This window comes from Polyangium sp. y55x31 (assembly GCF_029946505.1).
Lineage (GTDB): Bacteria > Myxococcota_A > Polyangia > Polyangiales > Polyangiaceae > Polyangium.
This window is the reverse complement of the sequence record NZ_JARZHG010000004.1, coordinates 1-56,642: the sequence shown is the minus strand read 5'-3', so window position 1 is coordinate 56,642 and position 56,642 is coordinate 1. Positions and strand designations below refer to the sequence as shown.

51 protein-coding genes (1 of these 51 running past the window's edge) are annotated in these 56,642 nt (G+C 68.1%); 28 read left to right on the top strand and 23 right to left on the bottom strand.

Annotation, left to right across the window (positions count from 1 at the left end; genetic code table 11):
* Window positions 1-1,773, bottom strand: the 5' portion of a protein-coding gene (locus tag QHF84_RS09225; protein WP_281312839.1) for a hypothetical protein. 483 nt of this gene lie to the left of the window's left edge; the window shows 1,773 of its 2,256 coding nt (coding positions 1-1,773); its start codon is at window positions 1,771-1,773; its stop codon lies off the left edge, out of view.
* 107 nt (window positions 1,774-1,880) lie between these two features.
* Window positions 1,881-2,279: a TIGR02266 family protein gene (locus QHF84_RS09220; RefSeq protein WP_281312838.1), complete on the bottom strand. Its 399-nt coding sequence runs from the start codon at window positions 2,277-2,279 to the stop codon at window positions 1,881-1,883.
* A 42-nt stretch (window positions 2,280-2,321) separates the two neighbouring features.
* Here QHF84_RS09220 and QHF84_RS09215 point away from each other — a divergent pair, with 42 nt between their 5' ends.
* Both QHF84_RS09215 and QHF84_RS09210 read left to right on the top strand, forming a co-directional pair.
* On the top strand, window positions 2,322-4,025 hold the full coding sequence (locus QHF84_RS09215; protein WP_281312837.1) for an AMP-binding protein: 1,704 nt from the start codon (window positions 2,322-2,324) through the stop codon (window positions 4,023-4,025).
* Window positions 4,026-4,056: 31 nt separating this feature from the next.
* Window positions 4,057-4,992: a hypothetical protein gene (locus QHF84_RS09210; RefSeq protein WP_281312836.1), complete on the top strand. Its 936-nt coding sequence runs from the start codon at window positions 4,057-4,059 to the stop codon at window positions 4,990-4,992.
* Here the strand turns inward: QHF84_RS09210 and QHF84_RS09205 are convergent, their stop codons facing one another.
* The 7 genes from QHF84_RS09205 to QHF84_RS09175 all read right to left on the bottom strand — a co-directional run bounded on the left by QHF84_RS09205 (window position 4,993) and on the right by QHF84_RS09175 (window position 13,258).
* Window positions 4,993-5,997 (bottom strand): helix-turn-helix domain-containing protein, encoded by a 1,005-nt coding sequence (locus tag QHF84_RS09205; protein ID WP_281312835.1) that lies wholly within the window; start codon window positions 5,995-5,997, stop codon window positions 4,993-4,995.
* Between the two features lie 203 nt (window positions 5,998-6,200).
* A complete protein-coding gene (locus QHF84_RS09200) occupies window positions 6,201-7,595 on the bottom strand; it encodes a DUF1573 domain-containing protein (RefSeq protein WP_281312834.1) in 1,395 nt (464 codons plus the stop codon).
* Window positions 7,596-7,658: 63 nt separating this feature from the next.
* Window positions 7,659-8,795, bottom strand: a complete 1,137-nt coding sequence (locus QHF84_RS09195) for a serine/threonine-protein kinase (RefSeq protein ID WP_281312833.1) — start codon at window positions 8,793-8,795, stop codon at window positions 7,659-7,661.
* Between the two features lie 2 nt (window positions 8,796-8,797).
* Window positions 8,798-9,844 carry a LysM domain-containing protein gene (locus QHF84_RS09190; protein ID WP_281312832.1) on the bottom strand — a complete coding sequence of 349 codons (1,047 nt, stop codon included), beginning with the start codon at window positions 9,842-9,844 and terminating at the stop codon, window positions 8,798-8,800.
* A 52-nt stretch (window positions 9,845-9,896) separates the two neighbouring features.
* Entirely contained in the window at window positions 9,897-10,223 is a 327-nt protein-coding gene (locus tag QHF84_RS09185; RefSeq protein WP_281312831.1) for a TerB family tellurite resistance protein, read from the bottom strand.
* Between the two features lie 22 nt (window positions 10,224-10,245).
* Entirely contained in the window at window positions 10,246-11,694 is a 1,449-nt protein-coding gene (locus QHF84_RS09180) for a glycosyltransferase family 39 protein (RefSeq protein WP_281312830.1), read from the bottom strand.
* Window positions 11,687-13,258, bottom strand: coding sequence for a helix-turn-helix domain-containing protein (locus QHF84_RS09175; protein WP_281312829.1), 1,572 nt, complete (start codon window positions 13,256-13,258; stop codon window positions 11,687-11,689). The genes QHF84_RS09180 and QHF84_RS09175 overlap by 8 nt, the downstream gene beginning before the upstream one ends.
* Before the next feature lie 147 nt (window positions 13,259-13,405).
* Between QHF84_RS09175 and QHF84_RS09170 the strand changes: the two genes are divergently transcribed.
* From QHF84_RS09170 to QHF84_RS09160, 3 genes are read left to right on the top strand one after another with little or no spacing between them, the layout of a single operon-like run.
* Window positions 13,406-14,629: a DUF1015 family protein gene (locus tag QHF84_RS09170; protein ID WP_281312828.1), complete on the top strand. Its 1,224-nt coding sequence runs from the start codon at window positions 13,406-13,408 to the stop codon at window positions 14,627-14,629.
* A 58-nt stretch (window positions 14,630-14,687) separates the two neighbouring features.
* The gene (locus QHF84_RS09165; RefSeq protein ID WP_281312827.1) at window positions 14,688-15,275 is read left to right on the top strand and encodes a hypothetical protein; all 588 of its coding nucleotides are present in this window, start codon (window positions 14,688-14,690) and stop codon (window positions 15,273-15,275) included.
* Between the two features lie 11 nt (window positions 15,276-15,286).
* On the top strand, window positions 15,287-15,823 hold the full coding sequence (locus QHF84_RS09160) for a hypothetical protein (RefSeq protein WP_281312826.1): 537 nt from the start codon (window positions 15,287-15,289) through the stop codon (window positions 15,821-15,823).
* A 242-nt stretch (window positions 15,824-16,065) separates the two neighbouring features.
* On the opposite strand, the gene QHF84_RS09155 is transcribed toward QHF84_RS09160, so the two are convergent.
* On the bottom strand, window positions 16,066-16,371 hold the full coding sequence (locus QHF84_RS09155; protein WP_281312825.1) for a hypothetical protein: 306 nt from the start codon (window positions 16,369-16,371) through the stop codon (window positions 16,066-16,068).
* Window positions 16,368-16,955: a hypothetical protein gene (locus QHF84_RS09150; RefSeq protein WP_281312824.1), complete on the bottom strand. Its 588-nt coding sequence runs from the start codon at window positions 16,953-16,955 to the stop codon at window positions 16,368-16,370. Before QHF84_RS09150 ends, QHF84_RS09155 begins: the two co-directional genes overlap by 4 nt.
* Window positions 16,956-17,109: 154 nt before the next feature.
* Between QHF84_RS09150 and QHF84_RS09145 the strand changes: the two genes are divergently transcribed.
* From QHF84_RS09145 to QHF84_RS09105, 9 genes are all read left to right on the top strand, one after another.
* A complete protein-coding gene (locus QHF84_RS09145) occupies window positions 17,110-17,865 on the top strand; it encodes a hypothetical protein (protein WP_281312823.1) in 756 nt (251 codons plus the stop codon).
* 234 nt (window positions 17,866-18,099) lie between these two features.
* Window positions 18,100-19,110 carry a glutamate--tRNA ligase family protein gene (locus QHF84_RS09140; RefSeq protein WP_281312822.1) on the top strand — a complete coding sequence of 337 codons (1,011 nt, stop codon included), beginning with the start codon at window positions 18,100-18,102 and terminating at the stop codon, window positions 19,108-19,110.
* A 49-nt stretch (window positions 19,111-19,159) separates the two neighbouring features.
* A complete protein-coding gene (locus tag QHF84_RS09135) occupies window positions 19,160-20,071 on the top strand; it encodes a serine/threonine-protein kinase (RefSeq protein ID WP_281312821.1) in 912 nt (303 codons plus the stop codon).
* Window positions 20,072-20,211: 140 nt separating this feature from the next.
* Complete coding sequence (pcnB, locus tag QHF84_RS09130; RefSeq protein WP_281312820.1) at window positions 20,212-21,519, top strand: polynucleotide adenylyltransferase PcnB; 1,308 nt, start codon at window positions 20,212-20,214, stop codon at window positions 21,517-21,519.
* A gap of 63 nt (window positions 21,520-21,582) precedes the next feature.
* Window positions 21,583-22,038 (top strand): nuclear transport factor 2 family protein, encoded by a 456-nt coding sequence (locus tag QHF84_RS09125; RefSeq protein WP_281312819.1) that lies wholly within the window; start codon window positions 21,583-21,585, stop codon window positions 22,036-22,038.
* A 59-nt stretch (window positions 22,039-22,097) separates the two neighbouring features.
* A complete protein-coding gene (locus QHF84_RS09120; protein ID WP_281312818.1) occupies window positions 22,098-23,738 on the top strand; it encodes a transglutaminase-like domain-containing protein in 1,641 nt (546 codons plus the stop codon).
* Window positions 23,735-24,172, top strand: a complete 438-nt coding sequence (locus QHF84_RS09115) for an NUDIX domain-containing protein (RefSeq protein WP_281312817.1) — start codon at window positions 23,735-23,737, stop codon at window positions 24,170-24,172. The genes QHF84_RS09120 and QHF84_RS09115 overlap by 4 nt, the downstream gene beginning before the upstream one ends.
* Window positions 24,173-24,348: 176 nt before the next feature.
* The gene (locus tag QHF84_RS09110; protein WP_153823572.1) at window positions 24,349-24,498 is read left to right on the top strand and encodes a hypothetical protein; all 150 of its coding nucleotides are present in this window, start codon (window positions 24,349-24,351) and stop codon (window positions 24,496-24,498) included.
* 107 nt (window positions 24,499-24,605) lie between these two features.
* Window positions 24,606-25,982, top strand: coding sequence for an RCC1 domain-containing protein (locus tag QHF84_RS09105; protein ID WP_281312816.1), 1,377 nt, complete (start codon window positions 24,606-24,608; stop codon window positions 25,980-25,982).
* Here QHF84_RS09105 and QHF84_RS09100 read toward each other — a convergent pair.
* Window positions 25,969-28,218: a carboxypeptidase-like regulatory domain-containing protein gene (locus tag QHF84_RS09100; protein ID WP_281312815.1), complete on the bottom strand. Its 2,250-nt coding sequence runs from the start codon at window positions 28,216-28,218 to the stop codon at window positions 25,969-25,971. The two genes, QHF84_RS09105 and QHF84_RS09100, sit on opposite strands and share 14 nt — an antisense overlap.
* 77 nt (window positions 28,219-28,295) lie before the next feature.
* On the opposite strand from QHF84_RS09100, the gene otsB reads away from it, so the two are divergent.
* Window positions 28,296-29,081 (top strand): trehalose-phosphatase, encoded by a 786-nt coding sequence (gene otsB, locus QHF84_RS09095; RefSeq protein ID WP_281312814.1) that lies wholly within the window; start codon window positions 28,296-28,298, stop codon window positions 29,079-29,081.
* An 80-nt stretch (window positions 29,082-29,161) separates the two neighbouring features.
* On the opposite strand, the gene QHF84_RS09090 is transcribed toward otsB, so the two are convergent.
* Window positions 29,162-29,731: a TlpA disulfide reductase family protein gene (locus tag QHF84_RS09090; RefSeq protein ID WP_281312813.1), complete on the bottom strand. Its 570-nt coding sequence runs from the start codon at window positions 29,729-29,731 to the stop codon at window positions 29,162-29,164.
* A gap of 171 nt (window positions 29,732-29,902) precedes the next feature.
* Here QHF84_RS09090 and QHF84_RS09085 point away from each other — a divergent pair, with 171 nt between their 5' ends.
* The 7 genes from QHF84_RS09085 (at window position 29,903) to QHF84_RS09055 (ending at window position 39,184) form a co-directional block, all read left to right on the top strand.
* The gene (locus tag QHF84_RS09085) at window positions 29,903-30,502 is read left to right on the top strand and encodes a hypothetical protein (RefSeq protein ID WP_281312812.1); all 600 of its coding nucleotides are present in this window, start codon (window positions 29,903-29,905) and stop codon (window positions 30,500-30,502) included.
* Between the two features lie 79 nt (window positions 30,503-30,581).
* Window positions 30,582-30,836 carry a DUF4266 domain-containing protein gene (locus QHF84_RS09080; protein ID WP_272417840.1) on the top strand — a complete coding sequence of 85 codons (255 nt, stop codon included), beginning with the start codon at window positions 30,582-30,584 and terminating at the stop codon, window positions 30,834-30,836.
* Window positions 30,837-30,910: 74 nt separating this feature from the next.
* Window positions 30,911-33,100, top strand: coding sequence for a DUF3570 domain-containing protein (locus QHF84_RS09075; RefSeq protein ID WP_281312811.1), 2,190 nt, complete (start codon window positions 30,911-30,913; stop codon window positions 33,098-33,100).
* The gene (locus tag QHF84_RS09070; RefSeq protein ID WP_281312810.1) at window positions 33,097-33,690 is read left to right on the top strand and encodes a hypothetical protein; all 594 of its coding nucleotides are present in this window, start codon (window positions 33,097-33,099) and stop codon (window positions 33,688-33,690) included. Before QHF84_RS09075 ends, QHF84_RS09070 begins: the two co-directional genes overlap by 4 nt.
* Window positions 33,687-34,229 carry a hypothetical protein gene (locus QHF84_RS09065; RefSeq protein WP_281312809.1) on the top strand — a complete coding sequence of 181 codons (543 nt, stop codon included), beginning with the start codon at window positions 33,687-33,689 and terminating at the stop codon, window positions 34,227-34,229. The genes QHF84_RS09070 and QHF84_RS09065 overlap by 4 nt, the downstream gene beginning before the upstream one ends.
* A 931-nt stretch (window positions 34,230-35,160) precedes the next feature.
* Complete coding sequence (locus tag QHF84_RS09060; RefSeq protein WP_281312808.1) at window positions 35,161-35,685, top strand: cupin domain-containing protein; 525 nt, start codon at window positions 35,161-35,163, stop codon at window positions 35,683-35,685.
* Window positions 35,686-35,770: 85 nt separating this feature from the next.
* On the top strand, window positions 35,771-39,184 hold the full coding sequence (locus tag QHF84_RS09055) for a DNA methyltransferase (RefSeq protein ID WP_281312807.1): 3,414 nt from the start codon (window positions 35,771-35,773) through the stop codon (window positions 39,182-39,184).
* A 63-nt stretch (window positions 39,185-39,247) separates the two neighbouring features.
* Here QHF84_RS09055 and QHF84_RS09050 read toward each other — a convergent pair whose 3' ends face one another.
* Complete coding sequence (locus QHF84_RS09050) at window positions 39,248-39,922, bottom strand: hypothetical protein (protein WP_281312806.1); 675 nt, start codon at window positions 39,920-39,922, stop codon at window positions 39,248-39,250.
* 139 nt (window positions 39,923-40,061) lie between these two features.
* On the opposite strand from QHF84_RS09050, the gene QHF84_RS09045 reads away from it, so the two are divergent.
* Window positions 40,062-40,898, top strand: coding sequence for a nucleotidyltransferase domain-containing protein (locus QHF84_RS09045; protein ID WP_281312805.1), 837 nt, complete (start codon window positions 40,062-40,064; stop codon window positions 40,896-40,898).
* Window positions 40,899-40,944: 46 nt separating this feature from the next.
* On the opposite strand, the gene QHF84_RS09040 is transcribed toward QHF84_RS09045, so the two are convergent.
* A complete protein-coding gene (locus QHF84_RS09040; protein ID WP_281312804.1) occupies window positions 40,945-41,817 on the bottom strand; it encodes a hypothetical protein in 873 nt (290 codons plus the stop codon).
* A gap of 73 nt (window positions 41,818-41,890) precedes the next feature.
* Between QHF84_RS09040 and QHF84_RS09035 the strand changes: the two genes are divergently transcribed.
* The 3 genes from QHF84_RS09035 (at window position 41,891) to QHF84_RS09025 (ending at window position 45,634) form a co-directional block, all read left to right on the top strand.
* On the top strand, window positions 41,891-43,081 hold the full coding sequence (locus QHF84_RS09035) for an RCC1 domain-containing protein (RefSeq protein WP_281312803.1): 1,191 nt from the start codon (window positions 41,891-41,893) through the stop codon (window positions 43,079-43,081).
* Window positions 43,082-43,239: 158 nt separating this feature from the next.
* Window positions 43,240-45,045 carry a serine hydrolase domain-containing protein gene (locus QHF84_RS09030; protein ID WP_281312802.1) on the top strand — a complete coding sequence of 602 codons (1,806 nt, stop codon included), beginning with the start codon at window positions 43,240-43,242 and terminating at the stop codon, window positions 45,043-45,045.
* 439 nt (window positions 45,046-45,484) lie between these two features.
* Window positions 45,485-45,634, top strand: a complete 150-nt coding sequence (locus tag QHF84_RS09025) for a hypothetical protein (RefSeq protein ID WP_281312801.1) — start codon at window positions 45,485-45,487, stop codon at window positions 45,632-45,634.
* Window positions 45,635-45,730: 96 nt separating this feature from the next.
* On the opposite strand, the gene QHF84_RS09020 is transcribed toward QHF84_RS09025, so the two are convergent.
* The 3 genes from QHF84_RS09020 to QHF84_RS09010 all read right to left on the bottom strand — a co-directional run bounded on the left by QHF84_RS09020 (window position 45,731) and on the right by QHF84_RS09010 (window position 50,314).
* On the bottom strand, window positions 45,731-46,630 hold the full coding sequence (locus tag QHF84_RS09020) for a hypothetical protein (protein WP_281312800.1): 900 nt from the start codon (window positions 46,628-46,630) through the stop codon (window positions 45,731-45,733).
* A 114-nt stretch (window positions 46,631-46,744) separates the two neighbouring features.
* Window positions 46,745-49,285, bottom strand: a complete 2,541-nt coding sequence (locus tag QHF84_RS09015) for an MYXO-CTERM sorting domain-containing protein (protein WP_281312799.1) — start codon at window positions 49,283-49,285, stop codon at window positions 46,745-46,747.
* A gap of 306 nt (window positions 49,286-49,591) precedes the next feature.
* Window positions 49,592-50,314, bottom strand: a complete 723-nt coding sequence (locus tag QHF84_RS09010) for a hypothetical protein (protein ID WP_281312798.1) — start codon at window positions 50,312-50,314, stop codon at window positions 49,592-49,594.
* A 326-nt stretch (window positions 50,315-50,640) separates the two neighbouring features.
* On the opposite strand from QHF84_RS09010, the gene QHF84_RS09005 reads away from it, so the two are divergent.
* Complete coding sequence (locus tag QHF84_RS09005; RefSeq protein ID WP_281312797.1) at window positions 50,641-52,587, top strand: RCC1 domain-containing protein; 1,947 nt, start codon at window positions 50,641-50,643, stop codon at window positions 52,585-52,587.
* 248 nt (window positions 52,588-52,835) lie between these two features.
* On the opposite strand, the gene QHF84_RS09000 is transcribed toward QHF84_RS09005, so the two are convergent.
* Together QHF84_RS09000 and QHF84_RS08995 are read right to left on the bottom strand one after the other, a co-directional pair.
* Window positions 52,836-53,042: a hypothetical protein gene (locus QHF84_RS09000; protein ID WP_281312796.1), complete on the bottom strand. Its 207-nt coding sequence runs from the start codon at window positions 53,040-53,042 to the stop codon at window positions 52,836-52,838.
* An 11-nt stretch (window positions 53,043-53,053) separates the two neighbouring features.
* Complete coding sequence (locus tag QHF84_RS08995) at window positions 53,054-54,226, bottom strand: hypothetical protein (RefSeq protein ID WP_281312795.1); 1,173 nt, start codon at window positions 54,224-54,226, stop codon at window positions 53,054-53,056.
* A gap of 172 nt (window positions 54,227-54,398) precedes the next feature.
* Here QHF84_RS08995 and QHF84_RS08990 point away from each other — a divergent pair, with 172 nt between their 5' ends.
* A complete protein-coding gene (locus tag QHF84_RS08990; RefSeq protein ID WP_281312794.1) occupies window positions 54,399-54,950 on the top strand; it encodes a hypothetical protein in 552 nt (183 codons plus the stop codon).
* Between the two features lie 311 nt (window positions 54,951-55,261).
* On the opposite strand, the gene QHF84_RS08985 is transcribed toward QHF84_RS08990, so the two are convergent.
* From QHF84_RS08985 to QHF84_RS08975, 3 genes are all read right to left on the bottom strand, one after another.
* On the bottom strand, window positions 55,262-55,570 hold the full coding sequence (locus QHF84_RS08985) for a DUF6193 family natural product biosynthesis protein (RefSeq protein ID WP_281312793.1): 309 nt from the start codon (window positions 55,568-55,570) through the stop codon (window positions 55,262-55,264).
* A gap of 145 nt (window positions 55,571-55,715) precedes the next feature.
* Window positions 55,716-56,087, bottom strand: a complete 372-nt coding sequence (locus QHF84_RS08980) for a transposase (RefSeq protein WP_281312792.1) — start codon at window positions 56,085-56,087, stop codon at window positions 55,716-55,718.
* On the bottom strand, window positions 55,999-56,490 hold the full coding sequence (locus QHF84_RS08975) for a transposase (RefSeq protein ID WP_281312791.1): 492 nt from the start codon (window positions 56,488-56,490) through the stop codon (window positions 55,999-56,001). Before QHF84_RS08975 ends, QHF84_RS08980 begins: the two co-directional genes overlap by 89 nt.
* Between the last annotated feature and the right edge of the window lie 152 nt (window positions 56,491-56,642).

Sequence of the window (56,642 nt, the reverse complement as noted above, 5' to 3'; positions counted from 1 at the left end):
AGGACGATCGCTGGCCGCGACGGCGAGGGCACGATCGTGCGCGCGTCGCGCGGCCTTGGCGTCGCCGTACGCGTCGAGGACGCGGCCGAGCAAGGTCTCGGCCCGCGCGCGCATCCCCGCGTCGCCGCGCTGCTTCTGCGAGGCGAGCGCGGCGGAGAGCGCGTCCGCGAGCTCGGCCTTGGCCGCGTCGGCAGCGCCGAGGTCGCGCTGAATCTCGAACGCGAGCAGGTGCGCCTCGGCGAGATCGGCGAGGGCGACACGCGCGTCGGGCGCGGCGTACGCGCGGCGCAGATCGTCGAGCGCGGCGGCGGAGTCCTTGGCCTGGCGATCGGCGCGCGCGACGCGCACCCACGCGGCGACCGAGGGGTCGGCCTTGGCCGCGGTCACGAAGAGCGGGCGCGCCGCGGCGAGGTCACCGCTGCGGACCTCGACGGAGGCCATGAGCAAGCGCAGGCGCGCCGGCGTGGGTTCGAGGCCGGCCGGCGCGATCTCCGGTCGATCGGCGGCCGCGAGGATCGGCGCGGCGGCGCGGAAGGTGCGGCGAACGGCGTCGACGTCGCCCGCGTCGGCGTCGACGGCCATGGCCTCGTAGACGATGCGGTTCGCGGCCGCGATGAACCTCGGGCTCGGCTGCGCGCCGAGCGCGCCCGCGAGCACGGCCGGCGCGCCCTCGGACATGCCGAGGCGCACGAGCTCTTCGGCGAGGAGCGCGGCCATGCGGAAGTTCTTCGGGTCCTTGCGGTACGCCTCGAGCACGCTGCCCCAGACGCCCGCCTCGACGAGGCGTGGATCGAGCCGCTCTTCGCGTTCGTCCTCGTCCTCGCCCGTGGGCGCGCCCTCGTTGGCGAACGCCGCCGCGACCATCTCCCACGCCTCCGCGTCGCCGTCCTCCGAGGCGACCATGAGGCTTCGGCGCAGCGCGGGCTCCGTGATGAGCCGGACCTCGGAGCTCTCGATGCGCGACAAGGCGCCCTGGGCGTCGCCGTGGCGGATGAAGATCGACGCGAGCATGACCGCGCCGGTCTCGATGGAGCGCGCCGCCTCCATGGCCTCGGCGCGCTCGGGCCGCTTGCCCGTTTGTCGGAAGATGCGGTTGATCTCGATGCCGCGGTTGACCCACGCCTCGATCGCGTTCGCCGCGGCATCGAGCGTTTCTCCCGACGGATCGACCATGGCGCGCGCGGCGAGGTAACGCGCCTCGGCGCCGAGACGAACGCCGGGGCTGCCCGCGTGCGTGTCGCCGATCCAGCGTTCGAGGTTCGAGAGGTGCTCGTCGAGCTCCGCGCGTCCTGGCGCTTCCTTGCCGATCGCCGCGGCGCGCATGCGCATGAGCGCGTGCACGCGGCCCTCGTCGCCGAGGTTCGAGAGGTGGCGGATCGCGCCGTCGAGCGCGCGCGCGCCGGCCTCGTCGACCATCGCGCCTTGTCCTTCGCCGACGCGGACGAGGTAGAGCGCGCCCATCACGCTCGAGGTCGCTCGCTCGGGCGCGCCGAGCGCGAAGCGTCGCTCGGCGTGGGCGAGCTGGCGGCGCACGACGCCCGCGACGGTGCCGAGGCGCTCCGGGCTGCGCGAGCCGTCCGAAAGGACACGCGCGAGCGTGGCGGCGAAGTCCGCGTCTTGGACGTTCACGGGGCGGATGGGGCCCTCGACGACCTGCACGGGGGTCTTCGTGGGCCGGGCCGGCGTCCCGCAACCCGCGGCGCCGGCGGCGAGGAGCGAGGCGAGGACAGCTCGGGCGAACGCGCGCACGCGGGGCGTAGATCTCGAAGGCATTCTTTGCGGAGTGTACACGGCGGGCGCGAACCTGCACGAGGCGACGAGGGCCCGAGGGCGCCCGAGCAAGCTCGAAACCGGCGTAGACGAACCGAAGCTCTTCGGGCTTACGTCTTCGTGTTCGGCTTGTGTCCGAGGAGCTTGCCGGCGAGCTCGTCGCCGAGCTCGTTGGCCATGAGCTTCTCGACGATCGCCTCGGTCTCGCGGCGCTCTTTGTCGTCGTTGTACTGGAACTCGATGCCCATGCCGGCGGGGGAGTCGGGCGTGGCGTCGACGGGACGCACGATCCACTTGACCCGCCCGCGAAGACGGAGCGGCTCGGCGAGGTTCTTGATGCTGAGCGCGAAGACGAACTCGGTGTTCACGTCGAGGGGCCGATCCGTGCGGATGAACGTGCCGCCCTTCGAGATGTTGCGCGTGTAGTCGGCGAAGAACGTGTTGAGGCGCTTGTATTCGACGTTCAGCTCGATGGCCGCGCGGCCTCCGGTGGTTCGCCGGTCGCTCACGGGAGTAACCTATCCCCAACCTCGCGAGACTACAATCCGGGCATGCACTGGAAGGAGAGGCTCTCCTCGCTGAAGCAGGCCGCCGAGGGCGTGGTGTTCGGGGCGCGGACGGTTGGCCGCGTCGCGATCCAGACCAAGATGCCGAGTCACGTCCACTGGGCCGGGCTCGAAGCCGCCGCGCGTGAGCTCTTGCGAACCAGGAAGGCCGCGCCGCCGCTCTTGTTCCACTTCATGGCCCACAACGATCCACACACCGTGGGCCTCGTGGGGCTCTCCGCGTTGCCGAGCGGCAGGCTCGTGGAGGATCGCGCGTACTCGTTCTCCGAGATGAACGAGCGGATCGATCGCATCGCCGCAGGCCTCGCCGAGCGAGGCGTTCGGCCGGGCGATCGGGTCGCGCTGATGCTCAAGAACCGGCCGGAGTTCGTGCTGCTCCAGATCGCCGCCGGCAAGCTCGGCTGCGGGGCGGTGAGTTGTTCGTTCCGATCGACGCCGAGCGAACTCGAGTACGTGGTGACGCACTCGGGCGCGCGTGCGCTCTTCTTCGACGTGGACGTCATCGAGACGGTGCGCGAGGCGGAGCCGCTGCTCGCGCGGATCGGCGCATCACGATGTTTTTCGGTGGGCGGCGCGGCCGCGCCGTTCCCGACGCTCGAAGCGCTGGTCGCGTCGGCGAAGGGGCCGCCGCCTTCCACGGGCGACGAGCCCGCGGTGGTGATGTACACGTCGGGCACGACGGGCAAACCCAAGGGCGCGGTGCGGCAGTTCGCGAGGGGCGCGACGAGCGCGGCGCTCGCGTTCATCGGAGAGACGCCGATGGAAATGGGCGAGGTGCACCTCGCGGTGTGCCCGCTCTATCACGCGACGGCGTTCGGGTTCATCACGATGTCGTACCTCGTCGGGAGCACGGTGATCGTGCTGCGCGAGTTCCGGCCCGAGTCGTTCCTCGAAGCGATCGAGCGCTACCGCGTGACGACGACGGCCGTGGTGCCGACGATGCTGCACCGGATCGTGGAGCTCGGGGAGGAGAGGATCCGGCGCTACGACACGTCGTCGCTGAAGGCGATCTTCACGGGCGGCGCGGCGATCTCGATCCCGCTCGCGAACGAGGTGCTCCGGATCTTCGGGGACAAACTGTTCAACTTCTACGGGGCGACGGAGACGGGCGTGGTGACGCTCGCGAAGCCCGCGGATCTGCGCGCGGCGCCGGGCACGATCGGCCGCGCGATCCCGGGCGCGGAGGTGCGGCTCTACGACGAGTCGGGGCGGATCTCTGGGCCCGGCGAGGTGGGCGAGCTCTACGCGCGGAGCGGGCAGCTTTTTTCGGGCTACCACGCCGACGACGCAGGCACGCGCGACGCGATGCGAGACGGTTTCTTCTCGGTCGGCGACCTCGCGCGGAGGGACGAGCGCGGCTACTTCTTCCTCGAAGGTCGCAAGCGCGACATGGTCATCTCGGGCGGCGTGAACGTGTATCCGGCCGAGGTGGAGGGCGTGCTGCACGATCATCCGGCGGTCGCGGAGGTCGCGATCGTTGGCGTCCCGGACGAAGCGTGGGGCGAGCGCGTGCGCGCGTTCGTGGTGCTGAAGCCGGACGCGCGCGCCGAGGCGAAGGAGCTCGAGGCGTTCGCGCGCGCGCGGCTCTCGGGCGCGAAGGTGCCGCGCGAATTCGTGTTTCTTCCGTCCTTACCGCGCAACCCGACAGGCAAGGTGCTGAAGCGCGAGCTCCGCACCATGGCCCTGTGACGAGCGCAGAGGTTTGGTGTAGGAGGGCAACATGGTCCTCCGCGTTGGCTTGCTCGTCGGACGTGAGCGCTCCTTTCCCGATGCCCTGATCGCCGAGGTCGCGCGGCGCGACGCCGGTGTGGTCGCGAGTTACGCCGAGCTCGACATCACCTCGATCGATCGGCCGCCGCCGTACGACGTGCTCGTCGATCGCATCTCGCACGAGGTGACCTGTTACCAGCCCGTGCTCAAGCTCGCGGTGCTGAACGGCACGCGCGTGGTGAACAATCCGTTCTGGCGGATCGCCGACGACAAACTCTTCGGGACCGCGCTCGCCGCGAGGCTCGGCGTACGCGTGCCGAGGACAGTCGTGCTGCCGTCGAAGTCGTACGGCGAGGGCGTGTCGAGCCAGACGCTCTGCAACCTGCGTTTCCCGCTCGACTGGGAAGGCGCGGCGCGCGAGCTCGGCTTCCCGATGTTCATCAAGCCGCACTGGGGCGGAGGGTTTCGCGACGTCTACCGCGTGAGCTCGATGGAGGAGCTCTGGCGCGCGTACGACCGGACCGGGACGCTGACGATGATCGCGCAGGAGGCGATCCCGTGGTCGCAGTACGTGCGGTGCATCGTGATCGGCAAGGAGCACGTGCGGCCCGCGCTGTGGGATCCGCGGCTCGGGCACTTCGACAGGTACGTGCGGGCGACCGAGACGATGCCAGAGCTCGAACCGGCGCTGCTCGCGCGCTGCGTGGAGGACGCTCGTTCGCTCTGTCGCGCGCTCGGTTACGACATGAACACGGTCGAGCTCGCGATCCGCGACGGCGTGCCGTACGCGATCGACTTCATGAACTCGGCGCCCGACTTCGACATCACGTCGCTCGGGCCCGAGCACTTCCCGTGGGTGGTGGAGAAGATGGCCGACCTCGTGATCAAGCTGGCCCACGAGGGACCGCCGAAGCCGGCCATGAGCTTCAAGGACGTGATGCGCTGATCACTCGGCGTCGGCGAGCGCTTCGTGCGCGTCGGCCTTCATCGTGGTCGGCTTGCGCGTGCCGGGCGGCGGCGCGAGGCGCTTGCGCTTGATCATCTCGACGAGCGTCGTGCGGTTCAGGCCGAGCAAGCGCGAGGCGCGGTTCTTGTTCCAGCCCGTGCGCTCGAGCGCCTGGAGGATCATGCGCGTCTCGAACTCCTCGACCGCGGCGCGCAGATCGAGGCCCTGCACGGGGAGCGCGCCGAGCAGGAGCGGCGAGCCGAGCGGCTTCGATCCGCGGATCTCCTCGGGCAGATCCGCGACGGTGACGTACGGGCCCTCGGCGAACGCCATCGCCCGATCGATCGCGTGTTCGAGGCCACGCACGTGGTCGGTGAAGTCGTGCTCTCCGAGCCGCTCCATGGCCTCGGGCGACAGGCCGCGCAGATCGCTGCGACGCGAGCGCGTCGCGTGGAGCTCGAAGAAGTGCTGGATGAGCTGCGGGACGTCCTCGGCGCGCTCGCGCAGGGTCGGCAGCTCGACGGTGCTCGCCGTGAAGAGCGCGCAGAGCGCGGCAGGACACGTGCTCGGATCGAGGGGCTTCGTGGAGGTGGCGACGAGGCGCGTTTCGCCGCGGTTCGAGAGCGCGACGAGGTCATCGGCGAGCTCGGGGGAGAGACGATCGATGTCGACGAGGACGAGCGTGCCGCCGCGAGCGCTCTCCATGGCCGTGCGGAGCGCGGCGGCGTCGATGGGCGCGGCTTCGTCGGAGAGAACGACGAGCGGGCCCTGGCCCGTCGTCTCGTGCAGGACCCGGGCGAAGAAGCGCTTGCCCGTGCCGGGCTCGCCCGCGAAGAGCACGGGTGCGCGGGTCGAGAGGCTGCCGATGACGCGGACGACCTCCTCGATCGCCGCGCTTTGCCCGACGACGCGCGATCCCATGAAGGCCAGCGCCTGGCGCACGGCGCGGGTCTGCGAAGAGGGCTGAGTTTCGTGGCTGAGCTGGTCCTGGGTGGCCGTCGACATGTCAGGAACTCCCCGATGCTGAAGTCAGGTCCGGAATGGACATCAGCAAGGGATATGCCAGCCAAGGAATTGGCGGAGTTTCGCAGGTTTCCGTCAGACGGGGGGTCGCGGGAGACCCAGGGCCGAATTGGTAAGTTGGCGAAACGACGTGTGTGTCGTTCCTGGGGCGGGCGTGAAGGAGGGTCGTGGTGGACCCACGGGGGTCAACGTCGACCCACCTTACGATTTCGCCGCACGAGGGCCACGACGCCGGCGAGGGCGGTGAGCGCGAGGCCGGTCGGAGCAGGCGTGGGCGCATCGCTCCCCGCGGCGCGGCAAGCGCACCCGCTCTCCTGCGAGATGTCCTGCGACGGCGCCACGGGGCCACCGAAGCCCACGCCCTTGAGGATGATCTCCTGCACCGGGTCGTTCGGATCGTTCGAGGCGATGAAGAGCGTCGCCTCGAAGGGGCCGTTTTTCCGGGGCATGAAGCGCACGGCCGTGTCGGCCGTGACGCCGGGCTCGATGTCGAGGCTCGGATCCCACGCAGGGAAGAGCTCCGCGTTGCTCGACACGATCGTCACCTTCGCGCGCGCCTCGCCCGCATTCCACAGGCTGAAGCTCTCGAGGCTCTTCTGACCGACCTCGACCTCGCCGAAATCGATCTCGCTCTTCGGCAGCACGAGGTCGGGCAAGGGGACGTGCACGCGTTGCTTGGGGAACGACCACGTCGTCTGCGTGATCGGGAACGTGATCGGGATGTCGGCGATGTCGAACGCGAAGTTCTGGCCGAGGATCTCGACCCACATGCCGGGGATCAAGTGGATGATGCCGTCGTAGTCGATGTTCCCTTCGGGATGCACGTCGAGGTCGATCGAGGGGCCGTTCAAGTACTCGGCCTTCGTCTCGCCGTCCGGCTCGGTGATGTCGCCGCCTTTGACGCCCTTGCCCTCGGCGCTCTCCACGACGATGCGCTCGGTCGTGTACGTCGCGGCGAGCTCCATCTGCACGTCGACCTTGAGGCCGCCGTCCACGAAGACGCTGGGGATGCTGATGATGTCGCTGAGGCCGACCTCGATGATCGTCTGCGGCTGCGTCTTGCTGGCGAGCGTGGCGCCGGGGTTCCATCCCCACGCGTCGAAGCCCTGTTCGCCCTCGACCTGGAAATCGATCTGCGGGATGTACGGGATGTCGCCGACCCAGTCGTACGGGATGCCGGCGATCTTCACGTGAAGCTGCGCCTGCGCGCCGAGCTCGACGCCGTAGTGATACGAGAGCAAACCGCCGTCAGGGTCGCCCGGCGCGCGGAGCAGGAGCGCCTCGGGCCAGCTCGTCTCGAGCGCACCTTTGAGCGTGACGCGCGTGGTCGCATAAACGCCGGCCCAGAGGTGGACCTGCAAGGGCGAGTTTGCCGGGACCCACCCCGTGTCGAAGCTCCATTCGATCGGGAGCGTGTCGCTGTGCGAGAACGCGATCGGGGCGGTCTTGCACCAGTCGGGATCGACGTCGCAATCGACGGCGACGACCTCGGCGCGCGCAGCGCTCGGAAAAAGCGCGACCCCGAGGGCGACGGCGAAGGCCGAAAGGAAACATTTCTTCCCAAGAAAGCGCGTCTTCATGATCGCGGCGCATTATCGCCGCGATGCCGAGCGAAAGCCATCCGCGATACGCGGCCCGCGTGTCTACCGCGCGCCCGCCATCGCGCCGACGGCGATCGCCACCGCCGCGAGCAAGACCGCCACGAGGATCCACGGCCATCGCACGGGCTGTCCCGGGCGCTCCGCGGCGGCCTTCGTCGTCGATGCAGGCTTCGGCTCGAGCGCGACGGCCTTCGCGACGGCCGTGCGGAGCTCGAGCTCGGTGTCGCCCGTGGCGATCGCGTCGGCGTCGTCCACGGCGGCAGGCGCGATGACGTGGTGTTCGTCGCGCGCGGCGGAGAGGGCCTCGGCAAAGGCGCGCGCGGTCTCGTACCGCTCGTCGGGGTTTTTGGCGAGGGCGCGATGGACGACGGCTTCGAGCGCGGGCGGGATGTCGCGATCGGGGCTCGAAGCGCGCGGCGAGGGCACGGGCTCGGTGAGGTGCGCGGTCATGGCCGCGATGGGCGTCTTGCCCGTGTACGGCGCGCGGCCCGTGAGCATCTCGAAGAGCAGGACGCCGGCCGCGTAGATGTCGCAGCGATGATCGAGCTCGTCGCCGCGGACCTGCTCGGGCGACATGTATTCGGGCGTGCCGAGGATCATGTTGCGCTCGGTGAGCGAGGTGCCCGAGGGATCCCGGTGCAAGGCCTTGCCGAGGCCGAAGTCGACGACCCAGACCATGGGCACGCGGCCGGTGCCGAGCTCGCCCTGGATGATCACGTTGCCGGGCTTGAGGTCGCGGTGCACGAAGCCACCCGCGTGCGCGGCGCCGAGCGCGGCGCAGATCTGGAGCGTGATCTCCACGGCCTCCTCGATCGTGAACCTGTGCTTGCGCAAGACCGCTTCGAGCGAGAGGCCTTCGACGTACTCGAGCACGAGCACGGGCAGGCCGTCGTCCTCGGTGACGTCGAGCAGGCGCACGATGTGGTTGCCTTCGAGCTGCTTCAGGATCGAGGCCTCGCGCGTGAAGCGGCGCGAGAAGAGCGGATCGAAGCAGAGGCTCCGGTGGATGACCTTCAGCGCGACCTGCGCGCCCGTCTCGCCGTCCGTGGCGACGTAGACGATGCCGCTGGCGCCTTCGCCGACGACGGTCCCGACGGTGTACCGCGAGGCGACGAGGCGGCCCGGCGCGAGGTACTCGGCGTCGGAGGAGATCGGGGCGCGCGTCTCGCCTTGTTCCACGCCTACCGACCTCCGACGGGCGAGCGGCGCGGTGAGGAGGGGGCCGCGGATGCGGATGCAGGGACGGACGGGATCACGGCGGCAGGCGGAGCCGCGGCGCCGAGCGTGCTCGCGTTCGTGCAGGCACGCACGATCTTCGGCGAGAGCTCGATCGGGTCGAGGACGAGCGAGGGATCGGCCTCGCGCCAGGCGAGGCAGGCCGTCTCGGCGAGGCCTTGGGCGTCGAGCGCGACGTAGGCCTCGACGAGGCGCTGCTGGATCTGGGCGAGCTGCGTGCGCGAGAGGTCGCCGGAGCCGAGCAGACGGTTGCCACGCGTGACGGCGTCGACGTAGCGGCCGTTTCGGACATCGGCGGCGAGCTGCGGCAGCTCGACCTCGGCGCGCCGCTGCGCTTCCCGCGCCTGGCCTGCGCCTTCCGAGCGGACGAGCGCGCCCGCGCTCGCGGCGAGGGCCTTTCCTTCGGCCGTGAGCTCGAGCTCGGTGAGCGGCACGAGCACCACGTCGCCGCGCTGCAGCGACTCGCCGCCGAGGCGGTTGTACCGATCGAGCATCCACGCCTTGTCGCGCTGGCCGAGGAAGCGGTAGGCGACGGTCAGCGTCGAGTCGCCCGGGCCGGCGACGTAGCGCAGGTTGTAGGGGACGCGGATCTCCTGGCCTTCGGTGGGCTGGATCCAGGGCTTCGCTTCGTTGGCGAAGGCGAGGACGTCGCTGCGCTCGGGGTGGCCGAGCAGCGTGTCGGCGAGCGAGGTCCAGGTCTCGCCGGCGGTGACGCGGTGATGCCCGACCGACGGGATCTCCAGGCGCATGCCGGGCACGATCGACAGGCCCCGGCCCGCGTCGAGGGAGTTCGCCGCGACGAGGATCTGCTCCATCTCGACGCGGCCGTACACGCGCTCGGCGATCTGGGCGAGCGTCTCGCCGGAGCGGACGACGTGCGGGAATGCGTCGGCGGGTCTCGCAGGGGCGAGCGTGAGGGCGAGCGTGGTCGCCACGCACGCGAGCGTGATCCCCCACGGCCCGTGCCGGCGACCGAGACCTTGGCGAAGCACGCGCCGAGCGTACCAGACGGACGCTGGGGGTGGCGAACGGTTACACGAACGTTTACGCGAGGAGCTGTTCCAGGAGCGAGAAGCTCTCCGCCTCTTCCGGGTCCACGTTCCCGTCGGCCTTGATGATCCGGCGTGCGGCGTCGAGCACCATCTTCCGGTGCGCGGCCGGGATCGCGGCCGGGTCGACCTCCTCGGCGCGCGGCGGCACCTTCAGCCAACCGTCGACCTGCTTCGCCTCGTCTGGGTCGAGCTCGAACTCCTTGACCATCTTGTGGACGAGGGCGCGCTCCTTGGGCTTGACCTCGAGGTCCGCCCACGCGAACGAGCACACGAAACGCATCACCTGAAGACGATCCTCGCGGCTCAGGTTCTTCAACATGACGGTACTCTATCAGACCTGGTCAGGACCGTGGGGGAACGTCTGCGGCTCGGTGTGAGGGAGCGGCGAGCGCTCCGGACGGCCTCCACGCGAGGGCCGCGAGCAAGCAGAGGACCGGCGTGATCACCACGTGATAGCGGTCTTCGCCGAAGAACACCGCGTGCGTGAGCGCCACGGTGGCGACGGCAAAGACGAGGTAGCCGATGGCCGCGTTGCGGGCCGGCGCGCCCGGGAGCGGCAAGGCGCCGAAGAGCACGATCAGCACGGCGAGCGGCCAGAACGGGTGAGCGTCCGAGAGGATGCCGTGGAGCACGACGCCGACGACGGCGAGGAGCGCGGCGATCTGCGTGAGGCGCGCGCGCAGCGGCAGACGCCCGAGCGGAGAGGCGACGAGGCCGAGCGCGGCGAACGCGAGCAGCGCGACGTGGACGGCGGTGAGCACGGCGCGGCCCGTGGCTTTGCGCGGCTCGGGCCAGGCCGCGGGGTTCGCCTCGCCGAGGTAGCCCATCGGGAACGACTCGTGATCGAAGGTGTGGCCGAGCTTCTTCGGGACGAGCGAGAGCCACCGGATCGGGTCGTTCGCGATCCAGCGCAGGCCCTCGTCGCGCCAGCATTGATCCTGCTGGACCTGGCCCGTGACGACCTTGCAGCCGTCGCTCGCGCGCAGCGTCTCGAAGCGGCCCGTGGCGCGCGGGGAAGCGCCGATCGCGAGGTTCCACCCGGCGTTCGTCGAGACGAAGGCGCAACCGTCCATCACGCGGCAGTTGCGCGCGGTCCAGGGAACGACGACGAGCACGGCGGTCGTGAGCGCGATCCCAGCCGTGAGGACGCCCTTCTTCAGCCTCGTACGGAGCGTGCCGTCGCCCAGGGTGAACAAGCCGAGCGCCGGCGCGCAGAGCAGGCTCTGCGGCCGGACGAGCGTGGTCAGGCCGAGCGTGAGGCCCGCGAGCAGCGCGCCGCGTATCGGCTTGGTCTTCGCGTCCCGCGCGACGAGCCATCCGGCCGCGACGAGGCCGAGCGCGGCGAGCGGCTCGGTCATCACGAGCGCGGCGTACACGATCAGGCCCGGATCGAGCGCGCAGAAGAGGCCCGCGGCGCGCGCGCGGTTCTTCGTGGTCGCGTATCGCGCGAGCCTGTGCACGAGCACCGCGACGAGCGCGCCCGTGACGGCGTTGACCACGGGCGCGGTCGCGGGACCTGCGCCGAAGAGGCGGTAGAAGATCGCGAGGAAGCCGCTGTAGCCGACGGGGTAGTGGCACCAGGGGTGCCAGACGCGCGCTCCGCCGATGACGACGTCGTCGGAGTAGCCGAAGCCCTCGGCGATGCGGCGCGCGCCGAAGTCGTAATAGTGCCCGTCCCACACGGGCTCGCGGGCCCAGGCGATGGCGACGTAGAGGCGCGGAAGGAGCGCCAGCACGAAGAGGGCGGCCGAGAAGAGCCGATCCCGTCCTTCGTCCGAAGGCTTATCCACTGCCCCTCGCGCGCCCGAGGGAGAGATCCCGCAGCCTTCGCGTGTACGTCTTCGCCACCTGCGCCGGGTCGAGCTTCAGGTGCTTGGCGACCTGCTGGACGAAGCCCTGCACGTACACGAGCGCGGGCAGGTCCCCGAACGACTCGTTCTCGATCGCGTTGAGGTGCGCGATGTTGATCTTCGTGCGCTGCGCGATCTCGGCGATCTCGATCCCCTGCGACTCGCGCACCTTGCGCAAGAGCGCGCCCGTGAACTGGGTCTCGGCGTTGATCTCGCGCGCGAGCTCGGCCTGCAGCATCGCGAGCTCGGCCATCTGCGCGGCGTTGCTGCTGCGCTGCGGCACGACCGTGGCGGGCGTGTCGTCCGGGAACGTGGAGAGGTCGTAGGCGCGGCGGCGCACCGGATCGAGCAGGGTGTCGTGGGCTTCTTCGATGCGCGCTTGCACCTTCTGCAAGACCTCGGGTGCGACGACGGAGCAAAGCGGCAGGCTGCCCTCGCGGAAGATCTCCCGCTGGCGCTTCACGGCGCGGCGGATCTCGTCGTCGGCCGCGGTGCGCGGGACGCCGAGGACCTCGTAGAGCGTGGCGGGCAGGGCGCCGGCGCGCGCGTGGGCGGCGGGCGCGCGTGGAGGGAGCGAGCCGCCGCGGGTGCTCTGCGCGGCGAGCAGCGCGAGGATGCGGCGCGCGACGCGCTCGATGTTGCGCGCGCTCTTCGAGGTGGGGCTGTCGATGAGGAGCGGCTGCCTGCGCCGCACCGTGAGCCACACGGCGTCGTCGTGCTCGATGTGGCCGAGGTAGTCGAGCGAGATGCCGAGGAAGCGCTCGGCGATGACGGACATGCTCATGCCGAGGTCGAGGTCCGAGCGCAGGCGCGTCTGACCGACGACGAGCTGCGCGGCGATGCGGGTCATCTCCTCGGCCGCGACCTTGGCCACGCCGTCGTCGTAGCGCTTGATCTCGGCGACGATCGTGGGCGGCGGGGCGAGCGGCGGCAGCGCCGCGATCACGCGCTCGACGAGGCGCAGCTTGAAGCGCTCCTTCGTGAGCGCGCGCCGGAGCACGCGCAGGTAGAGCGCGCGGCAGAAGCGGTAGGTCGTCTCGATCGCGAGCGGCTCGGGCGCCGTCACGCAGATGCCCACGTCAGCCTGGAGGAAGAGATCCAGCGTGGAGGCCGTCGTCGAGGCGCCGAGGTTCAGGAGGACGTAGTCGACGTCGAGCTTCTCGATCTGCCGCGCCCAGTGTGATCCGCGGTTCGGGCGGATCGGCGTCGCGGTCATCGGATCGTAGGCCGTGGGCAGGAGGCGCAGGCCCGGGACGATCGTGCTCACGGGCTTGGCTTTGCCTTCTTCGAGGGCCTCGCTCGTCACGAGCGGCGGCGTCTCCAGGCCGAGCACGCCGTGCAGGTTCGAGCCGAACGGATCGGTGTCGCAGACGACGACCTCGCGGCCGAGCTGAGCGAAGTAGACGCCGAGGTTCACGGTGAGCAGCGTCTTGCCGACGCCGCCGCGCCCGCCTCCCACGGCGATCACCCGCCGCGTGCGGGCGCCCGAGGGCGACTCGATCATGGGCGGCGGCGGGATCGTTGGGGTCAGCCGCTCGCTATCGTCATCTCCGGGCACGGGCACGCCCGGACGTGTACCACAGGATCTGCTTCGTCAGCCCAGGACGCGCCCGTCTCGACACCCGGACCCAACCGGGCTAACCGCAGGCGCATGGCCAAAGTCCGCCCCTTCCGCGCCTTCCGCCCCCCGCCCTCCTTGGCCCCCGAGGTCGCGAGCCCGCCGTACGACGTCATCTCCACGGCCGAGGCCCGCAAGCTCGCCGAGGGCAACGCGGCGAGCTTCCTGCACGTCTCGCGGCCCGAGATCGACCTCCCCGAGGGCACGGACGAGCACGACGACGCGGTCTACGCCATGGGCGCGAAGAACCTGGCGAAGCTCATCGCCGAGGGCGCGCTGACGCAGGACCCCGAGCCGCACCTCTACCTCTACGCGCAGACCATGGGCGACCACCGGCAGATCGGCGTCGTCGGCTGCGCGGCCGTCTCCGAGTACCTCGCCGACACGATCAAGAAGCACGAGAAAACCCGGGCCGACAAGGAAGACGACCGCACGCGCCACATCGACGAGCTCGCCGCGCACGACGAGCCCGTCTTCCTCACGTATCGCAAGGACCCGACGATCGACGCGCTCGTCCGGGCCTCGACCGAGGCGCCGCCGATCTACGACTTCACCACGAAGGACGGCGTCGGCCATCGCTTCTGGGTGCTCGGCCGCGACGCCACGCGCGCGCTCGAAGATCGCTTCGAGGAGGTCGCGTGTCTCTACGTGGCCGACGGCCACCACCGCAGCGCCGCGGCGGCGCGCGTCCACCAGATCTACCGCGGCGACGGCCGCGAGCACGACGTCTTCCTCGCGGTCGTCTTCCCCCACGACCAGATGAAGATCATGCCGTACAACCGCGTCGTGCGGGACCTCGAAGGCCGCTCGCCCGAGGCGATCCTCGAGCGCCTCGCCTCCGTGATGCAGGTCGAGCCGCGCCCCGACGGCCTCGCCGCGACCCCGCCCGAGCCGCGCACCTTCGGCGCGTACCTCGCGGGCAAGTGGTACCTCCTGCGCGCCCCGCAGGATCCTGCGCGGGCCGAGGACCCGGTCGCCTCGCTCGACTGCTCGATCGCGCAGGACCTGATCCTCGGCCCGATCTTCGGCGTGAAGGACCCGCGCCGGGACAAGCACGTCGACTTCGTGGGCGGCATCCGCGGCTACGGCGAGCTCGAACGGCGCGTCGACGCGGGCGACTTCACCTTGGGCCTGCACCTCTATCCGACGCAGATCGAGCAGCTCTTCGCGGTGAGCGACGCGGGCCTGCTCATGCCGCCGAAGAGCACGTGGTTCGAGCCGAAGCTCCGGAGCGGGCTGTTCGTGCACACGTTCTGATGCGCCCGGCCGCTTGCCGAGCGGCCTTCCACGTGGAAACGAGTCGCTGACCCCACCGATGCCCCTCTCTCGCCGCCAAGCCCTCGCCGCCGGTCTCGCCCTCTTCACGCTCGGCGGCGGCGGCTACATCTTCTGGTCGGCGTCTCGTTTCCCGCCGGACACCACGCCCGAGGGCGCCTACCTGCGCATCGCCTTCAACCTCTCGCAAGGCGACGCCCGCACCTGCTTCCATTACCTCGAAGATTCGGCGCAGCACGCCGCCTACAGCATTCGCGATTATCGCAAGAAGGCGAGCGAGCGTATCACGCAGGCCTACCCCGAGCCCGAGCGCACGCGGCTGCTCGACGCGTACCGGACGCACGCGACGGCCGAGGACGGGGCGGACGTGTGGGTGGATCTCGCGACGAAAAAGGGATTCGTGACGCGGCTCCGGCGGGATTTGTCCGGAATGGCGAAGGTCGAAATCGTGGGCGAGCGGGCGACCGTGGAGACGGCGCGCGGGACGCGGTATGGGTTCCGGAAGCGCGAGAATGGGATCTGGGGGCTCACGTTGTTCACGGCGGACCTCGTGGCCGAATCGGAGCGGGCGGCGCGTGATTGGGATATCGTCGAACGCGCGGCCAAGGATTACGAGCGGGGGCGGTAGGAGCGATTTCGATGGCGGACGAAGATCTCCAAGAACGGCTCGACGCGCTCACGGTCTCCGAGATGCGCCGTCGTGTCGACCTCGTGGTGGCATTCCTTCGCGAGCAACGCCGCGCCCTCGCCGTGGAGGTGGGAATGACGCTCGAAGACGCCCCCGGCCCGAGGCCCGTGCTCGATCACGAGCAGGGCCAGCGCCACCTGCAGGAGCTGATGGCGATGCTCCCGCTGCTCCGGAGGCGGCTCACGCCCGAGGAGCGCGCGCGAATGAAGCCCATGACCGAAGCGCGTGCGGAGCAGATGAAGGAAGTCTTGGACGAGCTCGCCTCGCAGCCGGAGCAGTTCGATTCCCTCATGGAGGAGGGAGGACTCGACGTCCGGCACGCCGATATCGTGCGAATGCGCGAGGGCCTCGAAAAGATGGAGATGCTCAAGGACGTGGAGCGCGAGATCCGGCTCCTCGTGGAGGAGCTCACTGCGTATCGGGAGCGCCTGGAGGCGAGCGTGGTCGAGATGATGGAGAAGGCAGGCCGGCCGATCGGCCAGGGCTGACCGGACCGCCACCGTAGGCCACGACACGCTCTTCTTGCCTTGTTGTGGTATCCCATGATACCGTCCAGGCCATTCTCCATGGCCCTCAAACACCTCCAAACCGAAGAACTGCTCCAGGTCTCCTCCACCTGGACCGACCCCGCATCCTCTGGGTCCGTGGGGTCGCGTTGGGGAGGAGGGCCAAGACAGCCGAATGTGCGCAGCGCCGGCTCGGCGGCGCGTTCGCTCTCTCCGAGATGCGCTTATTCGTAGTCGTCCATGCTGTCGCGCTCAAAGTCGCCGTTGTTTCGCGAAGTGTTGAGCCAAGCCCACGTCTGTTTGTTTAGACGTCCTGCGTATTCAGGGCGAATTTGCACTACCAAGACGAGGTCTGCTGCCGCAATGTGCTGCTTGAGCGCCCGATACAATTGTTTTGCAGACATGGCGGTGTCGACAACCCAGACATTCGTCATTGCTTTCCAATAGTAACTAGAATTGTCTCGGATGGCTTTGACGAAATCCGGCATCACCCGTACTGGCCTGCGTTCAAGCGTGACGAGATAGATCACGACTCGGGCTCCTCTTGTTCCTCGCCCGGTGGTTCCTCTTGGAGTTCTTTTTTGACTTTGTTTTTCTCGTTGGCCTTGTTCTTCTTGCTCTGCGCCGGTGTAGACTTGTTCGTACTCGCAGTCTTCGACGCTGGCGCCTGCTTACTCCCCACGTTTGGTTGATCTTGCGCAGGCTTCGCTGTTCCCTGTGGTTCTCCCTGAACCATGAGTTGAGCGTGTACTTCAGACGCAAACTCGGTGGGGCTGTACAGATACGATGGGTGACGTCTTGCTAGGAAGACCACAAGGCCTGCACCACCAAGCAGGCCGACTGCGACTGCACCCAAGACCAAACAACGCAGCGCCGTGACTCCCCAGGAGGGGGGTTCGCTGCTGTGTCTATCGATGTAAGCAGCTGCCGTAGCAGCGAGCGCAGCGATAGTCGTCAGTCCAATATAAAGGCGCCCAATGAGGAGGAGTGGTCCTCCGCGCGTCGCTCGGCCCGTGCTGTCGGCTTGTTTGGACGATTCCGGTACCAAAGCACCAGCCAGATCCTTCGCCAACTCCACGACTTGTTTTGCAACACCAAGGGAGTCTTCGCTCATGCCTGGTTGCCTCTACAGCAAGCCCTACTCAGTAGGCCCCGACCTGTCGTTGCAGCAAGCCACGTCCCCCTCGCCCCTGTCAAGCTTCCCGTAGGCCACGCAACGAACTCTTGCCTTCCTACGGTGTTCCATGATACCATCTCGGCCATTCTCCATGGCCCTCAAACACCTCCAAACCGAAGAAATGCTCCAGGTCTCCGCCACCTGGACCGACCCCCAATCCCCCGTCCGCGCCGCCATTCTCGGAAACCCCGATCTCTCCGCCAAGCTCCCCCGTATCGACGAGATCCATTCCATTCTTGCCGTCGCGGCGCAGCCCTCCAAGAATCCGCGGCTCGACGAGATCAGCGCCGAGGAGGCCAGGATCGACGTCCGGCACGATTCGATCATCCGCGGCGTCTTCGGGTTCCTCACCTCCACGGCCGAGCTCCTCGGCGGCGACGCCGGGGCTGATCTCATCCAGCTCCGCGACCTCCTCATTCCCGACGGCCTCCCCAGCCTGCAAAAGACCTATCGCGCCCAGGCCGGTCAGGCCCAGCAGCTCGCCGAGCGCCTCACGCCCGCGATCAAGGCGCGCACGAATTCCATTTTCATCGGCCAGGGGGCCGCGCAGAAGTCCCTCACGGAGTACCTCGAAGAGTGGATCGCCCTCGGCAAACAGCTCGGCGAGCGCGAGGACGAAAAGGGCCGCCTCCTCGCCGAGCAATCCGAGCTCGCCTCCGGGACGGCGCTCGTCAAGGCGCGCAATCGGTGGATTCGCGTCGTCAATGCCCTCATCGCCGACGGCGAGCTCGCCGAGCTCGCGCCCGCCACCGAGGCGCTCGTCTTTGGGCCGCTCCGTGACGCCGAGAAGAAGGCCGACGCCCGCGCGAGGAGCGCCCCCGCCGCCAACACCCCCGAAAAGGCCTAGTCGAACCACTTCGCACCGCCGCCGACCCGGCTCTCAGGTGGTTCGAAACCACTTCGCACCGCCGTCGACCCGGCTTCCAGGTGGTTCGAAACCTCGTCGCACCGCCGCCGACCTGGCTCGCCGCTGGTTCGAAACCACCTGGAACCGCCGCCGACCCGGCTCGCCGGTGGTTCGAAACCCCTTCGAACCCTCGACGACCTGCCTCGCGGGTGGTTCAGTCCTGTTCGCCCCACCATGCCCGCCTATCGCGGCCGATTCGCCCCCTCTCCCACCGGCGCCCTCCACCTCGGCAGCGCCGCCGCCGCCATCTTCTGCGCCGCCGCCGCCAAACAAGCGGGCGGCGCCCTCGTCCTCCGCATGGAAGACATCGACCGCCCGCGCGTCGTCCCCGGCGCCGCCGAGGCCATCCTCGACGACCTCGCCTGGCTCGGCCTTCGCTGGGACGAATCCACCGACCTCGGCGGTCCTTTCGCGCCCTACGTCCAATCCGAGCGCCTCGCGCGCTACGAAGCCGCCCTCGACGACCTCGCCGCGCGTGGGCTCGTCTATTACTGCGACTGCTCCCGCGCCGAGATCGCCCGCGCCGCCAGCGCGCCGCACGCCGGCGAGGAAGGTCCGCGCTATCCCGGCACGTGCAGGCCCTTCGGCATGCAGAAGCGTGACTTCCGCCGCCCGCCCGCCGTGCGCCTCGCCGTGCCCGACGACGACCGCGCGCTCGTCACCGTCCACGACCGCGTGCTCGGCACGTACACCGAGCACGTGGGCGACGTGACCGGCGACTTCGTCCTTCGTCGCGGCGACGGCGTCTTCGCGTATCAGCTCGCCGTCGTCGTCGACGACGTCCACATGCAGATCACCGACGTCGTGCGCGGCGGTGACCTCGCGAGCTCCTCCGCGCGGCAGATCCTCCTCGGAAACCTCCTGCACGGAACACCGCTCGGTTCGACGCTCGGGGCTTCGGGTCGCCTTGCGGCGCCCTTCGCCCCGAACCCCACCTTCGCGCACGTCCCCTTGCTCGTCGCCGACGACGGCAGCCGCCTCGCCAAGCGTGACAAGCTCATGGCGCTCCGTGATCACCGCGCCGCAGGGAGCGACCCGCGCGCGCTCGTGCGCGCCATCGCTCGCGCGTACGGACACGACCTCCGCGACGCCGAAGCGCCGCTCGAAGCCCTCGCCGAGACGCTCGACTGGTCGCGCTTGCCTCGTGAATCCGTGCGCGTGTCGACGATCCTCGCACACGCGTGATGCGATGCATCGCCCCGGCGCGCGCCGGCTGCGGTAGGATGGATTGCCGATGCACCGCGAGAGCTCTGCCACGTCCGATGCGCTCATCGGAGCCGTCATCGACAAGCGCTTCCGCGTCATCCAGTACCTCGGCAGCGGCGGCGTGGGTCACGTCTACGTCGCCGAAGGGCTCGCGCGCGGCGCACACCGCGGGCCTCGCGTCACCGTGAAGGTGCTCCGCCCCGAGCACCAGACGAACGAGATGCTTCGCGCGCGCTTCCATCGCGAGGTCGCCGCCGCGACTCGCATCGTCGATCCGCGCGTCCTCTCCATCTACGACTTCGGCACCTTGCCGAACGACCTGCCGTACTTCGTCGCCGAGCTGCTCGTCGGCCTCGACCTCGCCGACACGCTCTCCTACGCGCGCGCTCTCTCTCCCGTCCGCGCCACGCGCATCGCCGTCGACACCGCCTTCGCCCTCGCCGCCGCGCACGCGTCCGGCGTCGTGCATCGCGACGTCAAACCCGAGAACATCTTCCTCGTACACGCGCCGGACGGGCGCGAGCTCGTCAAGCTGCTCGACTTCGGCTTCGCCTGGATCGACGGCGATCCGGGCGGCCAAGGCACATTCCGCATCACCACGCGACGCTCGGCTGTGGGCACGCCCGAGTACATGCCGTCGGAGCAAGCCGCGGGCGAGCTCGCGCAGCCGACCGCGGACATCTACGCGCTCGGCGTCGTGCTCTTCGAGATGCTCGCGGGGCGGCCGCCGTTCGTGGGTCCTGCCGCGGTCGTCGCCGAGAAACACGCGACCGAGCGCCCGCCGCAGCTCCGATCGGTGAACGCCGCGCTCGAAGCCTCGACCGCGCTCGAAGCCGTGGTCGTCCGCGCGCTCGAAAAGGACCCGGACCGGCGCTACGGATCGGCCGCCGCCATGGCCGAGGCCCTGCGCGACACCCCCGAAGGACGGGCTTTACGGTAAGATTTGTCACCGTTCTGCGGTGGACATTTGCCCCCGGGGCCGTCCCCTGCTAGACGCGGTGAATCCTCTCGAAGGGCGGCCCAGGCCGTGCAAAGCGCTCGGACGAGCCGAGCAACACTCCCACGAGCCGCATGGAAGCCATGGGGCGAACGACCCCCTCTCCTCTGAATCCACTCCCCGATTTCGCCGAGGCCGACATCGAGCCGAGCTACACCGTCGGCCCGGCGCCGCTCCCGCCGTCCGAGCCCGCGCGTCGTTACGACGTCTCTTTCGACGAGGCGCGCATCGACCCGGACGTGCAGAAGGTCATCCGGCGCCTGACGCGTCACGGCCACGAGGCGTACCTCGTCGGCGGCTGCGTCCGTGACCTCCTGCTCGATCGGAGCCCCAAAGATTTCGACGTCGCGACGAGCGCGCGGCCCGAGGAGGTGCGCGAGCTCTTCCGCAACTCCCGCATCATCGGCCGCCGCTTCCGCCTCGTGCACGTCCTCTTCCAGGGCGGCAAGGTCATCGAGGTCGCCACGTTCCGTCGGAACCCCAAGGACGACGCGGACGAGTCGACCGAGCTGCTCATCCGCAGCGACAACGCGTTCGGCGTCGCGAGCGAAGATGCCATGCGGCGCGACTTCACCATGAACGCGCTGTTCTACGACATCGAGGCGCGTCAGATCCTCGACTGGGTCGGCGGCATGGCCGACGTCGAGCGCCGCGTGGTGCACACGATCGGCGATCCCGAGACGCGCTTCCGCGAAGACCCGGTGCGCATCCTGCGCGCGCTCAAGTTCGCAGGCAGGCTCGGCTTCGCGATCACGCCCGACGTCTACGACGCCATCGTCTTCTGCCGCGAGGCCCTCGCGCTCGCGGCGCGCCCGCGCCTCTCGGAGGAGATCCTGCGCCTCTTGCGCGGCGGCCAGGCGCGCCGGACGATCTACCTCGCGTGGGAGACCGGCGTGCTCGACGTGCTCTTGCCCGAGCTCTCCTCGTTGCTCTACGACGAGGACCGCGAGGACGGTCCGGGCGTGCGGCAGTGGCGCTTGCTCGAGTACATCGATCGGCGCACCGCGGAGTCGGGTCCGCTCGACGACACCGTCCTCTGGACCTTGCTCCTGCTCGAGCCGCTCAAGGAAGCGTGCGAAGGCGCGCGTGATCGGGGCGCCGCCGTGGCGGATTTCCTCGAACCGCTCATCGAGCGGCTCGCGCTCTCGCGACGGTACGCCGACGGCATCCGCCGCATCATCGGCGTCATGCCGCGCCTCTCCGCCGGCCGCGCCGGTCGTTTCGCCCGCACCGAGCTCTTCCAGGCGGCGCTCGAGGTCGCCTTCGCCGACCTCACGGCCCGCGGCGAGCCGACGGCCGCGCTCGAACGATTCCGCGGCTCCGGGCCCTCGACGTCGCTGCCGCACCACCATCGCGAGCGGCCGCATCCGTCCCACCGCGGACGGCGGTAAGCGCTCGACGAGCGGTTCGCTTTGATACGCTCCGCGGTGTCCCACACGACAGGAGGACCCGCGATGACAAGCTCGAACGACCTTCCCTCGCGCATCGATCGGCTCGAATCGCTCGAAGCGCTCCGCACGCTCAAGGCGCAGTACGCCGTCCTCGCCGATCGTTGCCTCATCACGCCGAGCGCCGAGAACGCACGCGCTCTTTTGGACCTGTTCACCGACGACGCCACGACCGACTACGGCTTCTTCGGCAAGTTCGCCGGCAAGGAGGCCCTCTACCGCGCCTTCGCGGAAGTGCTGCCTGCGGGCTCGCGCTGGGCCGCCCACCACGTGCTGAACCCGATCCTCTCCGTCGACGGCGACACCGCGGAGGGGACGTGGTCGTTCGTCGCGCACAGCGTCCCGCGCGAACCGAAGGACGCCACGCGACTCATGTATTTCGGCAGCTACGAGGAAAAGTACCGTCGCGTAGGAGGCGCCTGGAAGATCGCCTCGCTCATCGTCCACTTTTCCTCGCCCTGACGTGATCACGCGCCTCGCGTGGAACTTCCGCGGCCTTCGTGGTTCACTACCGGAACGTCATGCGCGTGGCTCCTCCTCCATTTCCCGCCCGCTCGCGTGTTCGCCGCGCCCTCGCGCGCCTGCCGTTCGTGCCCTTCGTCCTCGCCGCGACGATCGCCCTCTCGGGCACGGTCGACGCGCAGAGCACGATCCTGCACGAGTTTCTCCCGCCCGATCCGCAGGAGAACCTCTCGTGGAGCACGACGACCATCGACGGGGATCTGCCCGCCGCGGTGCAGACGCCGAGCGGCATCGCCACCGCGCCCGATCCGCGAAGGCCGCCCGACGCGAGAAACCTCTACGGCGGCTCCACCACCGACGACACCCCCGAGTCCACCTACGAGCCCGACCGGGACACGCGCCGCCCCAACGTCGAGAACTACGAAGATCCCTTCACGCCCTCCACCGCGCCCTTCAAGCGCCTGCGCGCCTTCGACGCCGTCCTCGACGACTACACCCTCGCCGTCCGCGACAAGACCCTCCGCCCGATCCCGATCGGCGGCGCGCTCGCGCCCGGCGAGGAGACATTTTACGGCGACTTCTCCGTCGGCCTCGTCCCCGACCAGCCCGTGCGCATCCCGAACGTCGGGCCCGGCACGCGCCTCCTGCGCCTGAGCTCGAACCCCGAGACGCGTATCGAGGTGGTCCGCGACGGCGCCGACAACTGGTTCGTCCGCGGACACGATCGCAAAGAGGTGCGCCTCGTGGTCCAGCTCGGCATCCCGCGCGCCACGTTCGGCAGCGCGTTCGCCGACGTCGGCTGGAGCGAGCTCGAGCGGCTCGTGCCGCCGCAGCCCACCGCGCACCGCGTGGCCTTCGCCCAGGTCGCCGACGCGATCGGCATCTCGCGCGCGATGCGCCCGCGCGACGCGCTCGAAAAGATGGTCAGCTACTTCCGCTCGTTCGAGCCCTCCGACGATCCGCCGCGCGGGCGCGAGGACATCTACCTCGACCTCGCGCTCACGCGGAAAGGCGTCTGCCGACATCGCTCGTTCGCTTTCCTCGTGACGGCGCTCAACATCGGCCTGCCCGCGCGCATGGTCGTCAACGAGGCGCACGCGTGGGTCGAGGCGTTCGATGGGAGCATCTGGCATCGCATCGACCTCGGCGGCGCCGCGCTGAACATGGAGTCACAGCAGGACGATCGGCCCGCGCATCAGCCGCCGCCCGATCCCTACGCGTGGCCGGACAATCAGGACTCCGGGCAGGAGATGGCCGACCGCTCGCGCCAGAGCGGCGGCCAGAGCGGCAACGCGCAGAACGGCGGCACGAACGGCAGCACGCCGTCGCCGAGCGCGACGACCTCGTCCAGCGCGACGCCGCCCGAGCCCGCGCCGAGCGCGACGGAGCCCGTCGATCCGAATGCGCCGCCCGCGGAGATCACGGTGGGCGAGGTCGGCCGTGACGTGCGCCGTGGCTTGCCGGTGATCCTGCGCGGCGAGGTGAAGAGCGGCGGCAGCGCTTGCCCGAACGTGCGCGTCGACGTGCTTCTGCGCAGCAACACCGCGCCCGAGGGCATCGTCGTCGGCTCGCTTTCGACCGACGATCGGGGCGCGTACAACGGGCCCGTCGTCATTCCGCGCGAGCTCTCGCTCGGCGAGTACGAGCTCGTCCTGCGCACGCCGGGCGGCGCGCGTTGCGGGGCGGGGGAGACGAAGTGAACGTATCGGGCGCGCCTTCGAGGTTCGTCGAGGGCGCGCCACGCCTCGCCGTCGGGGCGGCGGTGATCGATCGCGGCGAGGCCGAGCCGCGCATCTTGCTCGTCCGCCGCGCGCATCCGCCGATGGCCGGGACATGGTCCTTGCCGGGCGGACGTGTCGAACCGGGCGAGCGGCTGGAGGTCGCGGTCGCTCGGGAGGTCCTGGAGGAATCGGGGCTCGTCGTAAGGGTCGGTCCGCTCGTCGAGGTCGTCGAGGTCGTCGATCCTCCGTACCATTACGTGATCCTCGATTATGCCTGTCTCCGGACGGGAGGCGACCTACGGGCGGGGGACGACGCGAGCGAGGTGATTCTCTCGCGTGTGGACGATCTCGGCCGTCGCGGCGTGACCGAGGCCGTTCGGCGCGTGGTGACCCGGGCGCTCGTCATGCAATGAGGTCGAATGGCGGGACCGTCCACGCGGGGTGCCAGAGGCCTGCGCAATGCCCGTGCAAGGGCCGCGCATCGGGAAGCCGGCCCTTCGCCTGGGACGGATGAATCGCATGTGAGGGACGTGGGAATCCGCGCGCCACGCCGGGGCTCCGTGGCCCATCGATTGCACCCCTGATCTGCGTGCGCATCCTCGAAGTCGACCCCGGTCGCTGGCGCGTCGAATTCGACAGCGGCCTGGGCCTCGAAGTGGTCCTGCTATTCAGCCGCACCGTGGCCTTCTGGCGATGGGGTGGTGAGCTCTTCGCGGAGGTAAATATCGGCGAGTCATGAAGGCGAGTGGAAGTCGAGAAGAGGCCCCAGAAGAGCCTGCCCGAACGGCAGGCTCTTCCGTTTCCGGCGCGGGAGCCGGGCGTGGTAGTCTCCTCGCTCCGAAGCCCATGACGAACGCGCGCCGAACCTTTCCAACGATCGCGGGTCTCACGACGCTCGCCGCGCTCTCCACGGCCTGCGGGGCGGGCAGGGACGTGGGCCCGGGCCCGGCGGTCCCTGGGCTTTCCGTGATCGCCGCGGGCTTCAGGGAGCCGCCGCGGGTCTGGTCGAAGCGGCAATGCTTGCGCCTCGCGGACGGGCGGGTGGCGGTGGCGTCGATCGGATACGGGGCGGACCGGATCGTCATGCAAGGGACATGGGTGTCCGAGGCGCCGGTCGTCGATTTTTTGTGCCGCAACGACGGCTCCATCGTGCTCCTTTATCCGGATGGACGCGTGACGCTCCGGTATTTCGAGGGGACGCGCGTGATGCCCGAACGGCCGTACAACGATTTCAGCGCGGATGGGTCCGGCTTCGAGGCGAAAGGCGGGACGCGCCTCGTGGAGGTCACGGGGGGCGGGTTTGCGCTCGTCTGTGTGACGGGGGACGGTGGGGTCCGCTGTCCGCGGGACGTGAAGGCGATTTACGGGGAGTTCGAGGCGTTCGGCCGCATCCGGAATTTGTATGCGCAGGGCCGGGCGGCGCTGCTCGAAGATGGCCGGTTCGTCCTCGGAGGGCCGCAGATTCACAATGATCCGAATCGATCGCCGCTCTTGCTCGATCGGGTGGTGCGGGCGGCGATCGCGGACCTCGGGTTCAACCATGTCGTCGGTTGCCTCGTGCGGGACGATGCGAGCGTGTGGTGCTGGGGTCCGAACGAATTCGGGCAGCTCGGCGACGGCACGCGCGTGCGTCACGACGAAGCCGTGCGCGTGATCGGATTGCCGCGTGTCGTCGACGTCTCGACGTCGGGCGAGCACGCCTGCGCGATCGATGAAGTGGGCGGCGTGTGGTGCTGGGGCCGCTCGAAAGACGGAGAGACGGGCGAGGCGGGCAAGGAGGCGACCGAGGAGGTCGAGGTTTGCCCCGTCGACGAGAAGGCGACCCAAGAGGCGCGGAAGTGGGCGGAAGAGCATCCTCCGTGCGAGCCGTCCCCGAACCGGAGCCCGTCCGTCGAGGTGGTCGATCCCCATTTGCGACGACCCGACGACCCGTGCGGGCGGCTTCAATGGAATGCGCGGCGCGCCGGGGAGAGCGTGCGGCCCGTGTACAAGCGTGTCCCGGGCTGCGTGATGCCGGAGGAGCTGCACGAGGGGCATCCGGTGCCGGTGAAGATCGACGAGATCGAGGGCGCCGTCGCGATCGAGGCATTGCCCGGGCGGACGTGGGCGGTGCGGCGGGACGGGGTGATCGTGATGTGGGGCCTCGACGCCGACCATGGCGAGCCGCGCATGCAGGCATTTCCCGTGGCGAAGGGGACGGGCGCTTCTCCTAGTTCGCGCTGACGACCTCTTTCCGCACCGCCGCCACCCAATCCAGCGCCTCCCAGCCTCGCTCCTCGGCCATCCTCACCGGCACGGGCCGATAAAGCGCCGTCGCCGTCACCGTCGCGCCCGGACAACCCGCCGGAAGCACGAACGAATGCTGGCTCGTGACCGGTGTGAACGGCGGCAATCGGTTGTCGCTCGCCATGTCCACCGCGCGGTAATGCGGGATGAACCGTTTTCCCTGCGCGTCCACGAGCACCCGCGCGAACGCCTGCCCCGCCGCGCCCGCGAGCGCCGTCGCGCCCGATCCGTCCATCACCTCGGCCGTGAGCGCATCCCCGAGGAAGACCCGATCCCCAGAAAGCACGTCCGCCGCGCCCTCCGTCACGATTTGCCCGTTCGCCGCGGAGACGACCTTCCATTCCCCGACCGGCACGCGTATCGGGATTCCTTTTTCCGCCGGGGAGAGCGCCGGATCCGAAAAGACCCCGATTCCCGGATAGTCCAGCCAATTCCCCGTCTCCCGCACCACCCGCAGGACCTGCCCCGGCTTCGCGCGGGCCGCGCCCTCCGGCCAGGACCATTGCGCCTCCGCGACCGCCACGCCTTGCCCGACCACCCCCTCCGCCCACGCGCCGCCCACGTCCGGCACCGTCGGCCCCGCGCTCGCCACGAGCACTTCCCCGCACGCCTCGGCACGCAGCACGAGCACGAGCGATCGCATCGGCTCGCCCGTCGGCAATGCGTGGCCACATCCCTGGTTCGAAAGCGTCACCGCCACGTCGACCACGCTTCCCGTCGCTTTCGCCGTCATCCACATCCCGAGCGCCAGATCCAAGAGCCGCGGGCTCCCCGCGAGCGGGCCTCGAAACGCGTGGGATCGAATCTGCTCCGGCGGCCGCACGAATCCGAACGTGATGCCGCCATTTTTCGGGGTCGTCTTGTCCAGCGTGTTCCAGAGCCCCTCGTTCGGCGGCATGTGGCAATGCTGGCAAGGCGCGGAGACTTCGGCCCACGGGCTCGCCGACCACTCCGCGAACGTCGAATGCACGGGCAGTCCGCCGGGAAACCGCGCCGGATCGACCGTCTGGCCCGGGAGGAGCGCCGGCTGCGTCATCTCGTGGCAGCCCGCGCAGAACGTCGCTTCCGAGAATTTCGGTTGATAACTCCCGCCCATGAACTCGTTCGGCACGTCCGGCAGCGGGCCGAACATCACCTGGCGGAGTTTTCCGAGTGGATCATCTGAAACTTTTTCGCTCGGCCGCTGCAGGAGCAGACGTCCGGCCGTTCCCGGCGGTTTCGAGAGGTCGATGTCCCGCACCTTGTGGCAGGTATCGCAATGGTTTCCATTCTCGAACGCGATCCCCGTCGCTTCCAGCAGATCACGCCCGCCCGCCTTTCCGTCGAGTCCTGCCGCGTGACAATCGGCGCACGCGCCGAACGACGTCGGCTTCTCGGCCGCCGGCACCGCCGGATCATCACAGGCGAGCGCGCCCTTCGCCCCGCATCCATTGAGGTCCGGCAAAACCCCGCCGCCGAGATAACAACGCGGCGCCGTCTCCATCATCGTGCCCGGCACCCGCCCCGTCCGCCATTCCCCGCCCGCCGCCGTGCACGACGCCGCGTCCGCGTGCGCGCGTGTCGTCCCCGCATACAGATCCTGCACGAGCGGGTCGCGTGTCGCCTTCGCGTGCGCCGATCGCTGGAACTGCGCCACCAGCGTCGTGTGGCAATGCCCGCAGACCGCCGTCGTCGCGTCGAGCTGCTCGTCCCCCACGCCCGGCGGGCCGAACTTGTAGCCGTCGGCATTGTCGGGCGGCGCCGCCTCGCGCAGGACGAGCTCGATCGGCCCCTCGGGGACCGCGTCGAACTCGATCCCGGCGCTCCGGTAGCCCACCTTCGCCGCGACCACCGTGGGCGCGCCCGGGATCGACGCGGAGAGCTCGATCGAAAACGTGCCGTCGTCCCCCGTCACGAGCGCGGGCGCGCCGCCGCCTTGCATCACGATCGCGCCGGCGAGCGGCAGAGCGCCGTCCGTCACCACGCCCGTCACCGTGAAGACCTCGGGCAACGCGCCTCCCGCGCCCGTCGTGGGACCGACCGCCGACGAGGACGACGACGACGACACGCTCGCCGCCGCGCCTTGCCCGCCCGCGCCGCCTGCGCCTGCGGGTTCGTCTCCGCCGCAGCCGGAGAGCATCCTGGTTGCGATCATGACCACGATCGAGGCCGAGGCGAGACGCGCGTATTTCACGGGACCCTCATGCACGAGACGCTACCACCACGCTCGTCCGTTTGCGCGTCGCGCGCCTTCGGGGGAGGCTCGGGGCCATGGATGAAGATGTGCTGATCGAGCGGGCCTCACGCGCCCCGCGGCTGCTCGTCGCGACGGACTTCGACGGCACGATCGCCGACATCGTGCGCGAGCCGGACCACGCGCACGGACGGCAAGACGCGCTCGCCGCGCTGTCCAAGCTCGCTTCCACGCCCGCTGTGGACGTGGCCGTCGTCTCGGGGCGTGACATGGAGAGCCTGCGCGCGCGGACGGCCATGCTCGGGCGGATCTATCGCATCGCCGAGCACGGAGCCTTCATCGAGGAGCCCGACGGCAGCGTCCTCCGATCGGTGAACGGCGTGATGTCGCACGACGTCATCGATCGCGTCGCGCGTCGCGCCGAGGCCATGGCCGCGCGCGTGCCCGGGATGCGCGCCGAGCGCAAGGTGCGGGGCGCGGCCCTGCACGTGCGCGAGGTCGAGCCTGCGTGGCGTGACGCCGCGGCGGAGGTGCTCGCCGCGTTTCGCGAGGTTGCCGCGGCCGAGGGGCTCGCCGTGATGGACGGCCGGCAGGTGGTCGAGGCGCGTGATCCTTCTGCCTCGAAGGAGGCCGCGCTGAATCAGCTCCTCTGGGAATTTCCCCAGCAGACGTTCCTGATCTACGCGGGGGACGACACCACCGACGAGGGCGCGATCGCCCTCGCGCGGAAGCATGATGGGGTAGGGATTTACGTGGCCTCGGCGGAGCGGCCGACGCCGAACGTGGAGGCGGATCTGGTGCTGCCCGGCCCACGCGCGTGGGCCGAGCTGCTCGCGCGGATCGCGTCTCAGCGCTCCGCTTGAACGAGGACGTCGCGGGGGGGTGTGGGGGGCAGAGGAAGGACTGCAACGCAGTCCGACCGGAGCCCCCCACCGTGGAACGCTCACTGCCCGAGCAGCGCCTTGATTTCCTCGGCGATCTTGTCCTCTTCGCCCTCGCCGTAGCCGGCGTGCATGTGGCGGATCGTGCCCGTCTTGTCGACGATGAACGCGGTCGGCATCTTGGGCGGGCTGTAGGCCTTCGCGGCGCTCTTGTCCTTGTCCCAGACGATCGAGAACTTCACGCCCGTCGCCTTGACGAACTCCTCGAGCTTGGCCTTGTCCGTGTCCTCCTCGTCGACGCTCACCGCGATGACGCTGAGGTCGCCGCCGAACTGGTCGACGAGCTCCTGGTACTTCGGGAACGACTTCTTGCAGGGGCCGCAGTACGTCGCCCAGAAGTCGATGATGGTCACCTTCCCGTTCGCGTCCTTCACGCTCTTCGGGCCCTCGCCGGTGACCGCCTCGGCGGTGAACTCGGGTGCCGGCTTCCCGACGAGGCCGCCCTCGGCGCCTCCGGTCTCTGCACCGCCGCCCGACGCGGCGCCGCCGCCGCACGCGGCGAGGGTGAGCGAGAGGGCCGCGCCCATGACGAGCGCGCTGAGGGTGCGGACAATCGACGATCTCGAGCTCATTCAGGTCTCCTGGTTTTGCTAAGACGGCGCTCTTTGCGCTCGGAAACTGCGGCTTCGGGCCTCGATCGCGCGAACACGACCGCTCCTCGAACCGCGCGCACGGCGCGAGCTTACCTCAGCCCAAAGGCCGCCAGTCGACTTTGTGACGAACCAAGGGCACCATGCGAGGCCATGACCGCGAGAACCTCGCCCAGGGTCCGGTCGCGCCGCACCCTCCGCGCCGCCCTCGCCTTGTTCCCCGTGCTCGCACTCGCCGCGTTTGCCGGGTGTCAAATCAGCGTCGGTGATCAGGCGTGCACCGAGCAGTCCATCGTCAACGACAAGGACGACGCGTGCCCGTACGGCCCACCCGGAGGCCCCAAGGTCCGCGAGACCGGCTGCCCCGAGCTGACGATCCTCGACCCCTCGGCGTGCACGACGGCCCCGACCTGGGCCGAGGTCTACTCGATCCTCACGGGCCCCTCGGCGGGCTGCACGATCGGCGGCTGCCACGGCGCGGCCCCCGGCGCGCGCGGCATCTTCCTCTCGGCCGACAGCTCCGACGCGTTCTACGACGAACTCAAGGGGTACTCGGGCGCGCAGGGGTATCCCTACATCAACGAAGAGGACCCCTCGCGCTCCTGGATCCTCTGCAACCTCCAGGGCACGCCGGGCGGCGGCGCGCCGATGCCGCCCCCGAGTGGTCTGTCGGACGCCGACTACGCCATCATCGAACAGTGGGCCCTCTGCGGCCTGCGGCGGACGGGCGGCGGCGGCGATGCCGGTCCGTGACGGGCGGGCGGCTCTGGAAGAATCTTGACGCGGGGAAAGAAAAACCCCGTTATACAAGAGAAAACCGGAGCTTCCCGCGATGTTGAACGAAGACACCTCTGCCTCGCTCGTCGTGCGCGCCGGTCGCGCGCTTCTCGTGGTCCTCGTGCTCGGCGGAGGCCTCTTCGCGAGCACGGGCTGTGCGCCCGTCGCGCCGTACGAGCGCGGCAAGCTCGCGCATCCGACGATGACGGCCGCGGACATGGCCGGGTTCGGTGAGTCGCACCTGCGCGCCATCACCGAGGGCGCGGTCGGGGGCAGCGGCGGCACCGGCAGCGGTTGCGGCTGCAACTGATTTCCTCCTCCCAGCCGAAGGTCGCCATCTTGTCGGATCCTTTTTTTCGGGGACGGGGCTATCGTGGCCGCCGCGTGATTCGCCGCCTCGCACAAGCCCTTCTCGCCCCGCTCGTCGCCGCCGCGATCACCTTCGCCCCCGCGCCGGCGAGCGCCGCGCCGAACGACGAAGAGGTCGAGGCCCTCGTCCAGACGGTGCTCGAGGCGAGCTACAAAGAAGGCAACTACAAGGAAGCGCTCGACACGCTGAACCTCGCGAAGCAAGCGTGCGCCAAGAAGAGCGCTTGCAGCCCGAAGGTCCGCGCCAAGCTCTACGTCGCGCTCGGCACCGTGCTCGCCGGCGGCATGAAGAAGTCGAGCGACGCGAAGGCCGCGTTCGCCACGGCGATCAAGGAAGACCCCACGGTCGCGCTCTTCCCCGATTTCACCTCGCCCGAGATCCAGAAGGCGTGGAACGAGGCGCGGAACGCGGGCTCGCCGAGCGGCGGCAACCAGGAGACGAAAGAGGCCAAGGCCGCGTCGGGCGGCTCGAAGAAGACCAAGGTCACCTACGAAGGCCAGGCCCCCGGGCGCGGGTGGCGCACCGGCGAGGGCTCGTTCTACTACGAGCAGGCGATCAAGGCGGAGAAGCAGAGCGAGTGGCTCGACTGCGCCGCGTACGGGCGGGCGTCGTACGAGGCGGAGGAGCGCACCTCGACGCTCTTCCTCGTCGCCTCGTGCGAGGCGCGCGCCGGCCTCTGGGTCGAGGCCGTCTCCGACTACGAGGCCACGGCCGAGGCCGCGCAGCGCAAGAACATCCGCCAGATGGCCGCGCAGGCCCAGCGTCGCGCCGAAGAGCTGCGCGCAAAAATCCCGAAGATCGTCGTCCAGAAGCCGGCGGGCGCGACCGACGTCAAGGTCCGCTTGAACGGCGTCGAGCTCGAAGAGGATCAGCTCGGCAGCGAGATCCCCGTGAACCCGGGCGAGCGCACGGTCATCGCGACGGGCAAGGTGAACGGCGCCGAGCAGTCCTTCGAGCAGAGCGTGAACGTCGGCGAGGGCGAGACCGCGACGGTCGAGATCAAGCTCCGGCCGAAGGGCAAGGCGATCGACCGCGCGCTCGTCCAGTGCATGCAGAACGCGCAGACGCAGGACGAGTTCGACGAGTGCATCGCGAAGAACCGGAAGCTCCCGCTGAACCTCAAGTTCGGCCTCGAGTTCTCCGCGTACCACGACTCCGACAAGGTCGACGTCGTGAGCCCGACGCTCTTCTTCAACGTCGAGAACCCCACGAGCGGCTGGGGTTTTGGTGGCTCGTTCCTCGTCGACGTCGTCACCGCGGCGTCGACCGACATCGTGGCCACGGCCTCGCCGCGCTGGACCGAGCAGCGTTACGTGCCCGCGCTCGGCGGACACAAGAAGTTCGGCGACGTCGACCTGAACCTGCACGCGGCGATGTCGATCGAGCCCGATTACCTCGCGACGAGCGTCGGCACCACGGTCGCGCTCGACCTCCGGCAGAAGACGGTCACGCCGAGCCTGAGCTACGACTTCTCGTACGACATCGCGGGTCGATCGGGCACGAGTTACGAGGTCTTCTCGCGACGCATCCAGCGCCACGCGCTCGACCTCGCCTCGTCGTTCGTGCTCGACAAGAACTCCGTGCTGACCACGAACTTCAGCTTGGTGATCGAGTCGGGCGACAGCTCCAAGCCCTACCGCTACATCCCGACGTTCGCGCCGGACATCGCCCCGCGCGTCTTGCCGGGACAGTCGCTCGCGACGGTGAACTTCTACCGCAACCCCGAGCGCATCCTCGAGCAGCTCCCGCTCTCCCGCCAGCGCTTCGCGCTCGCCGGCCGCTACGCGCGTCGCTTCTCCGCGAGCACGCTGCGCATGGAGGAGCGGCTCTACGCGGACAGCTGGGGCCTCAAGGCCACGACGACGGATCTCCGCTACCTCTACGACGTCGGCAAGAACGTGCGCATCTGGCCGCATTTCCGCTTCCACGCGCAGACGGGCACGGCGTTCTGGCAACTCGCGTACGTCGCCGAGAAGACGCCGACGGGCCTGCAAGTGCCCGCGCTGCGCACCGGCGACCGTGAGCTCGGTCCGCTGCTCGGCGTGACCGGCGGGCTCGGCACGCGCATCGCGTTCGGCGAGAACAAGAACTGGGGACTCATCGCGAGCGGCGACGTGATCTACACGCGCTTCCTGAACACGCTCTTCATCCTGCAGCGCTTCGGTTACTTCGGCGCGCTCACGCTGGAGGTCGACGTCGAATGATGACGGCAAAGACGGCCTTCGCCTCGTCGCTCCTCGCCCTTGGCACGCTCGGGTTTTTCGCCGGTTGCGGCAACCGCGCTGTCGACGAGCGCATCGCCGCGCTCGGCGAAGAGGACCCGAACGTCCCCGTGGGCGAGTTTCACCGCCCCGGACAGCCCTGCCTGCTCTGCCACGGCGAGTACTTGCGGGAGCACCCGGTCATGAGCGTCGGTGGGACGATCTACGCGTATCCGACGCAGACGGCGGAGCAGAAGCCGCTGCCCGTCAAGGGCGTGAAGGTCAAGCTGACCGACTCGTTCGGCGAGCAATACGAGGTCGGCACGAACTGCGCGGGCAATTTCTTCATCGAAGCGGAGAAGTGGGACCCGGCATTTCCCTTGCGCGCCGAGATCGAGTACCCCGTGCCGGGGGCGCTGGAGAGCACGAAACGTGTGGTCATGTCGACGCGCATCAGCCGCGACGGATCCTGCGCGGGCTGCCACGTGGGCACGCGGAACCAGGGTTCGCCCGGGTGGGTGACGTGCGCCGAAGCCGAGACGGAGCCGCCGTTCCCGGCGCAAGACCCCTCCTGCCCGGGAGCCGCGAAATGAACACACGACGCAAAGCAAGCCTCTTTTGCTTCGGCGTGACGCTGCTCGCCGCCGCGGGCTGCGGCGATCTCGGCCCCGCCGTGAACGAGATCGCGGCGCCTCCGTTCGACCCGAACTCGTTCCGCGCGGTCTCGGCGGTCCTCGAGCGCCGCTGCGGCACGCTCGATTGCCACGGCCACATGGCGCGGCCGCTGCGGCTTTACGGGCAATACGGGCTGCGTCGGTACGAGGAGCGAAACTCGCCGAACGTCGACAACTACGACGAATACTACTCCGGCGGGAAGGAGCCCACGACGATCGCGGAGCTCGAGGACAACTACCGCTCGATCCTGGCGCTCGAACCGGAGCTCGTCGCGAAGGTGTTCACGAAGGCCGCGGATCCCGAGGTGCTGACGATCGTGCGGAAGGCGCGATTGCGCGAAAAACACAAGGGCGGGCTCTTGTGGAACAAAGGCGACCCCGGGGACGTGTGCATGGTCAATTGGTTGACGGGGAATACCGATACGACCCAGTGCGAGGTCGAGCTCGGGCATCCGTAGCGCGGGCGCGGCCATGACGCGGCTTTGTGCGTGTTGCGCGAATGGTGCATATTTTGCGCCAATGGCGCAGATGCGATGCTCCAATTGCGCATTCAAGGCCACGGTGGGCTCCACGCCGAGAGCCGGTCAGGGGATTCTACGTCTTCCGATGTTGGCACGATAACTGCTCTGCGTCCCCGCCCCGCGATGGCGCTGTCGTAATCTCGCGGAGTTGTTTGGGAGGTTCAGCATGTTTCGTCGATTTGCAACATTGCTCCGTCCGTTGGCCGCTCTCGCGCTCTTTTGCGCTGCCCCGACCGCATGTCTCATGGGGAGCCCCGACCCGCAGGAGAATGTCGAGGCGGACACCGACGAGGCGAGCAGCGAGCTGCTGGCAGCGGGCAGCCCGTGTTCGTCGATCTGTCAATGCGAGCCAGGCACGACCTGCAGGGCGAATGACTCCGGTCAAAAGGTATGTACGAAAGTCATTATGAGCCCGCCCCCGCCGGGCCCCCTTTGCGCAGCCTCGTGCCAGTGTCCAAATCCCACGAGCTGCGTCTTCAGCGGGTCATCCTATGGCACCTGCCAGCCGCCGACCACGCCATGCACGAGCGATTGTGATTGCGGCGTCCGTAAGATTTGTTCCAACGGTACCTGCGCTGCTGACTTCGGTCCGTATCCGGAGTGCCGTTGCAACAAGCACTGTCCCTCCGGGAAGTCCTGCGTGAGCGGCGTTTGTCAATAGCGGCGTAGGCAGGCGGCCCCCTGCCTCCGTACAGCGTTTCCAGCCATGTCGCGAGGTGCCCGTGCGCAGCGCCTCGGATACCCTGCTTCCCCGCGCGCTCGATTGTCCATCCTTCCCACCCACGCGTGGTTCTTTCTGGACGGCTGACGATTTTCGTGCGGCTGCCTTAGGTTCCTCCCAAAGGACCATTTGCAATGGGAGGGGCTCATGGGACGTACTCTTTTGGCGGGTGTGATCGCGCTCGCGGGTATCTTCGTGCTCGCGAAGTTTCTGGCGAGGTCGGCGCGGGCGGAAGCACCGCAGCAGGCCGTGGGGCAAACCACGTCGCAGGCCGGGGCGACGTTTCACACGAACATCGTCGCGCTGACCCGGCAAAACAATGCGTATCGGCGCGTGCTCTTCACCGCGGAGCGGATGCAGGTCGTGGCGATGAGCATCCCGCCGGGCGGCGACGTCGGACTGGAGCAGCACAAGCATGTCGAGCAGGTGCTTTTCCTGGTCGAGGGGGAAGGGAAGGTCATTCTCAACGGCGCGGAATCGCCATTTCGACCGGGGGACGTGGTGCTCGTGACGCCCGGCGTCCGCCACAACTTCGTCAATGTCGGCAAGACCCCGCTCAAGCTGTATACGCTCTACGCGCCGCCGAACCACATCCCGGGGCGGGTGCAGGCGACGAAGGCGGACGCGGAGGCGGATCTGGAGGATGAGGCGTTCGGGGCGCAGGTGCGGTAACGGACGGCGAGGGCGCGATGCCCGCACCTCCTGACCGTTCGGCCCTTCCTCCCGCGCGCGTCCGTGGGCTACCTTCGCGCCTCCCATGGACGTTCGAGCCTTCGTCGAGAAGTGGAGCGCCTCCGGAGCCTCCGAGCGCGCCAACAAGGACCTGTTCCTCGCAGAGCTTTGCGACGTCCTCGGCGTGCCTCGGCCCGAGCCGGCCACGGGCGACCCGGCCCGCGATCGGTACGTGTTCGAAAAACCGATCCCGATGACGCAGGAGGGCGGCAAGGTCACGACGAAGCGCGCGGACCTCTACAAGCATGGCTGTTTCCTCCTCGAAGCGAAGCAGGCCGCCGCGGCGGGGACGAAGAAGATCGGCAAAACGCAGCGCGGGACGGACTCCTGGGACCTCGCGATGGTCGATGCGCGCGGGCAGGCCCTCGGCTACGCGAGCGCGCTCGACGAGCCGCCGCCGTTCCTCATCGTCTGCGATATCGGGTACGTGTTCGAGCTCTACGCCGACTTCGACGGTACGCGGCGCTGGCCCGCCTTCCCGAATGCGCAACATCGGAGAATTTACCTCCGCGACCTCGCGAAACACGTCGATACCCTGCGCGCGGTCTTCACGGATCCGCTCTCCCTCGACCCTTCGCGCCGGGCCGAGCGGGTGACGCGCGAAGTGGCCGCGCAGCTCGCGGAGCTCGCGAAGAAGCTGGAGGCCGAGAAGAACCCGCCCGAGGCCGTGGCCAAGTTCCTCATGCGCTGCATTTTCACGATGTTCGCCGAGGACGTGGGGCTTTTGCCGTCGCGGCTCTTCACGGAAGGCCTCGAGCATCATTGGCTCACGAACCCGCGTGTTTTCCCGTCGGCCATCGAAGGGCTCTGGACGGCGATGAACGAGGGCACCTCGTTTTCCTATGTCGGCAAGCTCCTCCGGTTCAACGGCGGGCTCTTCAAGCAGCCGACGGGCCTTTCGCTTTCCAAGGAATCGCTCTCGCTCCTCCTTTCGGCCGCGCGGCGTGATTGGTCCGAGGTGGACCCTGCCATTTTCGGCACGCTGCTCGAGCGCGCCTTGAACCCGAAGGAGCGGCACGAGCTCGGTGCCCATTACACGCCCCGCGCCTATGTCGAGCGGCTGATCCGTCCGACGATCGAGGAGCCGCTGCGCGAGGAATGGGAGAACGTGCAGACCGCGGCGCGCAAGCTCTACCAGAGCGGCAAGGAAAAGGATGCCCGTGCGGCCGTGCGCGCTTATCACGCGATGCTCACCCGGACGCGTGTCCTCGATCCGGCCTGCGGCTCGGGAAATTTTCTTCATGTGACGCTCGACCTCTTCAAGCGGCTCGAAAGCGAGGTCCTCGCCCTGCTCCATGATCTCGGCGAGCGGCAAGAACTCTTGCACGCGGAGGGGATCCGCGTGACGCCCGGGCAGTTCCTCGGGATCGAGGTGAAGCCGTGGGCCAAGGAGATCGCGGAGCTCGTCCTCTGGATCGGTTACCTGCAATGGCACTTCCGCGCCTACGGGAAGCTGACGCCGCCGCCGGAGCCCGTTCTCCAGGACTTCCGGAACATCGAATGCCGGGATGCCGTGCTCGCGTGGGATCGGGAAGAACCGGTCCGCGACGCGAAGGGCAAGCCCGTGACGCGGTGGGACGGGGAGACGATGAAGACACACCCCGTCACGGGGGAAATGGTGCCGGACGAAAAGGCGACGGTGCCGGTGCTCCGGTACGTCGGCCCTCGCCAGGCGTCGTGGCCTGCCGCCGAATTCGTCGTCGGGAACCCGCCGTTCATTGGCAACTGGAGGATGCGTTCGCTGCTCGGGGACGGGTATGTCGAGGCGCTCCGTGCGGTTCATCCGGACGTCCCGGAGACGTCGGACTTCGTCATGTACTGGTGGGAGCGGGCGGCGAACCTGGTCCGCGAAAACAAGATCCGCCGCTTCGGCCTGATCACGACGAACAGCATTGGCCAGGTCATGAACCGCAAGCTTTTGGTCCGCCACATGGAAGCCGACGCGCCGCTGTCCATCGTGTATGCGGTGCCGAATCACCCGTGGGTCGACGCGGTCGACGGCGCCGACGTGCGGATCGCAATGACCGTGTGTGCTCCGGGAACCGCGGGCGGGGTCCTGGTGCGTGTGGCCAAGGAGGACCGAAACACGGGCGGGGTCGAGCTCCTCGAGCGTACCGGGCGCATCAATGCCGATCTCAATGTGGGCCCGAACCTCACGGTGGTGCGCGCGCTCCGTTCTGCGGCGGGTCTCTGCTGCCCTGGCATGAAGCTCCACGGAGCCGGGTTCGTCGTGACCCCCGATCAGGCGAAGCAGCTTGGTCTCGGCACCATACGAGGATTGGAGAACCACGTCAGGCCCTATCTCAATGGCCGCGACATTGCAGCGCGCGGCCGCGGCGTGATGGTGATCGACCTGTTTGGTCTGTCCGCGGACGAGGTTCGACGCAGGTTTCCCGCGGTATTCCAGTGGGTGACGCTTCACGTGAAACCGGAGCGGGACCAGAACCCACGCAAAACGTACCGCGACAACTGGTGGATCTTCGGGGAGCCGCGGGCCCAGCTCCGGCCCGCGCTCGAGGGGCTGCCTCGCTTCATCGCCACCGTGGAGACGTCGCGCCACCGATACTTCGTGTTTCTGGATGCCGAGGTTTTACCGGACAACAAGATCGTCGCCATCGCGAGCGCCGACGCCTATGACCTCGGCGTTCTGTCGAGTCGTGTCCATGTCGCGTGGGCGCTCGCCACGGGCGCGAGGCTCGGCGTCGGCAATGACCCGGTGTACGTCAAATCCGTCTGCTTCGAGGCATTCCCATTCCCCGACGTCCCGCCCGCCGGCAAGGCCAACATTCGCGCGCTCGGCGAAGCTCTCGACGCCCACCGAAAACGCCAGCAGGCCGCGCATCCGGATCTCACGATCACGGGCATGTACAACGTCCTCGAGAAGCTACGAAGCGGGCTCACCCTCGCGGACAAGGAGCGCGTGATCCACGACAAGGGCCTCGTCTCCGTTTTGAAAGGGCTTCATGACGACCTGGACGCCGCTGTCTTCGAGGCATACGGCTGGCCCTCGGACCTCACCGACGAGCAGATCCTGGAGAAGCTCGTCGCCCTGAATGCCGAGCGCGCCGCCGAGGAAGCGCGCGGGATCGTTCATTGGCTCCGTCCCGAATTCCAGAACCCGAGCGGTGCACAGGCCGCCGCGCAGGCCACGATGGCCACAGCCGCAGAGACGCAAGACGACGAGGAAGAAGCGCCGGCCGCCGAAGTCTCAAAAGCCAGGCCCTGGCCGAAGAAGATCCCCGAGCAGATCGCCGCAGTCCGCGATTGCTTCGGCACCGTGCGCGGCGCATTCACCGCGGACGACATCGCCGCGAATTTCAAGGGCGCGAAGAAGGCCGATGTCGCGGACTTGCTCGATGGTCTCGCGGCGGTCGGCGTCGTCGTCGCCATGGAACGCGGCGAGCGGTGGAAGGTCGCAGGGCGGCGCGGGGCCGCCTGATACGGTCGAGGGATTCGCGAGGAAGCGTGCAGCGGCCCGGTCGGGCAATGGAGGACGCGCCCGCTACGGCTTCGACGTGACGAACGACGCCGCGAGCACGCGAATGCCGTTCGCGCCGAAATCGATGCGGAGCTTGCCGTCGCCGAGCCGTTCGATGACCTTGCCTTCGCCGAACTTCGCATGATGAACGAGCGCGACGTCCTGCGGGGGCGGCGCGGCGCGCTCGACGACCGGGCGGAAGGCCGCGCCGTCGCCGACGGGGGCGCGTGCTCGCTGGCCGGCCGCCTCCTCGCGCCGCTTCAGATAGGCGCCGAGATCCGCGAGCGGTTCGCCGCCCTGCCCCGGTCTCCGGAGGTCCCATGCCACGAGCTCGACCTTGGCCGGGTTTTTCGTTCGCGCGAAGCAGCCGAAGACGGGCTCCGAGGCGTCTGCCGAGGGCAGCTCGGCGAACGCGACGTGATCGAACGTCGTCGCACGACGCCAGTCGCTCTTGCCAGACGCTTCGTAAAAGCTCACGATCGAATGGGTGAGCCTGACCAGGTCGCCGGGCGTGCGGCCTTCGGCGATCAGGATGGCGAGGATCAGGTCGGGGATCGCCGTCCGGAGCGCCTCGGAGGCGCCTTCGACATCCACCGGATCCACGCGTAGCGACGGCCGGCCCGCGCGCTCCCAGACGGCGGCCAGGCGATCACGATCCTTCGACGACAGCTCGATGGGACGGGGCGCGTTCGATTCCATGCCGCGGCGAGCATGGCGTAAATCGCGATCGCGCACAACGCGCTGCCCGGGGGCGCTCGCTCGTCCGATGCCACGGCGGTTTCGCGTCGATCCGATCGCCGTACGTGCGACGGGCCCCGCTTGGTGCCATAACCCGCAGATGATGGAGGATCCGGTTCTTGTCCGTGTGGTCGATGCGCTCCGGGGCATCGAAAACCTGACCGCGCTCGTCCTCGGCGGATCACGCGGGCGAGGAACGGCGGGTCCCATGTCCGACTACGACATCGGCCTCTACTACGAGCCGGGCGCGCCATTCAACGTAGAAACGCTGCGCTCGGCCATCGCCCCGCTGGTCGATGACCCTTCATCGACGGTGACCCATTTCGGCGAATGGGGCCCTTGGGTCAACGGCGGCGGCTGGCTCAGCATCGGCGGCGTCGAGGTCGATCTCCTTTACCGCGACCTCGGCGGCGTACGCGCCGTCATCGCCGACGCGCGGCAAGGCCGCTTCTCGATGAATTACCAAGTGGGGCACCCCCACGGCTTCTGTTCGACCATCTGGATGGGCGAAGTCGCGACCTGCCGGCCGCTCTTCGATCCGTTCGGCGTCATCGCCGAATTGAAGAGCCAAACGTGGCCGTATCCGGAAGCGCTGAAGAACGCGCTGATCACCCGCTTCGGCTGGGAGGTGGACTTCGCCATCGAGAATGCCGAGATCGCGGCCAGGCGCGCCGAGCGCACGCATATCGCGGGGTGCGCCTACCGGGCGCTGTGCTGCGCGGCGCAAGTTTTGTTTGCAGTGAATGGCCGTTACCTGATCAACGAGAAAGGCGCCGTCGCCGAAGCTGCGACCTACCCGATCACGATCGAGGGTTTGGCCGAGGCGCAGGCCGAGATCTGGAGAGACATCGGCAACGGGGACCATGCGCGCGCGTTGCAACGCTTGCGCGGCTTGTCCGAAGCCCTGCGTGCCATTCTCCAGCGAGAGGGTGTTTGACCGGCGTGCGCCGACGCGAGCACACGCGAAGCGGGAACGCCGCGGCTCAGCGACGGAGGCGCAGCTCGTCCCAGGCCCAGCGGGCGCCGGGTTCGGCGTTGCGCATGCCGATTTCGGACCTGCATCCGACGGAATCGCTGGTCGCGAAGACGCGCTCGGCGATGACGATGCCGGAGCGGCGCAGGTAGAGCCGGGCGCGCAGAGCGGCGATGGAGACGGTGCTGCCATCGGGACACTTGGCTTTGCGCGAGACGTCATCTGCTACGAGCACCCAGTCGACGTCTTGGAGCGTCTTGGCGACGCCGCGGAGGCGCGGGGATGCGGTGCCGCCGATGACCCACATCGAGCGCGGCTTCTCGGCCTCGGGCGTGTCTGCTGGCAGTGCGACGGGGCCCTTGGCGGCGCCGCGCAGGACCTCCTCGATGCGCATGCGCAACGTCATGCCGCCGAGCCGCAACGTCCCCTGGGCGCGGCTGCCATCGCGGAAACGGACCTCGAGCGGCACGTCGACGTTGAATCGATCGTCGGCGACCTCCGCGACGTGACCGTCGATCATCGGGAGGAGGGCCTCCGTCGGCACCGGGATTGCGTCCTCGACCTTTGCCACCTGGCCGGCGAGCGAGACGCTCTCGACGTCGTCGGCTTTGCGACCGAGGAGCCGACTGGTCAGCCCTTCGAGCTCGAACCGGCACGTGTGCGGCGCTGGGCATTGCCCATTCTCCAGAGGCAGCGGAGCCGATTCGGGCGGAGGCTGCGGAGCAGGCGCGGGCGGCAGCTCCGCCGGTTTCGACGGCTGCGCTGCGGCAGCGACTTGCACGTCGTTCGCGCCGCCCGAGGGCGACGCGCCGCACCCCGCCGCAGCGAGGAGCACGGCCGAAACGACGGTGCCGTAAAAAGTGGACGATGACGTCGGGCGCATGGGCCCCCCTTCTACATCGCCTTTGTCTGTATCTTGTAAGAATAAAACTCCGGCTCTCCCTCCATCTACCAGCATGCGCCGCATCCTTTTCGCCTTCGCTTTCCTCGCCGCCTGCCGCCCCGAGCCCCATCGGCCCTCCGCCGCCCCGCTCGCCGCGCCCTCGGCCACCGCCGCGCACGCGCCGCCGCCCGCCGCCGGCGCCCGTGAGCCCGTGAGCACCACGCTGGCCCTCGGCCGCGCCTTCTCCTGCCTCCTCACCACGCGTGGTCAGGTTCGCTGCTGGGGCACGAACGACTCCGGCCAGCGCGGCGGCGACGGGCTCGGCGGCGTGCTGGCCCTCGCCGCCGGCCCCGATCACGCCTGCGCCGTGCAGCAGGACGTCATCCGGTGCTGGGGGAAAAACGATCACGGGCAGCTCGGCGACGGTAGCCGCATCGAACGCCCGAGCCCCGTCCTCGTGCGCGAAATGGGCCGCGCCGGCGAGCACATCCAGCACGAAAAGACCCAGCCGGTGCTCACGCGTGACAGCTCGTGCTTCTTCTGGTCCGAGGAGTATTCCGGCTCCTTCGCGGCGTGCACCGGCGCGCACCTCGACACGGACATCTTCGGCCTCACCGGCCGCGGCCCCGCGCCGCCGTGCCCGTCGGGGACGCTCTGCTCCAAGGTCTACGCCGCGAGCGGCGCTGCCTTCGAGTCGGGGCTGTGCACGCTGAGCGACGTCAACGGCGTGCCACGCGTCGCCTGCCCGTTCGGGCCGCCGAGCCTCGCGCCGCGGCAGCCCGAACGCGATTTCGGATCGCAGGACGACGGCAAGACGGTGGGCGTGCTCGTGGTGGGGCGCGACTTCGCGTGCGGGCTCGGGGCGGGCGGCGTGCTCTGCTGGGGGAGCAACACGCGTGGCCAGCTCGGCCGGAGGGAGCCCGCCGGCACGAGGGATCCGCTGCCGGTCGAAGGGATGGCGGGCGCGGCGGCGCTCTGCGCGGGGGCGGAGCACGCGTGCGCGCAAAAGGCCGATGGCCGCGTGCTTTGCTGGGGTGACGGGCGCCGCGGGCAGCTCGGGACGGGCGATCCCGTGGCCGCAGGGACGGTGGTGGAGGTGCCCGCCGCGGCGGGCGCGAAGGCAATCGGTTGCGGCGAGGCGCACACCTGCGCGGCATTCGCGGATGGGCGCGTGGTGTGCTGGGGCGCGGACGAAGCGGGTCAGTCGAGCGGCAGCGGGAAGGGGCTCATCGCGGCGCCGAGCGTGGTGACGATTTCGCGGTGACGCGGGGCGCGGCACGAGCAGCCCCCCGCGATCGACACGCCCCGGGTCCACTTGACGCGGCTCGGCTGCGCGGCGAAGGAATGACGCGCTCTGGCAAGCGCGCGCTAAATGGGCGCCGAGCCCGCGCAGAAGCACGATCGGAAGAGAGGATCTCATTCATGTTTGGCTCGAACGTTGGGCGTTTCCAGGCGGCGATCACGAGCTTGGGCTCGATGGGAGCGTTGATGCTCGCGTGCTCCGGCGCCCCCGAGGGGCAGCGAAGAGGCTCCGTCGTGCCGACCCCGGAAGCGGCCGTCGTCCATGCCCAGACCCAGGCCGCGAGCGCCGGACCCCCCGACCGCCACACGCAGGTGGACGCGATTTTCGCGCCCTGGACCGGCAAGACCACGCCCGGCTGCGCCGTGGGGATTTCGCGCGACGGCACGCTCGACTACGCGCGCGGCTATGGCATGGCGAACCTGGAGTACGACGCCGCCATCACGCCGGAATCGATCTTCCACGTCGCATCCATCTCCAAACAGTTCACCGCCTTCTCGATCCGGCTGCTGGAACAGGAGGGCAAGCTGTCCCTCTCCGACGACATCCGGACATACCTGCCGGAGATGCCCGATTACGGCAAGAAGATCAGCATCGCGGACCTGATCCATCACACGAGCGGCCTGCGGGAACAGGGGCAGCTCTTGAACCTGGCCGGTTGGCGCGGCGATGACCTGTCCACCGAGGCGGATATGCTGTGGGCCCTGACGAAGCAGCGCGGGCTGAACTACGAGCCGGGAACGGAGCCGCTCTACAACAACGCCGGCTACACGCTGCTTTCGGTGATCGTCAAACGCGTGTCGGGCCAGTCGCTGCGGGCATTCGCCGACGCGCGGATTTTCAAGCCGCTCGGCATGACGGACACCCACTTCCATGACGACCATACCGAAATCGTCCCGCGGCGCACGTCGGCGTACCGTCCGCGCGCGGGCGGCGGATGGAGCGTGAGCATTCCGGTGTACGACCACTACGGCTCGACCAGCCTCTTCACCACGGTCGGCGACCTGCTGAAATGGGAAGAGAACTTCGTCCACGCGCGCGTCGGCGGGCGGGCGCTGGTGACGGCGATGCAGACATCAGGCACGCTGAAGAGCGGCGTGGCGACCGGTTATGGCAGCGGCCTGTGGCTCGAGACATATCGCGGCCTGCGGACGGTGGGGCATAGCGGTATGGACGCCGGCTACCGCGCGGATGTCATCACCTTCCCGGACCAGCGGTTGGCCATCGTGGCGTTATGCAACGGCGCGACGATCGCGCCCGACGAGCTCACGCGGAAGGTGGCCGACGTGTATCTGGGCGATCGCATGGACGCCGCGCCGCCGCCCGCGGTGAAGGTGCCGGAGGCGGAGCTTTCGGCGCTGGCCGGTGTCTACTGGAGCCCGTTTTCGGATGAGGTGGTGCGGCTGGAGGTGAAAGACGGCGCGCTGCGCAGCATCGACGCGCCGTCGCCGCTCGTGCCGCTCGGCGACGGCGTGTTTCGCATGGGCGACACGGCGAAATGGCAGTTCTCCGCGCCCGCTGCCGATGCGCCGCGCGAACTGCGCATTACGGATGGTTGGCCGACGCCGAGAATCTTCACGCGCGTGACGGCCGCCGTGCCGGCCGCCTCGACGCTGGCGGCATTCGAGGGGTCGTATCGAATCGACGAGGTCGACATGACCTACACGTTGCGCATGACGGACGGCAAACTGAAGCTGCGCTGGCCGAGGCAGAAGGAGGCCACGCTCGAAGCCATCGGCGGCGATCGCTTCGTCAGCGATATGCTGGGGACCGTGACATTCACGCGGACGGCGTCCGGCGAGGTGGATGGATTGACGATCAGCAATCGCCGTCTGCGCCGCCTGCGCGCGAGACGGCTCCCGGCGGCGGAGGCGCCGGCGGCGCGAGCGGACAAAGCACCAAAGCCTACGTCTTTGGTGAAGCCATGACGCGCTCTTCGACCCGAGCGCGGCGGCACCTTGATCCTGCGGGGCAGGGTGTATGGTTCGTGCGGCTGCCGTCCCGTCATGCGGTCCAGACGAGGCTGGCGAGGCGTTACGAGAGTGCTACCAGCGTGGCCGAATGAAATGTTTTCCTGTACCCGTGCTGGGAGTTTTCCTCGTCGCGTGTGGCGGTTCGGAGCCGAGCCCCATGGCCGCCCCGGCTCCCGCGCCCACCTCGGCCTCGACAAGCATGCCCACCGAGGAGGCGCGCCCGGCGTCGGAGAGCCCCGAGCCTGTCGCCGCGTGCACGATGACGAAGAGCCTGTCCGAGTCCTGTGCTCCGTGCGTCAAGTCTCGTTGCTGTTCTCCGCCTGTGGCTTTCACCCCCGGCGCGGCCCAAGCGCTCGGGTGCCGCATGGGATGCCGCAAGCCGCTTCCCGCCGGGATGCCCACGCTTGGAGACAGCGACCGTGCTGCGATGATCAAGACCTGCCTCGCCAGGTGCGACGAGCTCTTCGAGCCCTCCGACGAGGCCACTCGACTCGACGGTTGCATTGCCGAGCGCTGCAATCCCGAATGCCTCGCCGGTAAGTGAGGCGCGGGGCTCCCGCTCGATGACGTCGCGTGTCCGCGCGGAGCCCCGAACCGACGCAGCGTGACCAGCTTCCTGGAGAAGTGAGCATTCGCGCCTTCAATTGCCGCGGTGGAGGCGTTCGATGATCGCCTCCGCCCGCGCGAGCGCATCGCCGTAGGCGTTCGTCGGAAGAGCGCCGTCGATCTTCCAACGCGGGTTGCGGCCGCGAGCGCGGTCGACCTGCTTTTTCACTCCACGACCGCCGGCCGAGGCCGCGTCGCACATCGCATTCCAGTGCTGAAGGCTCTCGGCCATGAAGGAGAAGCCCTCTTCGTGCGAGTAGTAGAGGACGACGGCGTCGTCGTCCGGCGCCTCGAGGAAGACGAGCACGCCGACGTAGTCGCCATCCGATCCGGCGATGGGGAAGAATGGCGCGTCGAATCGGGAGCCGACGAGCTCGTCCCAGTCGGGATCGGCGCTCAGCCAATCGAAGTTCGACATGTCGAGCGACGTGTTGCCCTTGGGCGTCAGCGCTTCCCCGTATTTGGCGAAGAAGTCCTCGGAACGTCCGCCCTGGGGGTTCTGCAGCGCGGCCGCGAGCGACGGAGAGACCGCGGCGACCGCATCGAGCGGTCGTGGCAGCACGCTCAATGCGTCGCGCTTCGCGGATTCACGCGCCTCGTTGGCCGCGCGTTCCTGGCGTACGAGCTCGGGCTCGGGGATTTCGATCAGGTGCTCGAGTCGGTAGTAGAGCTGTGCCTGCTCTTTCGCATCGCCGATCTCGCCGAAGTGATCGAACCATTCGCGAAGCGCGTCGCGCGCCTCCTCGACGAGCGCGCTCGGATCTTCGAACGCGTCGGGCGTCGTCTTCATACCGAACAAGATCGTCCGGCCCCCGTTGAAGAAGCTGCGTAACGCGAGCAGGTCGTCGATGGCGGTGATCGTTCGCGACGGCGGGCGAGCCTCTTCGATCATCCGCATCGCCCAGCTCTGCATTTTCTCTTTTGAGATGGCCACGCGGAGACTGTTTCACCCGAACGGCGATCGTGCACGCGCGATGTTCGAAATTCGTCACCCAGCGCAAAGGGAGCGCGAGCGCCTGCGCGGTCGTGAGGGCCCTTCGACGACGGGTCACGTCCTCCGATGGCGGCGCCGGATTCCAAGGAGCGCGAGCCCGAGAAGGGAGAGGGCGGCATGAGAGCTCTCACCCGACGTCGTTCCCGCCGCGCGACAGTCGCATCCGCTCTCCTCGACAGGACTGCCGCCTCCGCCGCTTCCACCTTCACCACTGCCCGCACCACCATTGGCGCCGCTTCCGCCGCTCCCACCGCTCCCGCCGCTTCCGCCGGAACCGCCGCTTCCGCCGCTTCCGCCGGCTCCGTCGACGCAGACACCGGCAGCGCACTTGCCATCGGTGCACGGGGTGCCATCGGGCGCGCTCGTATCGGCGGGGCACTCATCCGCGGCCCCGTCGCAGCTCTCGGCGACGTCGCATTCACCGGCCGAGGCTCGGCATTCCATGCCTGCGGGGACCTTTGCATCCTCGGGGCACGAGATGGCTGCTCCGTCGCAGGTCTCGGCCGCATCGCAGATTCCGGCCGAAGCGCGGCATTCCGTGCCGGCGACGGCGATTGCATCTGCGGGGCATTCGCTGGAGGCTCCGTCGCAGGTCTCGGCCACGTCGCAGGCGCCGGCCGAAACGCGGCATTCCGTGCCGGCCGCCGTCGGACCGCAGGTCCCATTCGCAGTGGCTCCCACTGCCGCACTGCAGGCCTGGCAATCGGTGGTCGTGCCCCCACCACAGGCGGTGTCACAACATACGCCGTCCACGCAGAAGCCGCTCGCGCACGCATCTGCCTGCGTGCAGGACGAGCCATTGGTCAATGCGAGGGTGAACACGTAGGCCGAGCCCGACTCGGTCCCCTTGTCGTCGTCCAATGCCGCCCCCACGAGCGCGGTGTCCGCCGACAGCGCCGTCGAGACGCCGAAATAATCGCCCGATGCCGTGTCACTCCCGAACAGCTTCGACTGCTGGGTCCAAACGCCGCCTGAGGCCCTGAAAAGATAGGCCGCGCCGGCGATGAACCCCTTTTCTTTCTGGAGGCGCGCCCCCACGAGCGCCGTGTCCCCCGACAGCGCCACCGAGTAGCCGAACTGATCTCCGCTCGCTCCATCACTCGCCACGAGCTTCGCCTGCGGGGTCCATACGCCGCCATTGCTCGTGAAAACATGGACCGAACCCTTGTCGTCGTCGTAGTGCGCCGCCACGAGCGCGGTGCTCCCAGACAACGCCACGGAAAAGCCGAACGCATCGTTTGCAGCCCCATCCGCCGCCACGAGCTTCGACTGCTGGGTCCAGGCGCCGCCGTTGTTCGTGAAAACATACGCCGAGCCGGAGTTTGACCCCATGTCGTCGTCGTAAGCCGCCCCCACGAGCGCGGTGTCGCCGGACAGCGCCACCGAAGACCCCAGGCCGTCGCCCGCCGCGCCGTCGCTCGCCAAGAGCTTCGCGGCCTGGGTCCAGGTCCCTGCGCTGCGCACGAACACATAGGCCGCGCCCGCGCCGTACAAGGCACCATTGTAGTCGCCGACCGATCCGACGAGCGCGGTGTCCCCCGAGAGCGCCACCGAATGGCCGAACAAGTTCCCTTTGAACCCATCCCCAGCGGCCGGCACGAGCAGCGCCTGCTCGGTCCAAACGCCGCCGCTGCGCACGAACACATAGGCGAAGCCATACCACGCTGCAAGGCTATTGCCGTTGAAGTAACCAGATGCTCCCACGAGCGCGGTGTCCCCCGAAAGCGCGACCGCGCCTCCGAAGTAGTTATCCGGAAGCCCACTGCTGCCCATGAGCTTCGCTTGCTCGGTCCAGACACCGCCATTGCGCACGAACACATAGGCCTTGCCCGGGACGTTGGTGAGAGAGGGCTGCGCCGGCGCTCCCACGATCGCGGTGTCTCCCGATATCGCCACCGAAGTGCCGAAGGTGTCTCTCTCCACGCCGTCGCTCGCCATGAGCTTCGCCTGCTGGGTCGCCACGAGCGGATCGATTTCCACCGGATACGTCGCCCCAGCGTCGTCGACGTGCAGCGCGAGCTTCCCTGCCGTGACGCTCATCCACGCGTCGAGCCGCTTGCCCGTCGCGTCCTTCGCGTACAGGTCCGTATACGTCGCCGCCGCCGCGCCCTGGGCGTCTATGAATGCAACGGCCTCCCCCTTCCCATCCCCGTCCTCGTCCACGACGAGCGGCACCAGGCTGCCGCCGATCGCGAGCGTCAGCACCTTGGTCCCCTCACAAGAAGGCGCCTGATCCACGGTGAATCCCTGCTCGAGCCCAAGAGGCCCGTGGACGTACCACTCCTCGACGATGCCGCGCCGGATATCGACCCGGTTCTGCGATATCTCGACAGCGCCCGCCGGGAGGCCGAGCACCGAATCTCCTTCACATCCGATGGCCGTCGTCGAGAGCCATGACTCCCAGCTCTCCGCGTCCCCCACGAGCCGCAGGGCTTCACCGTCGATCGTCGCCTGAAACCCTTGCGAAGGGTGGACGAACCGCGCCGCACCGGACCCCACGCGCTCGGCGCGGTAGATCTCGCCCGCGCCGGCTTGGACGGCCTCGATGTACGCGGCCCGCAGCTCCGGCGTCATCGCGGTGGGGCCCGTCGACATCGAGCGTGCGCCGCGAGGCGTTGCGTCCTGAGACGGCGCGTCGCCGGTTTGCTCGGGTATCGTGCCGCCCCCGCACCCGGCGGTGCTGAAGGACAATCCACCCAGGAACAAAATGACCCAGTTTGCTCGTGCTCCGCTGCGATGCGACATGCTTTCTCCTGATGCGCGAGGGGGGCGAGTTGTACAGTACGCGACGGCGCAGAGCCAATCGCACCCGCATCCGCTTCCGGGACGCGCATTCACCCTCGTATTGACGAGCTCACGTCCGGGGGGCGAACATAGTTCGACGCACCACGGAACCGCGGCTCACAGGGCGTCGGGGGTGCCCATGACGCGGCGTTCGAGGGCGACGAGGCCGATGCCCCAGACGAGGTAGAGCGCGACCGCGGTAAAGAACTGCCAGGCCGCGACGCGGAAGTGGCGCTGCACCAGCGTCACGAAGCCGATGACGGGCGGGGCGACGACGAGCGGCAGGAAGATGCCGTAATAGAAGCCGTAGACGCGGCGGTTGCGCGGGCGGTCGACGGGGAGGCGCTCGACGGTCTGGATCGTGGCGGTCTGCCAGGTGAGGACGAAGGGCAGGCCGCGCTGCTTCTCGGGGCCGAGGAAGCGCAGGCGCTCGCGACGGACCGGCGCGACCGGCAGGAAGGCGACGGTCAGCCACAGGGTCATGGTCAGGCCGTCGCCGGGGCCGCGGTGGTGCGGGTCGAGGTAGCGCAGGCCGAAGCCGTTGAAGCTGACGGCGCTCGCGAAGAGGCCGGGGTTGGCGAGGGCGAAGCGCTCGAGCAAGCCGCGGGTCTCGGTGGTCTCGCTGCGCTGCGGGCGGCTCCGGCGCCAGGCTTGGAAGAGGCGGAGCGCGCCGAAGGACGAGAGGGGGATGAGCACGGCCAGGCCGATGCTCGTCGGCAGTGCGGTATCGTCGACGACCAGCCTGCCGGCCGCGTACTCGACGGCGAGGCCGACGGCGGCGAAGCACAGCGGGAAGGTGACGAAGAGGGCGATGACGAGGCTCGTGAAGAGGCGCCACATGGGCGCACGGTACACTCGAAACTCGCGTCAGCGCGTGAAGTCGCCGCAGTACGTCACCGCGCCCGCGGATGGCTCGAGCCCTCCAAGCTTTGCCGCACAGGAGTGTCGCATACGTGATTGTAATGAGTTTTGCGTCTTGTCGATGGAGCATCGTTCTCCTACCCGCACTCGTCGCTTGCGAGGCACCGCCGAAGCCTCGCTCTCCCCCACTCGTGCGCGGCAATTTTCGAGATCACGGCGCGCTCGATATCGCGCTCGACGGTGCGTTCCTCTGTGGTGTATGGCCGGGCGGAGAAGCCTATTGCACGACAACCTATCGAACGGAAATGTATCGACCCGTTCCCTGGCTCGCGACTGCCGCACAATTTGCTTTGGGTGGTCAGCAGGCGTCGTTTGCCGCATGCATTCGATTGGCAACGGGTGTGGTTCGTTGTAGCAAATCTGTCGAGCGCACAGCGGAAGAATCGGAGCTTTCCGATGTATCAGGGTTGCAAAACGACATCGTAGACCTTGGTGTCGGCACAACGCACGCATGCGCCGTACGTGCCAACGGCACAGTCCGTTGCTGGGGAAAAAATGATCATGGTCAACTAGGCGACAGCACCGCGGTTTCATCGGACCAACCGGTCACCGTCAAGGAGCTAAACGATGCCGTCGATGTTTCCGTCTATGGGGAATCAACTTGCGCGCGCCGAAAATCTGGTACCGTGGTATGCTGGGGCAAGAACGAAAATGGGCAACTCGGCGATGGAACGCATGACGGTCGACATGTGCCCGTGATGGTGAAAGGAGTCTCTGGTGCGCGAGAGGTCGGGGTTGGCGGGACAATGGGCTGTGCGGTGACCGAAACCGGAATGGTGCAGTGCTGGGGCGATGGCAGACCGACTCTTCTGGGAAAAACGCTCGATACAGAACCGGTACCATCCATCGAAAATCCGACATCGCTCGCAATAGGACGGAATCACGGCTGTGCTCGTCTTGCAAATGGAACAGTACGATGCTGGGGGGACAATCGCCATGGTCAGCTCGGCGATGGCACCCGTGTCGAAAGACGGATGATTCCATCCTCCGTGCATGGACTTGCAGATACAATCAGCATCGTTGCCTCTGAGAGCAGCACATGTGCGCGACTCGTATCTGGTGCCATTCGATGCTGGGGGAGTGGGGATGGATCACGCGCGCGCCAAGGCCCATGGTATCTTTTTGGAGCGCCAGTACGTGTCGAACTCGAACGGACGGCACAGATTGCGCTCGGCGCGTACCACACATGTGCGCGCACAATACAAGGCCATGTGTATTGCTGGGGTGACAATACCTATGGTGAACTTGGTAATGACAGGCAAGCCATTCAACCGCGCCCCGTCGAGGTCCAGGGGCTGACCGATGTCGTGCAAATCACTGCTAGCAATACGCGGACATGTGCTCGCAGAAGCGACGACACATTATGGTGTTGGGGCGGGGGTGTTGGCCCAATCGACACGAATCGCGCGCCCCTCCGCCCCCGACCAGAGAAGCTCTTTGACGACGTCGTCGACGTCGCACTGGCCGGCGTGAAAAGGTACTTCCCACGTGTGGACACCTGTGTTCGTCGCAAGAATGGTACTGTTTGGTGCTGGCGAGATGATCCAATGAAGGCCGAAGAGAAGCGCACAGCGCCAGCGATCATTCCGGGCATTTTTAACGCGAAGCAGCTCGCCATTGGAGGTAAATACTCGTGCGCACTCTTGGCGACAGGAGAGGTCCGGTGTTGGGGACAGCATCTAGAAGACCTACTCGCTGTTGGGGCAATGATACCGGTTGATGCCACGGTGATCGTACGTGATCTCCCTCCCGTTGGCCATATTGCCAATTGCGGTTTTCATACCTGCGGTGTCGCGAAAAAGGATGAGAAAGTGTATTGCTGGGGTGGCTTGTCGTCATCGTCCGAATTGAAGCAGCATGTGGAGTTCATCCGAGCCCAGACGCTTGAAGTTGTGGAGAACAATCGTCCACTCCATCTCCAGCCGGATGCCTATTGGGCATGCGTGCTTCTTCATCGAGGCTGGGAATCGTGCAGCGAAATGCTGGAAGGCCACGGCGTCTATCTTCTCGAGGGCATGATGCTGAATGCGTTGCCCAAGACTTATTCGGATTTGCCGGGCATTCATCAGTTGGTACTAGGGGCGCAACACGGGTGCGTTCTTCGAAACGAAGGTACGGTCCTGTGCAAGGGATTCAATCAATTCGGGCAGCTCGGCAATGGTGACATCCATGGGGAATGGGTGCCGGAGTAAGCTTGATGGTGGATCGATGGCAGGTGAAACAGGAATGCCAACTCAACGGCGTTGCGGGCCATGTGCTCCAACGTAGCCGCCGAGCATCAGCGCAAATCCCGCGCCGCCGCGCACCTTCTGGTCGACGCCGAGGCTCACGAGCCGGCGCTCGCCGGCCAGCAGCAGGGCGAGGCGCGTCGCCGAGATACGTCACCGCGCCCGCGGGCAATCTCTCCAGCCCGGTGATCACGCCCGGCGGCAGGCCGCTCTTAGCCGCGCGGCGCCGTCACGAGCTTCGTGCCGCAGAACGGGCAGAACGCGATCGCGGGGCCATACATCCGCTGATACCCCCCCATGCCGGCCGAGCCCTGCTCGAGATCGGCGAGCCAGAAGCCCGTTGCATCTTCGCGCACGAATCCGTAGTTGCGTGCGTCGACAAAGGCTTTGCACGAGCATCCCGTCACGTTTTTCGTCACCGTCTCACCTCTCAGCTCGGCCATATCACGACGAGGACGCCGTCGTCGACGGCGGTTTGAATGGCCCGCGCTGGCGCCGCGAGCACGCACCCGTCTTGCGAGCCGGTCGAAAGCTCGACGAAGCGGAGGTCCGACCCGCGCGCCTCGCACAGCGTGTTCAGGAGCCCCAGCACCGGCTCCACCGCGATCCAATCCGTGGTGTCGCCGGCGACGATCTCGTAGGTGCAATCCGGCAAGAACGCGCGCAGCCTGTACGCGTCGCGCAATTGATCGGGGTCGTTCACCGGCCGATACGCGTCGTCGTCGTCGTCGTCGTCCTCGTCGGACACGTCGTCATCGAAGAACTCATGGTGTGGCACCTCTTCGAAGAGGACGTCGTCGAGCACCGGCGACACGAGTCGCGCCAGGCGAGTGAGCACGTCGTCGTAGTGATTCGGGTACGCGTCGGTCTCCTTCGCGAAGAGGGCCGTACGCGACCCGAGAACGTTTTCGATCGTGACCGCGCGAAGCTCCCCGTCGGTGATCTCGGGGAGAAGCCCGATGTCGTGGGCGTAACGCGCAAGCGCGCCGGGCTCCGGAAACTTCACGAGCGGCGCGACCAGCGGGGCCATCCTGGGGTCCTCGACCATTTCGGCGATGGCGACCGCGTACGCGCGATCGAGCTCCGCGAGCTGCTCGAGTGCATGAAAGCGGACGTCGTATTGCTCGGTCTCGTCCGTGACCGCGACCGTGAGAGCGGCGAGCACGTCCCCGCGAAGCTCGGGGTGAGCCGCGAGCACCTCACGCGCGCCATCCCTCAGCTCACGCACCGCGCGGAACGGATTCGCGAGCAGCGCGCGCCGCGCATCGTCGGGCGCCGGCTCGGAGGGCGCGGTGCGTGCGCCTTGCCGCGCACCCCACCGCGAAGAATCCGCGCCGGCATCGCTGCCTTCCGCTGCAGGCACACGCGAGAGGGCGCGCGTCACGTCATCGAGGACCGCCACGTCCCCCCGACGCAGACGATACGCGACGAGCCCCCGCGGCGCGTGCTGCGACGAGTAGTGATCAATCGCGGGGCCCTCGCTGGCCAGCGGGAGATCGAGACGCGGCGAGCGGCCGGGGATGGGCGAAACGGCCGCAAACAAGAAGGGTTCGCCGTCGGTGCACTCGAGCGGAGTGCGTGGCGTCTCGTTGGTTGAATCCATCGGTCCTCTCGGCGGCTCGCTCACGAACGACTCGTTCCGCGCACCAGGCGCGGGAGTTCCATTCCGCACGAAACTACGAGCATTTGTGGCGTATGTAACGAGATTCGCTTCTCACGTCAACAGCCTCCAGGAGAACCACGCGCGCCAGTCGGTGGTGGACTGGCGACATGCCGTGATGCAGGATGAGCCGATGTCACGGGGCAAACTTGGTGACTTCGCCGATGATCCGGACAGCATCTTCGTCGACGTTCCACCGAACCCCGCGTGGATCACGCTGGCCGATGTGCTGATCGCCGGCGGCGCGGCCGTCGGAACCTTCTTCGCGGCGAAGCACTTCGGGGCAAGCGGAATCCTCGCCACGGTGCTGGCCGCTCTGGCGGCTCCCCTGGCGGGCTTCAAGCTCTCGTTTTTCGCCCGGCACCGCAGGATTCCGCGGCTCACCGCCGAGGAGTTCGACGCGACGCGCCGCGCAGGCTCGTTGGCGCTCGCGGAGTTCCGCCGAGCCTACCCGCACACGCAGGTCCACTGGTCGTTGATCGCCTCGTCGTCCGAGGGAAACGTCATCGGTTGCATTGGAAAGCGCGAAGGGGCTGAACGCATCGACCCCGCCATCGTCGGCGTCTATCTCGTCGCCGCCGACGGGGCGATCCGCGAGGTCGCCCATCCACTCGGCAGCTACTCGCAGCGCATCGAGCGATCCGAGTGCGTGAATGCCCACGCTTGAATGCGCGGGACCGCGGCGAGGGGTCACCTTCGAGGTCCGCGCGGAGCCCCGAACCGACCTCCGAGAACGGTTCCATCACCCCTGACTCGGCGTAACCCGCGCCATCCGCGTCCTCTTGACGACGGATCCGCGTACCACCTCGCCCACCCCCGTCGTGACACCGACGGCTCGCTCCTTCGACGCTGGTGCCTCGAAGGGAGCGACCGATGCGAAATCATCAGCGAGCGGCGGCAATTCGTGCGGAAATCGAGCTGGGCGGGAGGGCGTACTCCGCTGCTCATTCATCGATATGGTCAAATAGCCCCTGGCCTTCACTCGCGTAGTGCTCGGAGCACAGCTACGATCACGTCGTCTAGCGTACCCTCACAGAGTTTTCGATTGTCAGCGCTTCTCGCTTCATAGCGACCGTTATCGAGTCCCTCCGCAGCAATATATGGCAACATGTCGAACGGATAGGACACCTTTCGGCTGAACCGCAGGAAGTTCAGGCTCTGAAACGGGTAGAACCGGCGCAGTTCCGGTTCCTTGGCAGCGCGTTCAGCGACCGCGCGAACGCGACCATGTGCCCGCTCCAAAAGGAATTCCCATTGCCTTGCGATCACGTCGTCGTTGGTTCCCATGTCATTGTCCCCCGAATTCTTGTATATTCGTCATGCGCGGGGGTGAAACCGGCGGCTTGTTTTCCCTAAGAGGGTGTTCGTCAGGATTTCCGAGCTTCCTTGCGCGACTCGTCGGAAGTCGTCAGGCGTCGGAGCATCAATGAGGTCATTGCGTAAAGGACATCGGCGCGGCTGATTCGAGGGTACGCTCGTATTCCTTGTTGAGCAGGCGCCATTTGCAGAGCCATCCGTTCGTTCGCTCCACGACCCACCTCCTTGGCAATACGACAAGTCCGCGTAGGTCATCCGTGCGCTTGACGATCTCGATGGTCAGTCCCGTGTCTGCACGAACCTTGTCGATCACGCTCCCATGATACGCGCCATCGGCCCATATGTGCTTGAGCGTCGGATACTCCCGATGAGCTTCCCGTAACAGGGGAACGGCCCCATCACGATCTTGCGTCGATGCCGGTGTGATCTGCACGCCGAGGAGCATCCCCATGACGTCGACGAGGAGATGACGCTTTCGTCCGCTCACCTTTTTTTTTCGCGTCGAAGCCCGTTGGGCCGCCGACGTCTGTTGCTTTGACGCTCTGGCTATCAACGATAGCCGCGGTCGGCTCTGGCTCTCGGCCGGCTTTCACACGCACCATGCGGCGGAGACGGTCGTGGATGTCATCCAGTACGCCGTCTTTCGTCCACCGCTGGTACCATTGATAGACAGAAGAAAGCGGTGGGAAATCATGTGGGAGCTGTCTCCACGAACAGCCGGTCCGCGTGCGGTACCGAATGGCGTTCATGATCTCCCTCGGGTGGTACTTCGGCTCCTGGAGATTCCGGATCCAGATCGGAGTCGGAAGCAGCTCGGCGATGAGATCCCATTCGGCATCCGTCAGGTCGGAAGGATAACCCTGGCGGAAAGGTCGCTCGTCGATGCTCATGTACGCAGGTTTGGCACGACCAGTCTAGAACTCATCTCATAAACCGTCGAGTAGGTCCATCGGCTCCAACATCCCACTTTGTAGGATCAATCGAACGAGGCTCGGTCCAGTCGTCGGTACATTTTTGATTGCTGACGACATATGCAGGTGTG

Bases quoted from the DNA above. Each gene is read 5' to 3' on its own strand.
- QHF84_RS09070 (WP_281312810.1), top strand. From the start codon at position 33,097: ATGATGACGGCAAAGACGGCCTTCGCCTCGTCGCTCCTCGCCCTTGGC.
- QHF84_RS09085 (WP_281312812.1), top strand. From the start codon at position 29,903: ATGACCGCGAGAACCTCGCCCAGGGTCCGGTCGCGCCGCACCCTCCGC.
- QHF84_RS09165 (WP_281312827.1), top strand. From the start codon at position 14,688: ATGCCCCTCTCTCGCCGCCAAGCCCTCGCCGCCGGTCTCGCCCTCTTC.
- QHF84_RS09120 (WP_281312818.1), top strand. From the start codon at position 22,098: ATGCGCGTGGCTCCTCCTCCATTTCCCGCCCGCTCGCGTGTTCGCCGC.
- QHF84_RS09185 (WP_281312831.1), bottom strand. From the start codon at position 10,223: ATGTTGAAGAACCTGAGCCGCGAGGATCGTCTTCAGGTGATGCGTTTC.
- QHF84_RS09215 (WP_281312837.1), top strand. From the start codon at position 2,322: ATGCACTGGAAGGAGAGGCTCTCCTCGCTGAAGCAGGCCGCCGAGGGC.
- QHF84_RS09060 (WP_281312808.1), top strand. From the start codon at position 35,161: ATGGGACGTACTCTTTTGGCGGGTGTGATCGCGCTCGCGGGTATCTTC.
- QHF84_RS09080 (WP_272417840.1), top strand. From the start codon at position 30,582: ATGTTGAACGAAGACACCTCTGCCTCGCTCGTCGTGCGCGCCGGTCGC.
- QHF84_RS09210 (WP_281312836.1), top strand. From the start codon at position 4,057: ATGGTCCTCCGCGTTGGCTTGCTCGTCGGACGTGAGCGCTCCTTTCCC.
- QHF84_RS09055 (WP_281312807.1), top strand. From the start codon at position 35,771: ATGGACGTTCGAGCCTTCGTCGAGAAGTGGAGCGCCTCCGGAGCCTCC.
- QHF84_RS09015 (WP_281312799.1), bottom strand. From the start codon at position 49,285: ATGTCGACGGGCCCCACCGCGATGACGCCGGAGCTGCGGGCCGCGTAC.
- QHF84_RS09025 (WP_281312801.1), top strand. From the start codon at position 45,485: ATGCCCACGCTTGGAGACAGCGACCGTGCTGCGATGATCAAGACCTGC.
- QHF84_RS08975 (WP_281312791.1), bottom strand. From the start codon at position 56,490: ATGAGCATCGACGAGCGACCTTTCCGCCAGGGTTATCCTTCCGACCTG.
- QHF84_RS09150 (WP_281312824.1), bottom strand. From the start codon at position 16,955: ATGAGCGAAGACTCCCTTGGTGTTGCAAAACAAGTCGTGGAGTTGGCG.
- QHF84_RS08985 (WP_281312793.1), bottom strand. From the start codon at position 55,570: ATGGGAACCAACGACGACGTGATCGCAAGGCAATGGGAATTCCTTTTG.
- QHF84_RS09035 (WP_281312803.1), top strand. From the start codon at position 41,891: ATGCGCCGCATCCTTTTCGCCTTCGCTTTCCTCGCCGCCTGCCGCCCC.
- QHF84_RS09040 (WP_281312804.1), bottom strand. From the start codon at position 41,817: ATGCGCCCGACGTCATCGTCCACTTTTTACGGCACCGTCGTTTCGGCC.
- QHF84_RS09205 (WP_281312835.1), bottom strand. From the start codon at position 5,997: ATGTCGACGGCCACCCAGGACCAGCTCAGCCACGAAACTCAGCCCTCT.
- QHF84_RS09005 (WP_281312797.1), top strand. From the start codon at position 50,641: ATGTATCGACCCGTTCCCTGGCTCGCGACTGCCGCACAATTTGCTTTG.
- pcnB (WP_281312820.1), top strand. From the start codon at position 20,212: ATGGGGCGAACGACCCCCTCTCCTCTGAATCCACTCCCCGATTTCGCC.
- QHF84_RS09160 (WP_281312826.1), top strand. From the start codon at position 15,287: ATGGCGGACGAAGATCTCCAAGAACGGCTCGACGCGCTCACGGTCTCC.
- QHF84_RS09045 (WP_281312805.1), top strand. From the start codon at position 40,062: ATGATGGAGGATCCGGTTCTTGTCCGTGTGGTCGATGCGCTCCGGGGC.
- QHF84_RS09050 (WP_281312806.1), bottom strand. From the start codon at position 39,922: ATGGAATCGAACGCGCCCCGTCCCATCGAGCTGTCGTCGAAGGATCGT.
- QHF84_RS09090 (WP_281312813.1), bottom strand. From the start codon at position 29,731: ATGAGCTCGAGATCGTCGATTGTCCGCACCCTCAGCGCGCTCGTCATG.
- QHF84_RS09200 (WP_281312834.1), bottom strand. From the start codon at position 7,595: ATGAAGACGCGCTTTCTTGGGAAGAAATGTTTCCTTTCGGCCTTCGCC.
- QHF84_RS09030 (WP_281312802.1), top strand. From the start codon at position 43,240: ATGTTTGGCTCGAACGTTGGGCGTTTCCAGGCGGCGATCACGAGCTTG.
- QHF84_RS09175 (WP_281312829.1), bottom strand. From the start codon at position 13,258: ATGATCGAGTCGCCCTCGGGCGCCCGCACGCGGCGGGTGATCGCCGTG.
- QHF84_RS09170 (WP_281312828.1), top strand. From the start codon at position 13,406: ATGGCCAAAGTCCGCCCCTTCCGCGCCTTCCGCCCCCCGCCCTCCTTG.
- QHF84_RS09105 (WP_281312816.1), top strand. From the start codon at position 24,606: ATGACGAACGCGCGCCGAACCTTTCCAACGATCGCGGGTCTCACGACG.
- QHF84_RS09140 (WP_281312822.1), top strand. From the start codon at position 18,100: ATGCCCGCCTATCGCGGCCGATTCGCCCCCTCTCCCACCGGCGCCCTC.
- QHF84_RS09065 (WP_281312809.1), top strand. From the start codon at position 33,687: ATGAACACACGACGCAAAGCAAGCCTCTTTTGCTTCGGCGTGACGCTG.
- QHF84_RS09135 (WP_281312821.1), top strand. From the start codon at position 19,160: ATGCACCGCGAGAGCTCTGCCACGTCCGATGCGCTCATCGGAGCCGTC.
- QHF84_RS08995 (WP_281312795.1), bottom strand. From the start codon at position 54,226: ATGGATTCAACCAACGAGACGCCACGCACTCCGCTCGAGTGCACCGAC.
- QHF84_RS09010 (WP_281312798.1), bottom strand. From the start codon at position 50,314: ATGTGGCGCCTCTTCACGAGCCTCGTCATCGCCCTCTTCGTCACCTTC.
- QHF84_RS09125 (WP_281312819.1), top strand. From the start codon at position 21,583: ATGACAAGCTCGAACGACCTTCCCTCGCGCATCGATCGGCTCGAATCG.
- otsB (WP_281312814.1), top strand. From the start codon at position 28,296: ATGGATGAAGATGTGCTGATCGAGCGGGCCTCACGCGCCCCGCGGCTG.
- QHF84_RS09145 (WP_281312823.1), top strand. From the start codon at position 17,110: ATGGCCCTCAAACACCTCCAAACCGAAGAAATGCTCCAGGTCTCCGCC.